The following is a 55,133-nucleotide window of genomic DNA, read 5'->3' as shown; positions in this document are numbered from 1 at the left end:
CGACCGCGAGCTCCAGGTGTGGGTCGACGCCACCCGCCGAGGCGAGGTCACCGGGCCCAGTACCTGGGACGGCTACGCGGCGGCCGCCGTGTGCGAGGCGGGCGTGCGGGCCTTGAACGAAGGTGGCCGTGTGGAGGTGGAGTTGGTGGAGCGGCCGACCCTGTACTGATCCACTTCTTCGTAACTGGACTTGTCCGGACGGGGGTCGGCGTCGCTAGGGTCCGGCCATGCTCCCCATCCATGTGGTCGACGCCTTCACCGACCGTCCCTTCGCCGGAAATCCGGCGGGTGTGTGTCTGCTGCCCGCCGGGGAGTGGCCCGACGAGGTCTGGATGCGGCGGGTGGCCGCCGAACTGCGCCACTCGGAGACCGCGTTCGCCCTTCCCCTGCCCCCGGGGGCCGAGGCGGACTGGGCCATCCGCTGGTTCACGCCCACGGTCGAGGCCAAACTGTGCGGCCACGCCACGCTGGCCACGGCACACATCCTGCGCACCACCAGCGGGCTGCGCGGCGCGGTCCGCTTCCGCAGCCGGCTGCACGGCACGCTCGTCGCCCACCTGGCCGACACCGGCGGCATCACCCTGGACTTCCCCGCCGCGCCCGGCACCGAGGTCCCGGCATCGCCCGGTCTGTCCGCGGCGCTCGGTACAGAGCCCGAGGCCACCCGTCGGACTCGCCCGGTCGGGGATCTGCTGGTCGTCCTGTCCGACGAGGCCACCGTCCGGGCCCTGACCCCCGACCTGGCGGCACTCGCCGCGCTGACGGTCCGCGAGGGGCTGCGCGCCGTCACCGTCACCGCGCCGGCGGACGGGACCGGTGGGTCGTACGACTTCGTCTCGCGCTTCTTCGCCCCCGCGAACGGCATCCCCGAGGACCCGGTCACGGGCAGTGCCCACACCGGTCTGGCGCCCTACTGGTCGGATCGCCTGGGCCGCGACAGGCTGCTCGGCCTTCAGACTTCCGCACGGACGGGCCTGGTCCGCACGGAGGTGCGCGGAGACCGCGTCCATCTGACCGGGGACGCGGTCACGGTGTTCCGGGGAGAGCTCGTGTGAAGACCACCATCGGCTGACCAGGGCCGTTGTACTCCTCCTCGACACGCGCCTCGAACCCCAGGCCGCGATGGAAGGCGACCGACCCCTCGTTGGCGATCGACGTGATCGCCTTCAGCCGGACGGCGCCCAGCTCGCGGGCGGCCTCGACGAACGCGGCGTACAGATCGCGGCCGAGTCCGGTGCCGCGGGTGTCGTCTCGGGTGGCGATCAGATGGACGTACCCCGTGCCGTCGGGCGTGACGAAGCCGATGAGGTAGCCGCGGATGCCGTCGTCGGCGCGGGCGACCAGGCAGGTCGAGCCGAACTCCCGCACCAGGGCGAGGAGATGGAGCGAGCGCAGGTCGCGGTCGCCCCAGTAGCGGGGGTGGTCCGCCAAGACCTGCTGGATGTCGGTGACTTGGGCGGGGGTGATCTGCACGGCCATGGGGTCGATCATGGCAGGTGTGCAACCGGGGCGCTCTTGCGGCTGTCCTTTGTGTGAGGGCGACGGAGGTGTGCATGAGGGTCCTGCTGCCGGTGGCGCGCGGGCTGGCCAGGCTGGCGCCCGGGGTGGGCGAGCCGCTGCTCGCAGCCTTGCTGCTGCGCTGTCTCACCCCCGGCTGGGTACTGCTGCGGCCCAGTCCGCCCGAGCGCCTGCTCGCCTGGGCCGAAGAGGCTGTCGCCGTGCTGCACCGCGCCCACCCGAGCCGCCCGGTCCGCCGGGCCCGAGCCCTGGCCCTGTACGCGCACGCGCTGGACGCGATGGAACGGCACGAGGAGGCGTGCGCGGTGGCGGTCGTCGCGGACGCCGTACCAGGGGCCCGGCCGTCGCAGGCGGAGACCGCGTACCTGCTGCATGTCCGGGCGCAGGCACTCCTGGGGAGCGGCAGAGCCGAGGAGGCGCTGGAGGCGGCCCGACGCTGCGTCGAGACGTATCGTCACGGCCCGGCTCCGGCCGGCCGGGACCGCTCCCTGGGCTCCCTGCCGGGCGCCCTGCGCACCTATGCGCTGGTGCTCGGTGTGCTGGGGCACACGGAACAGTCCGTGCTCGTGTACGAGGAGTGCGCCGGGCTGCTGCGGTCCATGTCGTTGCGGGAGTCCAGCAGGGTTCTGCTCGTCACGTCGCGCGTGTTCGTGGAGCTCGTCGGCGGGTTGAAGGCCCTCGGGCGCCACGAGGAGGCGCTGGCGCTCGGACCCGAGGCGAGGGAGTCGTTGCGCGGTGGGGTCTTCCTCGCGTACCCCGGGATCATTCTGCCGTTGCGCGCACAACTGCTCATGGACCTGGCCGACTGCCACGGAGCCAGGGGCGACCGGGAGACGGCACGCACGACGGCCGAGGAGGCGGTGGCCGAGATGCGGACCCCCGCGGGTGCGGCATGGCTGCCCGTCGCGCTGAGGTGTCTGGCCGACACGCTTGCCGAAGCCGACGCGCCCGACGACGAGTTGAGCACCCTCCAGGAGTTGGCCGACCTGTACTCCGAGGAGTCGCGGGACACCGATCCGCTGCTCGCGCAGACCCTGGACGACCTGGCCCGCTGTCACCGCCGGGCCGGCCGCCACCGCGAAGCCGTCGCGGCCACGGAACGCGGCATCGCCGCATACCGGCGCGCAGTGGCCCGCGACGCGGCGCACGAGCCCGAACTGGCCCGCGTGCTGGCCAATCTGAGCCTCCGTCAGGACGACGCGGGTGACGCGGAGTCGGCCGTGACGAGCGCCCACGAGGCGCTCACCCTCACCCGGAGGCTGACCGAGTCCGACTGGGAGACGTACCACCCGCTCACCGCCCGCCGCCTCCGCGTCCTCGGCCAGGCTCTCCGGAGCGCCGACGACCTCGCGGGAATCGTGTCCTGCTACGAGGAGGCGGAAGCCGTCCTGAGGGAACACCGGGACCGGCCGGGCGTCGAGGCCGAGCTCGCCACGATCCGGGACGTACTCGCCGACGCGCTGCGCGCCAGGGCCGCCGCGAGCGACCTCGACGAAAAGGTCACGGCCCTGCGCTCGCTCGCCGCTCTCACTCGTCGCGCGGATGCCACGTATGTCCACGCCATGTGCTTGAGGGCGTTCCAACAGGCCCGATCCGTCGCGGTCGTGCGCGCATGGGAGGCCGCGACGGGGGAGCCGTATCTGTCGTCCGTCTACCGGTTCACGACCGACCGAGGCCGCGGCTCGAACCCTGCCGCCCGGTAGCTCTCGTCGATCAGCGTCATCGTCGCCACCGCGTCATCCGCGTCGAGCGGCACCGGCGCCCCCTCACGCACCCGCGCCGCGAACGCCTCCAGCTGGTACGTGTACGACGACCGGGTGCCCAGCCGCTCGGTCCGCTCGCCCTCGGCGGTGCGGACCACGACCCGGTCGTCCAGGTGCGGCAGCACGAAGTTCGGGGCGCTCACCTCGCCCCGGCCGCCGATGATCCGGATGCTCATGTCCAGTCCGTCGTACGCCATGTGACAGCGCGCCGACCCGGTCGCCCCACCGGGGAACTCCAGCTCGGTGTCCAGCCATTCGTCGACGCCCGGCGCGCTCGCACGCTCCCCGCCCCGCGCGGAGACGAGCCGTGGGGCGCCGCCCGCGAAGGGGGCGAGCATGCGCAGCGCGTGCACGCTGTAGCAGCCCAGGTCCATCACGGCGCCGCCGGCCAGCGGCAGGGACCAGCGCGGGTCGGTGTCGGGCGGTGCGGCGATCGCGACCATGGCCTCCACCCGCTCCAGATCGCCGATCTCGCCGCTCGCGAGAATCTCGTGCAGGCGACGGGTGACCGGGTGGAAGAGGTAGTGGAACGCCTCCATGAAGACGGTCCCGGACTTCGCCGCCGCCTCCCGCACCTCGGCGGCCTCCTCGGCATTGCTCGCCGACGGCTTCTCGCTCAGCACATGCTTGCCTGCCGCGAGGGCGGCGAGGTTCCACGGCCCGTGCAGACCGTTGGCGAGAGGGTTGTACACGACGTCGATCTCGGGGTCGGCGAGCAGATCGGCGTACGAGTCGACGACCCGCTCCACGCCGTGCTCGCCCGCGAACGCCTCGGCGCGGGACCGGTCGCGCGCGGCCACCGCGACGAGGCGGTGGCCGGTGATCCGGGCCGGGTCGACGAGGGAGCGTTCGGTGATCCGTGCGGCTCCCAGCACTCCGATGCGCAGTGGTTCCCGGCCCGGCTCGCTCATGCCTGCCGTACCTCCTCGATGGTGACAGGACGGTGCTCGTGCAGGGACAGTGTGCACGCCTCGGCGATCCAGCCGGCCTCCAGGGCGTCCTCGACCGTGCACGGGGAGGTGCGGTTGCCCGCGACGACCTCGGTGAACGCGGTGAGTTCGGCGCGGTAGGCCTCGGTGAAGCGGTCCATGAAGAAGTCGTGCGGCGTGCCGGCCGGGAACGTCACGCCGGGCTCGACCGAGCGCAGCGGCAGCTTGTCCTCCAGGCCCACGGCGATGGAGTCCGTGAAGCCGTGGATCTCCATGCGGACGTCGTAACCCCGGGCGTTGTGACGGGAGTTGGAGATCACCGCGATGGTGCCGTCGTCGAGGGTGAGGAGCGCGCCGGTGGTGTCGGCGTCGCCCGCCTCCTTGATGTAGTCGGCACCCCGGTTGCCGCCGACGGCGTACACCTCGACGACCTCGCGGCCGGTCACCCAGCGGATGATGTCGAAGTCGTGCACCGAACAGTCGCGGAAGATGCCGCCCGACGCGGCGACGTACGCGGCCGGCGGGGGCGCCGGGTCCAGCGTGGTCGACCGCACGGTGTGCAGCTTGCCGAGCTCCCCGGCCCGCACGGCGGCACGCGCGGCGACGAACCCGGCGTCGAAGCGGCGGTTGTAGCCGATCTGGATCGGCACGTCCTTGCCCTGGATCGCCTTGAGGACCTCGACGCCGTCGCTCATGTGCTTGGCGACGGGCTTCTCGCAGAAGACGGGGATACCGGCCTCGACGCCGGCCAGGATCAGCGCGGGGTGGGCGTCGGTCGCGGCCGCGACGACGATGCCGTCCACGCCGGCGGCCAGCAGGGCCTCGGGCGAGTCCACGACCTCGCCGCCGAACTTCTCCGCGGCGGCCTTGGCGGCGTCCGCGAACGGGTCGGTGAGTACGAGCGACTCGACCACGTCGAGTCCGGAGAGGGTCTCGGCGTGGAAGGCGCCGATGCGGCCGAGGCCGAGGATTCCGATGCGCATGGGGGTTGCAGCTCCTTGAGGGTTCTTACAGAAATCGGGAGGCCCGAAGAGCCTCAGTCGAGTCCGCCGAGCACGTTCTGGTCCCAGTCGATCACCGATCCGGTGACCACGCCCGACCGGTCGGACAGCAGCAGGACCACGAAGTCGGCGATCTCGTCCGGCTGGCCGAGCTTGCCCATCGGCAGCTTCGCCGCCGCCTCCTCCAGCCAGCCGTCCTCGGCACCGTGGAAGGCCTTCTGTGTCGCGTCCTCGCCCTCCGTCGCGGTCCAGCCGATGTTCAGGCCGTTGATCCGGACCCGGTCCCAGCGATGCGCGTGCGCCGCGTTGCGGGTCAGCCCGATGAGCCCCGCCTTCGCGGCGACGTACGGGGCGAGGAAGGGCTGCCCGCCGTGCGCCGAGGACGTGATGATGTTGACGACCGTGCCGGGGGCCTTGCGGCCCACCATGTCGGCGACCGCGGCCTGCATCGCGAAGAACGGCGCCTTGAGGTTGATCGCGATGTGCTCGTCGAACAGCTCCGGTGTGGTGTCGAGGAGCGTGCCCCGGGAGGTCAGCCCCGCCGAGTTCACCAGACAGTCGATCCGGCCGTGCGCGGCGACCACCTCGGCCACGGACGCCTTGGCCTGATCGGCGTCCGCGAGGTCGGCGCGTACGAACATCGCCTTGCCGCCGGCGGCCGTCAGCTCGGCGACCAGCGCCTCGCCCGGCGCCGGGCGCCGCCCGGACACGGCGACCACCGCGCCCTCACGCACCGCGGCCCGCGCGATCGCGGCGCCCACGCCCTGGCTGCCGCCGTTGACGAGGACGACCTTGTCGTCGAGAAGTCCCATGAAGTTCCGGTCCTTTCAGCTCTCGCGCCGCTCGGCGCTCGCGCGCAGCTCGTCCCGCAGAGTGCGCGGCGTCCATCGCTCACGCAGCGCCCGCCGTAGCAGGTCCGCCTGCGAGGGCGGGGCCATGCCGTCGACCGGCGGGTCGCTGTCGAGGTTGGTGGGGAAGGGGTAGCCCTCGGCGCTGGCGGCGATCACGTTCTCCAGCCACTCCTCGCCGACGCCCTCCGACGCGCGCCGCAGCAGCACGGGGTAGACGGCGTTCGTCACCGTCTCCCGGTCCACGCTCTCCATGGCGCGTCCGAAGGCCGAGGACACCTGGAGCAGGTTGGCCATGCGGCGCACGTCCGTGGTGCGGTTGGTGCCGGCGGCGTGGAACAGCGCCGGGTTGAAGAAGGCGGCGTCGCCCAGGGCGAGCGGGAGCTGGACGTGGTGCTTCCTGAAGTACTTCTGGAACTCCGGCCGCCGCCAGGCCAGATAGCCCGGCTCGTACGCCTGCGAGAACGGCAGGTACAGCGTCGGCCCCGACTCCACCGGCATGTCGCAGTGCGCGACCGCGCCCTGCAGGGTGAGCACGGGGGAGAGGCGGTGGACATGCGCCGGGTAGGCCGCGGCGACCTCCTCGGAGAGGAAGCCGAGGTGGTAGTCGCGGTGCACGGTCTGGGCGAGGCCGCCCGGGTTGACCACGTTGATCTGGGAGGTCACCTGGTAGCCGGGGCCGAGCCAGGCCTCGCAGACCAGTGCGAGGACGGGGTTGGCGTAGTAGTCGGCGAAGGTCGACGGATCGTAGAGGGCCGCCTTCTCCAGCGCGTTCCACACCCGCTCGTTCGCGCCGGGCTTGGCGAAGTGGTCGCCGGCCGTGGTGCCCGCCGCGTCCTGCTCGCGGATCAGCGAGTCGAACACCTTGGTGGCGCGGTCGACGATCTCGTGATCGCGGAAGGCGCCCTTGAAGACCACCACTCCGGGCCCGTCGCAGAGGGCTCTGACGAGCTCCTCCTGGATGTCCCGGCGATCACCGGCGCCGAGGAGTCGCTCGGTGTCGTACATCAGGACGTTGCGCTCCACGCCGACGGCGTGCGGGTAGTCGGCGGGGTCGACGTTCCGCTCGACGAGCGCGCGGAAGGAGTCGAGGTCGCAGTCCTGCGCGGACAGCCAGACACGGTGTTGTACGGCGGTGAAGGACATCTGTGTCCTCTCGGTGACAGGGGCGACTCAGCGCTGCCATTCTTGTCAGTACAAACCCGTCGAACAACCAGCAGTAGGCCATCAAAAACCCCTCAAGGAGCCAGTCCATGGGCCACCCCTTCCCGATCCGGGAGATCGCACGTCAGGCGGGCCTGAGCGAGGCCACTGTCGACCGCGTCCTGAACGGCAGGGGAGGGGTCCGGGAGAGCACGGTCCGTGAGGTCCGGCAGGCCATCGCCGACCTGGACCGGCAGCGCACCCAGGTCAGGCTGGTCGGCCGCACCTTCATGATCGACATCGTGATGCAGGCGCCGGAGCGCTTCTCCACCGCCGTCCGAGGGGCTCTGGAGACGGAACTGCCCGCCCTGCACCCGGCGGTCGTGCGTTCCCGCTTCCACTTCCGGGAGACCGGCCCGGTCCAGGAACAGGTCCGAATCCTGGACCGGATAGCCCGCCGCGGCTCCCAGGGAGTGATCCTCAAGGCGCCTGACGTCCCCGAGGTCGCCGCCGCCGTCGGGCGCCTCGACCGGGCCGGCATCCCCGTGGTCACCCTGGTCACCGACCTGCCCGCCACCCCGCGCCTCGGCTACGTCGGCATCGACAACCGCGCCGCCGGCGCGACCGCCGCGTACCTCATGGGCCAGTGGCTCGGCGACCGCCCCGGCAATGTCCTCACCAGCCTGAGCAGCGGCTTCTTCCGCAACGAGGAGGAGCGCGAGATGGGCTTCCGCAGCGCCATGCGCGCCCGCCACCCCGAGCGCACCCTCGTCGAGATCGCCGAGGGCCAGGGCCTGGACGCCACCCAGTACGACCTCGTCCGGGCCGCCCTGGAACGCGACCCGGACATCCGCGCGGTCTACTCGATCGGCGGCGGCAACATCGCCACGCTGAAGGCCTTCGATGACCTCGGCCGAAAGTGCGCGGTGTTCATCGCCCACGACCTCGACCACGACAACGACCGGCTGCTGCGCGAGCACCGGCTCTCCGCCGTCCTCCACCACGACCTGCGCCAGGACCTGCGCGAGGCCTGCCACCTGGTCATGCGCGAGCACGGCGCGCTGCCGCCCGCGGGACCGACGGTGCCGTCCGCGATACAGGTCGTGACGCCCTACAACATGCCGACAGCGCTCACAGGTTGACCCACGCGCCGGTCTGCGCCGACCGGGCCATCGCATCGAGTACGGCGGCGCTGTGCACGGCGTCCGCCAGCGTGGCCCCGTGCGAGGTGCCCTCCGCGATCGAGCGCAGGAAGCGATGGCACTCGACCACCTTGAGATCGTCGTAGCCCATCGCGTTCGCGGAGCCCGGCTGGAACGCCCCGAACTCGCCGTCGCCCGGGCCGACGTAGACCGTGCTGACGGGCTGGTCCTGGTAGCCGGTGCCGCGGCTCACGCCGAACTCGTTCATCCGGCGGAAGTCCCAGAACACCGCGCCCTTGGTGCCGTGCACCTCGAAGCCGTAGTTGTTCTGCTCACCGACCGAGACCCGGCAGGCCTCAAGGACCCCGCGGGCGCCGGAGGCGAAGCGCAGCAGACAGTTGACGTAGTCCTCGTTCTCCACCTGGCCCAACTCCCCGCCGGAAGCCCGGGAATGACCCGCGGTGGCCCCGGTCGGACGGGCCCGTTCCGGCACGAAGATCGCCGTGTCGGCCGTCAACGACGCGATGTCCCCGAGCAGATACCGCGCCAGGTCCACCCCGTGCGAGGCCAGGTCGCCCAGCACCCCGCTGCCGCCCCGCTCCTTCTCGTACCGCCACGTCAGGGCGCCCTCTGGGTGCGCCGCGTAGTCGCTGAAGAGACGGATGCGGACATGGGTGACCGTGCCGATGTCACCGGAGGCGATCAGCGCGCGGGCCGCCTCGACGGCGGGCGCGTTGCGGTAGTTGAAGCCGACCGCGCTGTGGACCCCCGCCTTCGCGGCCGCGTCCGCCACCGCCCGGGCGTCCTCGGCGCTCAGCCCCACCGGTTTCTCGATCCAGATGTGCTTGCCGGCCTCGGCCATCGCGACCCCGATCTCCCGGTGCAGGAAGTTCGGCGCGGTGATGCTGACGGCTCGCACCCGCGGATCGGCGGCCACCTCCCGCCAGTTCCGGGTCGTCGAGGCGAACCCGAACTGCGCGGCGGCCTCCTCGGCCCGCCCCGGCACCTCCTCGGCGACCATCACGAGCTCCGGACGCAGGCCCAGCCGCGGGTAGTGGTGCAGGACGCGGGCGTACGCCTGGGTGTGCACCCGGCCCATCCAGCCGAACCCGACGACGGCGACCCCGAGCGAATCCACCATGACAGCCCCTCTTTGGACCGGTCCACAATCTGTCCAGGCCACCCTGAGTCGCATTCTCCAAGGTGTCAACCCTTTGACAGGACAATGGACCTCATGGAACGGTCCATACCATGAGACCTCCGACGATCCGCGACGTCGCCGACCGCGCCGGCGTCTCCAAGTCCCTGGTCTCCCTCGTGCTGCGCGGCTCCGAACAGGTGCGCCCCGAGAAGCGCGAGGCGGTGACGCGAGCCATGGAGGAGCTCGGCTACCGCCCCAACGCCGCCGCCCGCAGCCTCAGCGAGCAGCGCACCCGCACCGTCGGCGTACTCCTCAACGACCTGCGCAACCCCTGGTTCGTCGACCTGCTCGACGGCCTCAACTCACTGCTGCACGACAACGGCCTGCACATGCTGATGGCCGACACCCGCCTCAACCGCCGCATCGGCCAGGACGTGACCGGCCCCTTCCTCGACCTGCGCGCCGACGGCCTGGTCGTCATCGGCACCCTGCCCGACCCGGCCGCGCTCGGAGCGATCGCCGAGCGCATCCCGGTCGTCGTCGCGGGTGCCCGTGAGCCGGTCCTGCCGGGCGTGGACATGGTCGCCAACGACGACGAACAGGGCGCCCGTCTGGTCACCGAGCACCTCATCGGGCTGGGCCACCGACGCATCGCGCACATCGCGGGCTACGGCGCCGTCGGCGAGCTGCGCCGGCGCAGCTTCGAGGCGACGATGCGGGCGCACGGCCTGGCGGGGGTGGTGGAGGTCAGTGACATGACGGAGGAGGGCGGCTACCGCACCACCGTCCGGCTGCTGAGCCGCCCCGACCGGCCCACCGCCGTCTTCGCCGTCAACGACATCGCCTCGGTCGGTGTCCTGTCGGCGGCCGAGGAACTGGGCCTGCGCGTCCCGCGCGACCTGTCCGTCGTCGGCTACGACAACACCCGTATCGCGAGCCTGCGCCACGTCTGGCTCACCACCGTCGACAGCGCCAACCACGAGGTCGGCCGCCGCGCGGCCCGCTGCCTGCTGGACCGCTTCGAGGGCGGCGGGGGAGCGGGGCGGGTGCAGCTGGCGGCGCCCACGCTGGAGGTCCGGGGCACGACGGGGGCGCCACCGCCTACAGATTGATCGAGTACGCCTTCCGCAGCGTCTCGTGCACCGTCCACGTCGTACGGTCACCCTCCCGCAGCACGGCCATGTCGCCCGGCCCCACCTTCAGCGTCGGACCGCCCTCGACCTCGACGGTCGCCGAGCCGCTGATCACCACGAACAGCTCGTCCGCCTCGACGTCGGTGACCACCCCGGGCGTGATCTGCCAGATCCCCCGGATCTGCCTGCCGTCCTGCGACTCCCAGACCACCTTCCCGGTCACCTCGGGCGTGCCGGAGACGATCTGCTCCAGGGCGAGGGGCTCGGGTTCGAGCTCGGCGTCAGGGATGTGGACAACGAAACTGTGGGTCATGGGAGGACCCTAGCCGCGCGGAACCGGTCGCGGCCGTGGACACGATGTGGGGTATCCGCCCAGGTAGGAGGACACTGCGTCAGGGTCGAGCGGACTGGCGGGGTGCCCGCACCCGGGTGATCGTGGAGGGCATGGCGGACACCCGGGCTGCTGCCGCGTCCGAGCGGCACGCGCACGACACACGCGAGAGTCTCCTGTTCGGCGGCGTCTACGGCGCGGTCCTGGCCTGCTCGATGGTCGCCGCGCTCACCCAGTACGGCCACACCGACCGGGAGACCCGCCGTTACGACGCGGTCTGGCTCGTGGTCACGGCCCTGGCTTCCGCCCTCGCCCACGGGTACGCCCACTACATCGCGGAACGCGCCCCGCACCACCGCGGCGACGCCGTGCGCACCCTCATCAACGAGTGGCCCCTGGTCACAGCGGTCCTGCCCACGGTCTTCATCCTGGCGGGCGCGGGCTGGGGCTGGTGGCCCGCGAAGGGCGTGGAGTACCCGGCGTTCACCCTGAACATCGCCCTGCTGTTCACCCTGGGCGTCGTGACGGCCCGCTGGTCGCACCGCTCCTGGCCCTACGCCCTGCTGATCGGCCTCGTGGACGCGCTGCTCGGCGTGGGCGTCGTGGTGGCCAACGCGGTCATCAAGTGAGGCCGCGCAGGGTCGGCGCCCAGGGGGACGGGCAAAGTGGTGCGGGACCTCGTGTCCGAGGACCGGGACCAGAATGTGCGCCTGGTCGTCCGGTTCGGCCGACCGGCGCACCGGGGAAGGACCCGACATGACCGACGTCACCGACGAGGCGATCCACAGCCTGCACGCCACGGCCGACCCCCGCCTCCGCGAACTGCTCACGGCCCTCGTCCGCCATCTGCACGCCTTCGCGCACGAGACCCGGCTCACCCAGGACGAGTGGGAAGCCGCGATCCGCTTCCTCACGGCGACCGGACAGTCCTGCACGGACACCCGGCAGGAGTTCATCCTCCTGTCGGACGTGCTGGGACTGTCGATGCTGGTCGAGACGATCCACAGCGACGGTCACGGCACCGAGAGCACGGTCCTGGGCCCGTTCCACATGACCGAGTCGCCGGCGCGTGAACTCGGAGCGGACATCGATCTCATGGGCGGCGGCGAGCCGTGCGTGGTGAGCGGCCGGGTGCTCTCGACGGACGGAACTCCGCTGCCCGGCGCGGCGGTCGACGTCTGGCAGGCGAACGGCCAGGGCTACTACGACGTCCAGCAGCCCGAGATCCAGCCGCCGGGCAACGGCCGCGGCCTGTTCACCACGGACGCCGAGGGCGGCTTCCGCTTCCGCACCTGTGTGCCCAGCTCGTACCCCATCCCCACGGACGGCCCGGTCGGCGACCTCCTGCGCGCCACCGGCCGTCACCCCTACCGCCCCGCACACATCCACTTCATCGCCTCGGCCGACGGACACGCCCCCGTCACCACGCACATCTTCGTGGCCGGCGACCCCTATCTGGCTTCCGACGCGGTGTTCGCCGTCAAACAGAGCCTCGTCCGCGCCTTCACCCCGACCGACGACCCTTCCCTGGCCAAGGAGTTCGGCGTCCCGAACCCCTTCCGGCACGCGCGCGTGGACCTCGTACTGGAGCGCTCATGACGGAGTTCGTCCACGAGTCCCCGCCCACGAGGGTCGTCCTGCGCCCCGGCGCCGCCACGACGGCGATCCCTGACGAGGCCCGACGCCTCGGCCTGCGGCGGCTGTTGGTCGTCTCCGGCACACGCGGTGCGGACACGGCCCAGACGGTCGCCGGCGCCCTCGGCCCGGCCTGTGCGGGACTGCACACCGGGGCCCGGATGCACGTCCCCGTGGAGGTCGCCGACCGGGCCGTCGAGGCGGCACGGGACGCCGGAGCCGACGGGTGCGTCGCGGTCGGCGGCGGCTCGTCCATCGGCCTCGGCAAGGCGATCGCCCTGCGCACCGGCCTGCCGCTGATCGCCGTACCCACCACGTACTCCGGCTCCGAGGCGACCCCCGTCTGGGGTCTGACCGAACACGGCGCCAAACGCACCGGCCGCGACCCGTCCGTCCTGCCCCGCAGCATCGTCTACGACCCCGAACTGACCCTCTCCCTCCCCGTACCGCTCTCCGTGACCAGCGGCGTCAACGCCCTCGCGCACGGCGTCGAGGCGCTGTACGCCCCGGACGCCTCGCCCCTGATCGCGCTGATGGCCGAGGAGGGTGTACGGGCGATGGCCCGGGCCCTGCCCGACGTGGCCGGTGAGCCGGCCTCCCTGGACGCCCGCGGCCGTGCCCTGTACGGCGCCTGGCTCTGTGGCTCCTGCCTGGGCGCCACCACGATGGGTCTGCACCACAAGCTGTGCCACGTCCTCGGCGGCACCTTCGGCCTGCCGCACTCGGAGACCCACACGGTGGTCCTTCCGCACGTCCTCGCGTACAACGCGCCCGCGGTCCCGGACGCGGTGGCCGCCGTGGCCCGAGCCCTGGACGCGGACGAGGCCCCGACAGCCCTGTGGCAGCTGGCCGGCAGCCTCGGCGCTCCGCGGTCCCTCGCCGAACTCGGCCTGAAGGAGGCCGACTTGGCGGTGGCGGCCGAGCAGGCGGCGGGCCAGGCGTACGCCAACCCCAGGGAGGTCACGGCGGACGGGGCGCTGGCGGTGCTGCGGGCGGCGTACGAGGGCGGACCGCCCCGACCGTCGTAGACGAACACGGGTCCGCCCCCGGAGTACGGAACTCCGAGGGCGGACCGGGGGTGTCGACGTGTCTCAGGCCTTGGCGCCCGTGACCTCCGCCGTCTCGCTCGGGCTGTCCTGCGGCGTCTTTGCCGGGGCAGCGGCGCGCTTCGCCGGGATGAAGGTGGCGATGAGGAAGGCGAGGAGGGCTGCTCCGGCGCCGAGGGCCATGATGACCTTGAAGCCGTTCTCCGAGGGCAGTGCGTAGCCGCCGAAGTCGGTGGTCATCTGGGCGAGGATGACACCGGCGATGGCGCTGGCGAAGCTGGTGCCCAGGGAGCGCATCAGGGTGTTGAGGCTGTTGGCGGCACCGGTCTGGGTGGGGTCGACCGCGCCCATGATCAGGGCGGGCAGGGCGCCGTAGGTGAAGCCGATGCCGCCGCCGATGATGCAGGAGACCAGGACGAGGTGCCAGACCTCCGACATGAGCACGATGTTGAGGCCGTAGCCGGCGGCCACGATCAGGGCGCCGATCATCAGGGTGAGCTTGGGGCCCTTGGCCTTGGTGATGGCGGCGGAGACGCCGGACATCACCATCATGACGAGGCCCTGGGGGGCGAGGACCAGGCCGACGGTGAGCATGGACTTGCCCAGGCCGTAGCCGGTGGCTTCGGGGAGCTGGAGCAGCTGCGGCAGGACCAGGGACATCGCGAACATCGAGAAGCCGAGCGCGATCGAGGCGAGGTTGGTGAACAGCACCTGGGGCTTGGCGGTGGTGCGCAGGTCGACCAGGGGCTCGCTGCTGCGCAGCTCGTAGAGGCCCCAGGCGAGCAGGATCACTACCGAGCCAATGCCGAGACCAAGGGTGCCGGCGGACGTCCAGCCCCAGTCGCCGCCCTTGGAGACCGCCAGCAGCAGGGTCACCAGTCCGGCGGACAGGCCCAGTGAACCGACCAGGTCGAAGCGGCCGCCGGCCCGCACGTCGGACTCGGGCACCATCAGCAGCACGAGCAGGAAGGAGACGGCGCCCAGGACGGCGGAGGTCCAGAAGAGGATGTGCCAGTCGAAGTTGTCGGCGATGAAGGCGGCGGAGGGCAGGCCGAGGGCGCCGCCGACACCGAGCGAGGCGCTCATCATGGCGGTGGACCCGGCGAGCCGCTCGGCCGGCAGTACGTCGCGCATGATGCTGATGCCGAGCGGGATGACGCCGGCGGCCAGGCCCTGCAGGGCGCGTCCGGCGATCATCGGGATCACGGAGTCGGCCAGTGCGCAGACGACCGAGCCGGAGATCAGCAGGACGATGCTGACCAGGAGCATGCGGCGCTTGCCGTACATGTCGCCGAGGCGGCCGACCACGGGGGTGGCGACGGCGGCCGCGAGCAGGGTGGCGGTGACCGCCCAGGCGGTGTTCGACGCCGAGGCGTCAAGAAGCTTCGGCAGTTCGGGGACGATCGGGATGACGAGCGTCTGCATCAGCGCGACGACGATCCCGGCGAAAGCCAGCACCGCCACGACGGCGTTGGACCGCGACGGGGCGGCCCCCGCTGCGGCGGGTCGGGCAAGGGCGTCGGACATGGCAGGGCCTCCGTGAACAGGAAGGATTGCTTGAGTTACTCAACCATAAGCGTATTGCTTGACTTAAGCAAGTTGGCGCTCGGGGGTCATACGGGCAGCTCGGCGACGACCTCGAAACCGCCCTGCGGACGACGCCCCGCACGGACGCGGCCGCCGACCGAAAGGGCACGCTCGCCCATCCCGAGCAGGCCGTATCCGCCCTGGGCCGCAGCGGCGGGGACGCTGCCCTCATTGGTGACCGTGATGCCGAGGAGCCCGGGGGAGTAGGTGAGCCGCACCTCGGCCGAGTGGGTGTCGGCGTGCTTGGTGACGTTGGTGAGCGCCTCCTGCACGATGCGGTACGCGGTGAGGTCCGCACCGGCGGGGAGCGGCTGCGGCTCGCCCTCGCTGACGATGTTCACCGTGAGGCCGGCGTGCCGGAACGAGGCGGCGAGATCGGGCAGCCGGGCGAGCCCGACCGGTGGGCTCGCGTCGGCGGTGTGCCGCAACAGGCCCACCGTCGCCTTGAGTTCGCGCATCGCGGCCGCGGTCGTACCGCTCAGGTCGAGGGCCAGCCGCCCGGCCTCCTCGGGCCGCGCGGGCAGATGCCTGGCGACCGCGCCGGCCTGGAGGTTCGCGAGAACGAGGTGATGGGCGACCACGTCGTGCAGGTCCCGGGCGATGCGGACCCGCTCCTCGGCGACCCGGCGCCGGGCCTCCTCCTCCCGGGTCCGCTCCGCGTCCTCGGCCCGGGCCCGCACCGCGTCGAGATAGGCGGTGCGCAGACGGGCCACCGTCCCGAGAGAGGTGGGCAGCAGCAGCCACGCGGTGGGGCCGAGCAGTTTGAGCACCAGAGGTTCGTCGGTGGGACCGGCGATCAGTGAGGTGATCACGAGGGCGGTGATGGCCGCGCAGGCGGCGGTGTTGGCGGTCCTGCGGTCGGTGCGTAGGGCCAGCGAGTACAGCGCGAGCATCAGCGGCCCCAGCAGCAGAACCGTGAGGAGATACCCCAGCGCGGCCGAGGCCGCGGCGCAGACCAGGGTCACCGCGACCGTCGTACGGGGGTGGCCGCGGTGCCGGAGCAGTGCGAGACACGCGACGCCGGCCAGGAGTACTCCGGGCCACCAGGAGACCCGGAGCTCGTGGCCGGGGAGGGTGACGAGGCTGCCGGGGATCGCGCAGGCGAACAGTGCGGCGGCCATGGCTGTGTCGAGAGGGCGGAGGCGGGAGCCGACGGAGGGCTGGAGATGGTCGATCATGGTGTGGGGTTCCGGTCCGGGCCCGGGGTTCCCGCGGTCGGCGGAAACGCCATGAGCCGATGGCCGTCTACGCGGTTCGGCCGAAGCGCCCCGAAGGGAGGCGGGGCCGCATCACCTATGCGGCTCCGCAGCGTGGGCGCGACCAGCCACGACGGCGCCGCGATTGGCGACGGCCTGTTTCGGCGTCACCGACGGAGCGTTCAGGCCTCGTCGTCGAACGTGACGACGACCTTCTCCGCGGCCCCCGGCGTCAGTGCCAGCTCGAAGGCCCGCTCGACCTCGCCGAACGGCACCCGGTGGCTGATCAGCCGGGCGAACCGCTCGTGGTGCTCGACGAGTTCGGGCGTGACCTCGAAGATCTCGGTCGGATAGCCCTGCGAGGCGATCAGCGTCAGCTCGCTGCGCAGCATCCCGCCGAGGTCGATGGCGTCGGACTTCTTCTGTACGGCGACCATGACCAGCTTGGCGTGCCACTTGGCGTTGTCGACGACGGCCTGGAAGACGGCGGGGGCGCCGGCGGCGTCGAAGTAGATGTCGGTGCCGGGACGGGGCTGGCCGAGGGCGTTGGCGGCCTGGCCGTGCAGTTCCGTCAGCCGTTCGGTGACGTTCTCCGTGGCCGAGTTGATGACGGCGTCGGCGCCGACCGCCAGGGCCGTCTCCAGGCGCTCGGGAAGGATGTCGACGACCACGACGTGCGCCACGCCCCGCAGCTTCAGCCAGATGGCGGCGCCCAGTCCGATGGGCCCGGCACCGAAGACGACGACCTTGTCGGCGGGGATCGCCCCGGAGCGGTTGACGGCGTGCCGGGCGACCGCCATCGGCTCGTTCAGCGAGGCGACCTCGAAGGGGACCGTGTCGGGGAAGACCGTGACGTTCTTGCCGGTCTCGACGCCCTCGACCAGCAGGTACTCGCTCATGGCGCCGTGCGCGCCGCCGCAGCCGATGATCCCGGAGGACACGCCCTGCGGGTTCACCACGACCCGGTCGCCGACCTTGACGTCGGTGACCTCGGCGCCGACCTCGACGATCTCGCCGGCGGGCTCGTGGCCCAGCGGGATCGCCCGCATCGAGCCGTCCGCGCCGGCCGGCATGCCGCCGAGATGGAGGAAGAAGGTGTCGGTGCCGCAGATACCGCAGGCGCGGATCCTGACGAGCGCGTCCGTGGGGCCGGGGGCGGGGCGCTCGACGCCGCGCACGTCGACCTTGTCCTTGGCGGTGAGGACCGACTTCATCGTGGCCATGGAGAGTCTCGCTTTCTGGAGGTACTGCCAAGAGGTGTTGCCGGACTCGGGCGAGTCCTGACAGGTCGGGCGCAAGGGTGACCCGACCGGAGTCGTGGATGTCACCGGGGCCGGCGGCGGGCCGGGGGAGTGGCCCCGCCGCCGGGCCCGGTGACCGCGCCGTACCCCGTCCCCACGGGTCGGGCGCAAGGGGCCGCATCCGCTCAACGCGGCCCCCGGTCCGGGTGTGCGTGGCCGGAAGCGGTCGAGCGCCTCCGGCCCACGCGGACCGGTTTACTTGAGTTAGGCAAGCACGGTTGTATTACTTAAGTCAAGCAACCAACTTCGCATTGCTTAAGTTAGGCAAGTACCTCTAGGGTGGTGTCATGACCGCAGAAGCGCCGGCCTCGGCGACCCTGGCCGAGATAGAGCGAGTGCTCAGCCGGGTCACCTACCTGGCCGGGCGGAGTCGACGGCACGAGCGCCTCATGGCGATGGCCGGGGTGCCGCTCGACCGCGCGGCCGTGGCGATTCTGCGGCACATCGCGGAGAGCGAGCCCCTGCGCCCCGGGGTGCTGGCGGTCCGGCTCTCCGTGGAGGCCTCCCATGTCACCCGCCAGCTACGGCAGTTGGAGCGGCGCGGGTACGTGATCCGCGTCGCGGACCCGGAGGACCGCCGGGCCCAGCGCGTCCAGCTCACCGACGAGGGCCTGGCCGCGATCGGCCGTGTCCGCGAGGTCGGCCGCCGCTACCTCGAACAGGCCCTGGGCAACTGGTCCGACGACGACCTGCGACAGCTGGCCGCCCTCTTCCACCGGCTCGTCCACGACTTCGCCGACCATGCCGAGGCCCCTGTCGGCCCACCCTTCTCCGCCTGACCGTACCGCCGTCCGGACCCCACGATTGGTCTTGCCATGTACGCGCATCTCCTGGAGAAACCGTCACCGCCCCGCGGCGCCGGACAGCACGTTCTGGTCGTCGTGGGCGATCCCGGCGACGCCGAACTGCTCACCACCACCCTGGAGTTGGCCGGATACCGGGTCGACACCGCGGACAGCGGTGCCGAGGGCATGGCACGGCTCACCCGGCAGCGGTTCGACCTGGTGGTCCTGGATGCCGCCCTGCCCGACCTGCCGGACCTCGCCCAGGGCCGCCGGATGGCCCCCGCGGACCGGCCCCCACTGCTCTTCCTCGCCTCCTGCGACTCCCTGCACCGGCTCCTGCCCGAACTCGGCCTGGGCGAGGAGGACTACGTCATCAAACCCGTACGCGTCCCCGAGGTACTGGCCCGGGCACAGGTACTGCTGCGCCGCCGATGTCCCGGGCCCCGTCCCGGGATGCCCGGATACGGCGATCTGGTCCTGGACGACACGACGTGCCGCGCCCGCCGCGGACCCCGGCGGCTCGACCTCACGCCCGCCGAGTACCGGCTGCTGCGCCATCTGCTCGCCAACGCGGGGCGCGTGCTGTCGAAGGAGCAGATCAGTCGGCATGTGTGGGGGGAGTTCCGGGGACACCAGGCGATCGAGAAGCTCGTCTCCCGGCTGCGGCACAAGGTGGACGAGGAGGGGCCCGCGCTGATCCATACGCGCCGGGGGTTCGGGTACTGGCTCGGAGGCTGAGCGCTCCGCTGGAAGCGCAGGGACGAACCTGCGGGCCGGTGGGCCGGAGCGGCATTTGCGTGAAGACACCCGCCACCGCGAGCAGCGCACAACACACGTCCACGCGCCGCCGGGTGGCCGCCAGGGCGAGGGCCGGCGGGCCCGCGACGTACCGGCGGACCGCGACGAGGGCTGGGCTGCGACCATGGGCGACAAGCGTGCCTGCAATAGGGCAGACAAAATTGTTGACAATCTTGTTTGACTGGATTTAGGTTCGACAGGCACTCACTCAGGGAGGGCACGATGCCGAAAGAAGCCCGTCCGAGCACCGGGGAGCAGGCCAAACAGCATGCGCTCGCGCAGCTGCGGCAGGCGATCCTGCACGGCGAGATGGCACCGGCGCAGCGGCTGGTGGAGAACGAGCTCGCCGAGCAGTTCGGTGTGACGCGGGCCAGCATCCGCGCGGCACTCATCGATCTGGAGTCCCAGGGGCTCGTGGAGCGGATCCGCAACCGTGGTTCACGGGTGCGGGTGGTGACCGTGGACGAAGCGGTCGCCATCACCGAGTGCCGCATGGTCCTCGAAGGGCTGTGCGCGTCGAAGGCGGCGGTCGCGGCGAGCGACGAGCAGCTGGTCGAACTCACCGACCTCGGTACGGCCATGTCCAAGGCCGTCGCCGACGGCGAGCCGGTCACCTACTCCGAGCTCAACCACGAACTGCACGTCCGTATCCGGGAGTTCTCCGACCAGCGGACCGCGCAGGAACTGCTGGAGCGGCTCAATGCCCAACTGGTGCGTCACCGCTTCCAGTTGGCGCTGCGTCCGGGGCGTCCGCAGCAATCCCTGAGTGAGCATCTGACCATGATCGAGGCGATCAGGGCCAGGGACCCGCAGGCGGCCGAGACGGCCGTCCGCGCCCACCTCACCAGCGTGATCGAGGCGCTGCGCGACTGATCACGGCGGTGCGGGGCGGGCGCCCACCTGTCACCGAGGAGATTTCAGCATGCCCCAGGCCAACGCGCCCGCCAGCCCACGATCGACACTCGTCATCACCGCGCACGCCGGCGACTTCGTGTGGCGCGCGGGTGGTGCCATCGCCCTGGCCGCTTCCCGCGGCGAGAAGGTCACCATCGCCTGTCTGACCTTCGGTGAGCGCGGTGAGTCCGCCAAGGCGTGGCGCGAGGGCAGGAAGCTGGACGAGATCAAGGCGATACGCCGGGAGGAGGCGGAGCGGGCCGCGGCCACCCTCGGCGCCGAGGTCCGGTTCTTCGACGCCGGCGACTACCCGCTCCTTGCCACCCCCGAGCTGACCGACCGGCTCGTCGAGGTCTACCGCGGCACCCAGCCCGACGTCGTGCTCACCCACCCCGTCGAGGACCCCTACAACGGCGACCACCCGGCCGCCAGCCGCATGGCCCTGGAGGCCCGCGTCCTCGCGCAGGCCATCGGCTACCCCGGCCCCGGCGAGATCATCGGCGCCCCTCCGGTCTTCTTCTTCGAGCCGCACCAGCCCGAGATGAGCGGCTTCAGGCCCGAGGTCCTCCTCGACATCACCGAGGTCTGGGACACCAAGCGCAAGGCCATGGAGTGCCTCGCGGCCCAGCAGCACCTGTGGGACTACTACACCGACCTCGCCGTCCGCCGCGGCGTTCAGCTCAAGCGCAACGCCGGTCCGAACCTGGGCCTGGCCCACAAGACCATGGCCGAGGCGTACATGCGTCCTTACCCGCAGATCGCGAAGGAGCTGGCGTGATGGGCGTGATCGTCACCGACCCGCCGAAGGCGGACCTGAAGGACGTCGACGCGCTGGCACAGTACGGCGTGGCCACCGTCAGCGAGGCGATGGGCCGAACCGGCTTGCTGGGCCCGGGGATTCGCCCCGTTCAGCAGGGGGTTCGGGTCGCCGGTACGGCTGTCACCGTCCTCAGCTGGCCCGGCGACAACCTCATGATCCACGCTGCTGTCGAGCAGTGCGGCGAGGGCGACATCCTGGTCGTCACGACCACCTCGCCGTGCACGGACGGCCTGTTCGGCGAGCTGTTCGCGACCGCCCTGAAGCAGCGCGGGGTGCGCGGCGTCGTCACCGGCACCGGCATCCGCGACACCCAGGAGCTGCGTGACATGGGCTTCGCCGCCTGGTCCCGCGCGGTCTCCTCGCAGGGCACGGTCAAGGCCACCGGCGGCTCGGTCAACGTCCCGATCGCCATCGACGGTCAGGTGATCCGCCCCGGCGACGTGATCCTCGCCGACGACGACGGTGTCGTGGTCGTCCCGCGTGAGCGCGCGGCGGAGACGGCTGTGAAGTCCGAGGCCCGCGAGGCCAAGGAGGCCGCCACCCGCGCCGCCTTCATCGAGGGCCAACTGGGCCTGGACCGCTACGGGTTGCGGGACACGCTCAAGCGGCTCGGCGTCGAGTACCGGTCGTACGACGAGTACACGGGGGAGTCGTCGTGAGCTCCGTGCCCGAGGAGGTGCCCTGTCTGCTGATGCGGGGCGGCACCTCCAAGGGCGCCTACTTCCTCGCCGCCGACCTCCCTGCCGAACCCGTCCTGCGCGACGACCTGTTGTTGCGCATCATGGGCAGTCCGGACGAGCGGCAGATCGACGGTCTGGGCGGTGCCCATCCGCTCACCAGCAAGGTGGCCGTCGTCTCGCCGTCCGCCGATCCGCAGGCCGACGTCGACTATCTCTTCCTCCAAGTTGTCGTAGACCGCCCCGAGGTGAGTGGCCGTCAGAACTGCGGGAACATCCTCGCCGGAGTCGGCCCCTTCGCCGTCGAGCGCGGACTGGTCCCGGCGGGGGAGGAGCTCACCCGCGTCCGGATCCGCATGGTCAACACCGGCGACCACGCCACGGCGACCTTTCCCACTCCGGGCGGCCGGGTCGACTACACCGGCTACGCACAGATCTCCGGAGTGCCGGGGACAGCCGCTCCGGTGGTCATCGAGTTCCCGGCCGGGGCGGGCGAGCTGCTGCCCACGGGAAGCGTCCGCGACGAGATCGACGGCGTCCAGGTGACCTGCGTGGACAACGGAATGCCCACCGTGCTGATCGCCGCCGGCTCGCTGAAGGTCACCGGGTACGAGTCGCCCAAGGACCTGGAGGAGGACCCGACGCTCGCCGACCGGCTGCGCCGGATCCGCCTGGCGGCGGGCCGGCTGATGGGCCTCGGGGACGTCTCGGGCACCACCGTCCCCAAGCTCACGCTCCTTGCCCCGCCCCGCGAAGGCGGCGCGGTCACCACCCGCACTTTCATACCGGTGCGCTGCCACACCTCGATCGGTGTGCTCGGCGCGGCCAGTGTGGCCGCCGGGCTGCGGATCGACGGCGGCGTGGGGGCGGATCTCGCGGAGCTCCCTCCCGAAGGCGACCGGATTCGCATAGAACATCCCACCGGATTCCTCGACATCGAAAGCAGCCTCGGGACCACCCCCGAAGGCCTCCCCACCGCCCGCCGCACGGCCGTGGTCCGCACGGCCCGCAAGCTCTTCGACGGCACCGTCTTCCCCAGGGCTGCCGCACGACCCCAAGGAGGTCACCGATGACTCCGCCGCTCGGCGACATCGCGCACATCGGCCACGCCCAGCTGTTCACCCCGGACCTGGACGCCAGCGTCGGCTTCTTCACCGACTACCTGGGCCTCACGGTCAACGGACAGGACGGCGACACCGTCCGTCTGCGGACCTTCGACGACTACGAGCACCACAGCCTGGTCCTCACCGCCCGCGAACAGCCCGGCCTCGGCCGGCTCGCCCTGCGCACCTCCAGCGAGGAGGCCCTCCATCGCCGTGTCGAAGCGATCGAGGCGGCGGGAGGCACCGGAAAGTGGGTCGAGGACGAACCGGGTATCGGCCGCCTCTACGTCACCACCGACCCGGACGGCCATGAACACGCCCTGTACTGGGAGAGCGAGCACTACCGGGCCCCCGAGGAGCTCAGGCCCGCGCTGAAGAACCAGCCGCAGGCCAAACCCAACCGGGGCGTGGGCGTGCGGCGGTTGGACCACATCAACTTCCTGGCCGCCGACGTGCTCGCCAACGCCGAGTTCCAGCAGAACCTCCTCGGCGCCCGGCCCACCGAGCAGATCCGGCTGGACAGCGGGAGGATCGCGGCGCGCTGGCTGACGTACACGAACAAGTCGTACGACGTCGTCTACACCTCGGACTGGACCGGCAGCGCCGGACGGCTGCACCACATCGCCTTCGCGACCGACACCCGCGAGGACGTCCTGCGCGCCGCCGATCTCGCCATCGACAGCGGTGTGTTCATCGAGACAGGCCCGCACAAGCACGCCATCCAGCAGACGTTCTTCCTCTACGTCTACGAGCCGGGCGGCAACCGCATCGAGCTGTGCAACCCGCTCACGCGGCTCGTCCTCGCGCCCGACTGGCCGCTGATCACCTGGACCGAACAGGAGCGCAGGAAGGGGCAGGCCTGGGGTTTGCGGACCATTGAGTCGTTCCACACCCACGGGACGCCGCCGGTGGTCTGAGCTGGGCAAAGGGCCGCCCGCCAATGATTGTCGATGGGATTGTTGACAAAAACGTTGACTCTTGGCGGGTGGCTCCTTAGCGTCTGGCGCACCAAGCACGAGAGGTAACCAACGATGTCTTCCTCCCCTTCCCCTTCCCCCTCCCTGTCCGCTCGCGGCAGCAGACTGGCCTTCCTGGTCGTCGGTCTGTGCTGGCTGGCCGTGCTCTTCGACGGCCTCGACATGTTCATCTACGGCTCGGTGCTGCCGCACCTGCTGGAGACGAAGACCTTCGGTCTCACCGCCGATCAGGCCGGCGACCTCGGCTCCTACGCCACCTTCGGGATGCTGATCGGCGCGCTCACCGCCGGCACCGTCGCCGACCGCGTCGGCCGCAAGAAGCTCATGGTTGCCTCCGTGACCCTCTTCTCGCTGGCCTCCGGCGTCTGCGCCATGGCGGGCAGCGTCGAGGTCTTCGGCCTCGGCCGCACCCTGGCGGGCATCGGCCTCGGCGGCCTGCTGCCCACCGCCATCAGCATGGTCTGCGACTACGCCCCGCGCGGCCGCGGCGCCCTCGTCATCGGCCTGCTGATGACCGCCCACCACGCGGGCGGCATCCTCTCCGCCTACGTCGCCAAGTGGCTCATCGACCCCGTCGGCTGGCGCGCCGCGTTCTGGGTCTGCGTGCTCCCGCTGCTCTTCGCGCCGGTGCTCGCCAGGTTCCTGCCCGAGTCGCTGAGCTTCCTCGTCGCCAAGGGCCGCACCGAGGAGGCCCGCGCGCTGGCCGAGCGGTACGACGTCGAACTGCCCGCCGCCAAGGGCGGAAAGCAAGCCGCGGCCGAGCGCTGGAACTCCCTGCTCAACCTGTTCCGGGGCGGCGAGTGGATCCAGACCCTGCTGTACTGGCTCGCTTCCTTCGGCGGACTGCTCCTGGTCTACGGCGTCGCCACCTGGCTGCCCACGCTGATGCGCGCCGAGGGCTACGAGCTCGCCAACGCGCTGACCTTCGTCGTCGTCTTCAACCTCGGCGGCATCGTGGGCATGCTCGTCGCGGGCCGGGCCGCCGACCGCTTCGGTGCGCCGCGTATCTCGGCACTCTGGTTCGCGCTGACCGCCGCGGGCGTCTTCCTGCTCAGCGTCCACATGCCGATGGGCGTGACCATGGTGGTCGTCTTCTTCACCGGAGTCTTCCTCAACAGCGCCCAGACGATGATCTACGCGACGGTCTCGATCGCCTCCACCCCGGACAGCCGTGCCACCGCCGTCGGCTGGACCTCCGGCATGGGCCGCTTCGGCGCCGTCTTCGGCCCGTGGCTCGGTGGCCAGCTGCTCGCCGCGGGCAACGGGGAGTTCGGCTTCACCGCCTTCGCGATCGCCGGACTGTCGTCCATGGTCTTCATCGGGATCGCCGCACTGCGCAGCTCCAAGCCGGCCGCGCGCAGCGGTGCGGACCAGGAGCTGGTCGGCGCTCACTGACCGGGTCGGGGGGAAGGACGGAAGCCGGTCACCGCATGCGCTGCGGAGACCGGCCTCCGGCATGTCAGAGGTCCACGACGAGGTCCGGGGCGGCGATGTCGAGGGGGTCGGCGAAGGCTTCACCGGCCGCTTCCAGAGCCGCCCCCGGGTCGGTGCCCGGCCACAGGTGGGTGAGCAACAGCCTTGCCGCACCCGCCTGATGGGCGTACCGGCCTGCCAGCCGTGCGGTCAGCAGATAGGGCTCGTCGGCCTCCGGAACCTTCTCCACGTACGTCGCCTCCGACAGGAACAGATCGGCCCCGGCGGCCAAGTGCTCGATGTCGGGGCTGGGGCCGGTGTCGCCGGTGTAGGCGAGCACCGCGTCGGCTGTGGCGAGCCGGATGCCGGCGTTGGGCACGAAGTGCGGCAGGAGCCAGGTGTCGGCTGTGAACGGGCCGATGCCCATGCGGTCGCCGGGGGTGAACTCACGGAGCTCGTAGGCGCCCGCCAGCATGCTCGGCTTGTCCAGCGCCAGAACGGCGTCCGCCGCGCCGTGCGGTGCGAACACCGGAAGGGATGGCGGCGGGTCGTCGCTCAAGCCCCGTGCGCGCAGCAGGGGATTGAGGTCGGCGCAGTGGTCGGGATGACCGTGGCTGAGCAGGACGGCGTCGACCTCGTCGACGGTGCCGTGTCTCAACAGCCGGGGCAGCGAGGCGTATCCGGGATCGACGAGCAGCCGGAACCCTTCGTGTTCGACGAGATAGCCGCTGCACGCCTGGTCTGCGGTGGGCCAGGCGCCGCAGCCGCCGAGAACCGTGAGTCGCATGCAGCGGACCATAACCGGCGGGCTGGGGAGGGGCGTTGGGATTTTCGGAGGCTCAGTCCTTGCCCATCTGATCCAGCCGGTGACCGTTTCGGCGGTCAGCCGACGGCTTCCCGCACATGCCGGGCAATCAACGTGTACGTCTCCCGCGCCTTCACCTCGTCCTTGCCGTCGTAGCCGTGGTCGGCGCCGGTCACGTCATGGTGCCCGGCGAGCGCGCCCACGGACCGCAGCCGGTCGGCGTAGCTCTGTGCCTCCGCCTTCAGGAGGTCGTACTCGGCCGTGACGATCAGCGCCGGGGCGATGCCCTTCAGGTCGGCGGTGTCCGACGGGTGCGCGGGGGAGGCGAGCCGGTCGCGGCGCAGCCGTACGTCCGGGATGTACGAGGTGTCGAAGACGTCGGCCATCCAGGGCCGCAGCATCGGCCGGGCGACGGCCGCCTTCTTGTGCCGGGCGCCGGTCGCCAGGTCGAGCGGCGGGTAGTGCAGGACCTGGAGGGCGATCCCGGGGCCGGCCTCCTCCAGCGCCTGGCGGGCCACGGCTGCCGCGAGCCCGCCGCCCGCGCTCTGCCCGCCCACCGTGAGCCGGCCGCCGTCCCAGCCCTGCTCGGTGCCGTGCTCGGCGACCCAGCGGACGACCTCGTAGGCCTGCCGGGCCGGCGCCGGGAACGGGTGCTGGGGGGCGACCACGTAGTCCACGTTGATCACGACCACGCCCGCCTCCGCGGCCAGGAACCGGCACAGCGGGTCGTCCAGCTCGGTCAGCGTCATGACGTATCCGCCACCGTGGAAGTTGACGTGCACCGCAGGCGTCGCACCGTCGGTGACGGTCGGCAGATAGACCGTGGCGCGGGCCGGGGCCATCGACGTCGGGATCGTCAATTCCCTTACCCTGCGCGGGAATTCGGGGAAGCGGGCGTACGACGAGCCGGCCAGACGCCGGCCGGCCAGCCGGGTCGTTCGCTGCATCGCGATGGCCGCGAGGGCGGCGATCGGGGGTCGAGCCAAGAGGGACATGCGGCCGAACTTACTTGAGTCAGGCAAGGAGAAGCTAGGCCTTCGTGCGCACGCCGTCCAGGGCGATCGACATGACCCGCCTGCGCTGGGCGTCGTCGTCGAAGGACGTAGCGGTGATGCCCGCGACCATGCGCAGCAGCTCGACGAAGTCCATGTCCGTGCGTGCCTCGCCGGCCTGCTGGGCACGGGCGAACAGGGGGCGGCCGGCCGCGTACATCGACTCGCGGCAGGCGGTGAAGATCTCCGACTCGTCGTTGAGGGCCTCGCGGACGGCCCGCTTCGTGACCATGTAGCCCGCGAACCGGTCGAGCCATGCGGTCAGGGCGTCCCAGGGCTCCCGGTCGGCCACTTCCTCGGCGACCCGCACCAGGGTGTTCACCTCGTCCGCGTACACGGTCTCGAAGAGATGGCGCCTGGTGGGGAAGTTCCGGTACAGCGTGCCGATGCCGACGCCCGCCCGCCGGGCGATGTCCTCCAGGGAGGCCTCCGCCCCGTGCTCCGCGAAGGCCTCGCGGGCGGCGGCCAGCAGGGCGTCGTAGTTGCGGGCGGCGTCCTTCCGGGTGGGACGGCGGGCCGCGACGATCTCGCTGACGGGGGACGACTGGGCGGTCACGGAAGCCTCCCGGGGCTGAAACGGAGGTCAACCTCCGTTCCGGGTTGAAGCGGAGGTGAGCCTCCGCTAGAGTGGAGGCGTGCCTCCACTTTATCAGTCGAGGTGCGTCCCTGCCCTTTCCGCGACCGCTTCCCACGAGGCTCCGGCCGCACTCTGTGTTCGGAGAGGCTCTCCATGCCCCGCAAGTCCACCCGCCTCACCTTCGCGGTCCTCGCGACCGGTGCCGGCGTGTTCGCCATGCTGCAGTCGCTGATCGCGCCGGCCCTGCCGACCGTCCAGCACGCACTGCACACCTCGCAGTCCACCGCGACCTGGGTGATGACGGCGTATCTGCTGTCCGCCTCGGTCTTCACCCCGATCCTCGGCCGCATCGGCGACCTGATCGGCAAGAAGCGCACCCTCGTCGCCGTCCTGCTCGTCGTCCTGGCCGGCTGTCTGCTCGCCGCCCTCGCGCCGAACATCGGCATGCTGATCGTCGCCCGGGTCGTCCAGGGCGTCGGCGGCGCCCTGTTCCCGCTCTCCTTCGGCATCATCCGCGACGAGTTCGCCCCGTCCGAGGTCCCCGGCAGCATCAGCAACCTGTCCGCCGTGATCGCCGCGGGCGGCGGAGTCGGCATCGTCGCGGCCGGACCCATCGTCTCCGCGCTCGACTACCGCTGGCTGTTCTGGATCCCCGTCGCGGTCGTCGCGGCAACCACTCTGATCGCCCTGCGCTACGTCCCCGAGTCACCCAGCCGGGCCGAGGGCAGGGTCAGTTGGCTCGGCGCCGTCCTGCTGTCGGCGTGGCTGGTGGCCCTGCTGCTGCCGCTGAGCCAGGCGGGCACATGGGGCTGGGGGTCGGCCCGGGTGCTCGGCCTGTTCGCCGTGGCCGTCGTCCTGTTCGTGCTGTGGCTGCTGGCCGAGGCCCGCTCGCGCTCCCCGCTGATCGACCTGCGGGTCATGCGACTGCCCGCGGTGTGGACGACCAACACCGTCGCGTTCCTCTTCGGCGCGGGCATGTACGCGCTCTGGTCCTTCCTGCCGGCCTTCGTGCAGACGCCGAGCTCGGCCGGGTACGGCTTCGGCGCGAGCGTCACGACCTCCGGACTGCTGATGCTGCCGATGCTGCTGGCGATGTTCTGCTCCGGCATCCTCAGCGGCCGGCTGGCACCCGTGGTCGGCGCGAAGGCGCTGCTCACCACCGGCGCCGCGCTCGGCGCGGTGGCCCTCGGATTCCTCGCCCTCTGGCACGCCGCGCAGTGGCAGATCGCCGTCGTCGCGGGAGTGTTCGGCCTCGGCATCGGACTGGCCTTCGCCTCGATGGCCAACCTGATCGTCGGCAGCGTGCCGCCCGAGCAGACCGGCGCCGCCACCGGTATGAACGCCAACATCCGCACCATCGGCGGCTCCATCGGCGCCGCTGTCACGAGCGTCCTGGTCACCGGCCGGCTCCAGCCCTCCGGGCTGCCGTACGGTTCCGGCTACACCCACGGCTTCACCCTGCTCGCGGCCCTGTGCCTCGCCGCCGCCCTGGCCGCCCTGCTGGTGCCGGTCCGCCGGGCGGGCCGTGCGACCGGGACGGCGCGGGCCACGGGCGAACCGTCGGAGGCCGGCCGGCCGACGGCCGTACGCGGCTGACGTCCGCCGTCGTCACGTCCATGCGGTAGGGTTTACCTGCGTGTTCCCGCGGTTCGTCCGGGGGAGTCGCACCGGGACGTGGCGCAGCTTGGTAGCGCACTTGACTGGGGGTCAAGGGGTCGCAGGTTCAAATCCTGTCGTCCCGACGGTGTGAAGGGCCTTCGCGGGCAGCAGCCCGCGAGGGCCCTTCGTCTTTCCCTCAGCGCAGGCCCAGCCGCTGCCGGTACCGCGGCAGCGGTCCGGCGTTCGCCAGTACGGCGGCGCAGCGGGCGTCGGCCGCGCAGGTCTGCCCGGGGTCGCGCGGGGACAGCAGGGTGTTGCCGGTGAACTCGAGGTCGTGCGGGTCTCCGCACCCCTCGTCGGGGTGTGCCTCGTCGGCCGGCGGCCACGCCCCGGGGAAGTCCCGCCGCTCCAGCCATGAGGGCACCGCGTCGTCCCAGAAGTTGCCGCGGTAGCGCACGTTGCGGACGGGGCGGTCGCCCCACTCCTCGCTGCATCCGCCGATGGCGGCGACATAGTCGTAGACCGCGTTGCCGTCCACGGTGGTCCAGTTGGTGCTGTCGTCGGTGTAGATCCCGACGTTCCACTCGCCGTACTTGCTGCTGGTCACCGCGTTGCCGCTGAGGACGGCGCCGTCGGCGAACGAGGTGCCCTGTTCGCCCCGCAGGTAGATGCCGCCGCCGTCGGCCAGGAGCCGGTTCGTCGCGAAGACGCGGTTGCCGAGGATGCGGTTGCCGCGCATGATGCCGCGCAGGTCGTCGGCGGGACCGGACAGGATGCCGGTGTAGGGGACGTGGTCGACCTGGTTGTGCGCGATGGTGGTGTGCTGGGTCGCGGTGTCCCAGATGGCGGAGGCGGCGTGGTACTCCGCGCCGATGTGGTGGATCCGGTTGTTGGTGATCCGGTTGCCGCGGTCGGTGCCCTTCTGGTCCGGCGGGACCACTCCCATCAGGATGCCGCCGTCGGAGACGTCGTCGATGAGGTTTCCGTCGATGGTGTTGTACGAGCTGTTCCGCGACAACTCCAGTGCCTGGGCGCCGAGACGGGTGAACCGGTTGCCCTCCAGCGTGATCCGCTCGGCGGCGCGGAAGGCGACCGTACCGGGCACCGTCAGCAGCCGCGCGTCGTCGCCCTTTCCGGGCCGCAGATACATGCTCCACGCGGAGGCGAACCCGGCGGGCTCGCTGGGCGCCAGCCAGGTGGCGTCCGCGAACGTCAGACCCCGCAGGCCGATGTCGTGCAGGGGGCGGCCCGGTCGGCCGGTGCCGGTGACCAGGTTCTCCAGGACCGGGGCGATCACCTCGGCGCGGCGCATGTCCTGACCGGGGCGCGGGAAGTAGAGCAGCTCGTGGTGACCGGGGCGGGAGCGGTCGAGGTACCAGCCGCCGGGCTCGGGCTCGAAGCTGGGGGAGTTCTCGACAGCCGTCGGTGAGGTGAGCAACTCCGGTCCGCCGTACAGGGCTTGGGCCAGGTCCCAGCAGGGCTGGTCCATCGTGATGGCGGTGCCGGAGACACCGGCGACTCCGCAGCGGCCTTCCACATAGCCGCCGCGGTAGACGAACTCGATGTCGGCGGGGTTCTTCCAACTCCGCGGCACGGCGCTGGTGGTGACGTAGCCGCTCTTCGTCACCCTCAGCGTGCCGTCGAAGCCGGCGCCCTCGCGGGAGAGCCGGGTGGCGCGGCGCCCGTCGACGTAGAGCTGCCGGGTCTCCAGACCGCCCACGTCCGCGCGCCAGAACCCCCGCCGCCCCGGGTCCGGTCGCCAGCCGGAGATCCGCCGGCCGCCGCTGAGGGTGACCCGCTCCTGCCGCGGGGTCCCGTAGCCGTACGCCTGGTAGATCACCCCGGAGTCACCCGCGGCCTCCGACAGCCGCAGCGGCTCCTTGAGGGTGTACGTCCCCCCGCGCAGGTTCACCACCAGGCCGGACGTCCTCCGAGGTGCCCGGGCGCGTGCGGCCTGTTGTGCGCGTGCCGGGGTGGCGAAGGGGTGGTCCAGGGTGCCGGGCCAGGAGTCCTCGCCCCACGGGGCGACGTACAACTGCGGGCCCGCTGCGGGCTGTTCGGCCGACGCCGAGGTCGGCAGGACCGTCATCGCCACTGTCATCGCCAGCGCCACCGCGGTCGGCGCGCCCGCTCTCGTCCGATGGTGCAGGATCACCATGTTTCCCCCAGGGTGAGTTGTGTCTTCACCCTGGGGGAAGCGGGAGATGGCGGGCATCGGGCGATCGTCGCGGGAAGAACCATCCTCGGATGGCACGGACGGCTACCAAAGTAGGCGGACCACTGCCATGCCTGTCATGCGTACGGGTCGAACGCGATGCCCGAGGGCTTCGAGGCGGCGAGGTGGTACGGCAAGTCGCCGTCGTCGATCTTGAGGGTCGCCGAGCCGAAGTCCGCGCCGGTCAGCTTGTCGCGGTAGCCGGCCGGATAACCGTTCCAGCCGACGAGCCGGGGGAAGAACCATGTGCCGGTGGCGTTCTCCGCCGGTTCGTCGTTGCTGTTGGCGAAGCGGAAGCAGTGGGTCGAGATGCCGTCCTTGTGGTAGACGATCTTCGGGTGGGTGCCGTCGAAGCGGACCGCCGAGCGGGCGGCCACCTGGTAGCCGCTGTGCTGGGACACCGACACGTACCGGACCTGGTCGTCGTTGACCCACACCACGACATGCTCCCAGTCGTGCCGGTGTCCGATGGCCGCCGGGCCGAGCGTCGCCTGGTCCTTCTCGAAGTAACTGGCGTACATCACGGCACACCAGCCGTTGTTGCACTTCGCGCGTGAGTAGGTGTTGGCGTTGGCCAGTTGGGCGGGGTCGTGGCACTTGCCGTTGACATCGCCGCCGAGCTTGAGGCCGGGGTTGAGGGTGCCGTCGGCGCCGATCGCCGCGGTGGCGTAGCAGCTGTCGCGGTCGTAGTCGTACGCGGGGGAGAAGGTCTGCTCCAGGCCGTCGGCGTTCTGGGGGAGCAGGGTCAGCACGTCCGCGTGGGCGGTGGACGGGACGGCCACGAGGAACGTCAGCGCGCCGAACGCGCCGAGCAGCGCCTGGGCGAGGGGTCTGAACCGGAATGTCGACTCGGGCATCATCGCGCCGCCTTGTCAGCAGTAGAGGTTGGCGCCCGGCGCGACGCCGAGGATCGAGGTGAACCGGTTGTAGGCGTCGACGCGGCTCTGCACCTGGGCCGGGTTCTTGCCGTCGCACTCCAGGGAGCCGTTGATGCTGCGGATCGTCTGCCCGAAGCCGGCCTGGTCGACCATGGCGTTGTGCGGGGTCATCGTGCCGGGTCCGGACTGGGTGTTCCAGTACCACAGCCCTGTCTTCCAGGCCACGGCCGAGTCGTTCTGCACCAGCCAGGGGTTGCCCAGGAGATCGATACCGAGGGCGTCGCCCGCGGCCTTGTAGTTGAAGTTCCAGCTGAGCTGGATCGGCCCGCGGCCGTAGTAGGCGGCCTGGCCCGCCGGGCAGCCGTACGGGCGGCTCCAGTCGCAGTAGGTGGGGTAGTTGGCGGTGTTCTGCTCGACGATGTGGACCAGTCCGCCGGTCTCGTGGTTGACGTTGGCCAGGAACGCGGCCGCCTCCTGCTTCTTCACCGTGTCACTGCCGGTACCCGCGAACCCGGGGTAGGCGCTGAGGGCCGCGGTGAGGCCGCCGTAGGTGTAGAAGGAATTCCTGTTCGGGAACATCTGGTTGAACTGGGCCTCGGAGACGACGAACCCGGACGGCGTGGTGCCGCCCCCGCTCGCGGGCGCGTTCCACTTCTGGTTCGCCCCGCCGGAGCAGGTCCAGATCTGCAGCCGGGTGCCGTTGGCGCTGCTGTTGTCCCGGACGTCCAGGCACTTGTTCGCGGCCGGATTGACGATGTCGCGCGCCGCGGTGACCACCCACTGCTGGTTGGCGCCGCCCGAGCAGCCCCACAACTGGACCGCCGCGCCGTCGGCGGTGCCGCGGTCGACGACGTCCAGGCACTTGCCGAGCGCGCGCAGGGTTCCGTCACCGGAGTTGGACCAGGTCTGGGCACCTGTTCCGTTGCAGTCGTAGAGCTGTACGGCGGTGCCGTCGGCGCTGCTCGCACCCGCGACATCGACGCACTTGCCCGCGAGACCGGTGATCGAGCCGGTGGCGGCCTGGGCGGGCGTCGCGGTGAACAGGGCGGCGAGGACGGCCGAGAGTGCGGCGAGGACCGTGAGCCGGGTACGGGACCGTATGCGATCGGAGAAGGGCATGGCTGAGGACGCTCCTGGAGTGTGTCGGGGGGTGAGTGCGTCACACGTGGCGTTGCTGACCCGTGAAGCTAAAGGTATGGACCAGTCGCGTCAAGAGTTGAAGTAAGTATTGAAGTAGGCGAGTTGAGGCGTCCGGGACCGCCGCCGGCGCGGGCTGACCGGTCAGCCGAGTCCGCGGCAGTAGAGGGCGTCCGGCGTGCGGGACGAGCCACCCGGCGCGTGTACGCGATTCCGGCCGCGTACTCGTCGTCCGCGCACTGCCCCTTGTACCGGCCGTCCGCGAAGTCGCCGCCCCTGGGGGCCGTGCCCCTGTTGTCGCCCCGGTCGAACCAGACGGTACGACCCCTCGCACCGAGCCTTTCGGGTGCGGCGGCCGCGCACAGGGCGGCGGAGACGGCGGCACCGCGGACGCTGTACCCGATGAGGAACTGCCCGTCGGCGCACTGGAGTTTGGTGTACCCGGACGCCCAGTCCCGACCCGGCGCGACATACCGCTCGTCCGCGACCACCTCGTGTCCGCGGGCCGGATCCCACAAGGCTCCGGCGGACACGTCCGAGCACAGCCCCGATTGCCGGTGTGGCCGAGTCCGAGCAGCCGCTGCCCGTCGGGGCAGACGGCCTTGCGGGCGCCGGAGTCCCAGTCGGGTCGCGCCCGCATCCGCCGTGACGCGACGAAGTCGCCGTGGTCGGGACTGAGCATGGACCAGTCCGGTACACGGGTCACCGTCCGGATCCGGCCCGGGGCGGCCACCGGTGACTTCCGGCCGGTTGGCCTGTGCGCACCCGTCCCGCGATCGCGGCAGGCGAAGGCATGATTGCGTCGACCGTGCGTTCCCTATGTACGGAGGCACACATGGACATCGGAATCGGCCTGCCCAACACGGTGCCCGGCACCGGCCCTCAACTCCTTCTCGACTGGGCCCGGCGGGCGGAAGAGGCCGGATTCAGCACCCTCGGCACCATCGGACGGCTGGTGTACGGCGGTTACGAGGAACTGATCGCCCTCACCGCCGCGGCCGCGGTGACCAGCCGGATACGGCTCACCACCAGCGTGCTGCTGGCGCCGCTCTACACGAACTCCGCGCTGCTCGCGAAGCAGGCCGCCTCGCTGGAGCGGATATCGGGCGGCCGTTTCGTCCTCGGTGTGGGGCTGGGAGCCCGGGACGACGACTACGCGGCCGGCGGCGTGTCCACGCAGGGCAGAGGCCGGCGCCTGGACGAGCAGCTCGCCGAGATGAAGCGCGTCTGGGCCGGAGAGGAGTTCGGGTTCGCCGGAGCGATCGGGCCCCGCCCCGGGCGCGAGGGCGGCCCCGAACTCATCCTGGGCGGCTCCACGGAGGCGAGCTTCAGGCGCGTCGCCGAGTTCGCCGACGGCTGGATCATGGGCGGCGGTTCGCCGGACACGTTCGCCGAGGCCGCGGCCGGCGTCGACGCAGCCTGGCGGAAGGCGGGGCGCGCGGGCACGCCGCGCAAGCTGTCGCTGGCCTACTTCGGGCTGGGCCCCGAAGCCCGCACGCAGGCGGACGCCTACCTGCTGGACTACTACGGCTTCCTCGGCGACTTCGCCCGGCAGATCGCGGACAGCGCCGCGGTGAGCGCCGAGACGGTCACGTCCTACGTCGACGCGTTCGCGGCCGGCGGTTGCGACGAACTCATCTTCGTCCCCACCGGATCGGGGCTCGACCAGGTCGACCGACTCGCCGAGGCGATCACCTGAGTCGGAGCAAGACGGTCAGCCGCACGGAGACGTCGTCGCCGGCCGCGATGCTCTGCGGCTTGCGTACGGCGTTCTTGAGCGGCAGCAGATAGCAGCCGTCCCTGGGGAAGAGCGACGTCGTGAAGGCGGTCGCGCCGATGCGCGCCTCGACCGGGATCACCCCCCAGCCGTAGGAGGCCATCGCGGCCACCTCGCGGATGTCGGCGGACTCCTCGTCCGGAACGGGGAGGAAGTAGTAGGGCGCCGGACCACGCCATTCGATGACACGGCCGGTGAAGGAGAGCTCCATGAGGTCATTGTCCGGCCCGGAGCTCCCGGTGCAGCCGTCGCGTCCAGGGGTGGCCCCCGCCGAGAACGCGCGTGAAGAGGGGCAACAGCTCGACGAGCCGGGTGTCCCCGGCCGACGCGTTCCGGTGGTGCCGGGTCAGTCGGCCCACGTGGAAGGCGTTGAGGAGGGTGTGCGGGTGTTCGTGGCCGAGGGCAGCGGTGCGGTCCTCGAGAAGGGTGGTGAACAGGCTCAGCGAGTCCCGGGGTTCGCCCTCGGCCTCGGTCCAGCCCGCGATGTTGTGGCGTACGGCGAGGGTGTGCGGATGGGCCGGGCCGTTGACCCGGTGCTCGTCGTCGAGGAGGGCGCGGCATTCGGCCAGGGCTTGGGCGCGGGCACCGTGGGCTGCCGTCCAGTAGGCCGTGTTGTGGCGGGTCAGGAGGGTTTCCGAAGCCTCCGGGCCCAGGATCCGTTCGGTGTCGCGATGGAGCCCGGTGTACTGGAGGGCGGCGTCCCGGGCGTCGCCCGTCTCTCCGGTCCAGCGGGCGAGATCGTCGCGCAACAGCCGTAGGGCCCGGTGGTCGCGGTCGTCGAGTCGCTCCCGGTACACGTCCAGCAGGTCCTGGGTCTGCTGTCTGGCCCGCGGGGCCCGGCCGCACACGCCTGTCCAGTACGCGACACCGTGCCGTACGACGAGGGTGAACCAGGCGTCGTCCCCGAGCCGGGTACGGCAGTCCGCCTCCAGCCCGGTGAGCAGCCGCAACGCGGCGGCGGCGTTGCCCGTGGCGCCGATCGTGGACGCGTTCAGATGGCGCTCGCGCAGCAATGCCATGGAGCCCGCCCCCGCCTGCTTCGTCGGCCGCGCTCCCAGAGTAGCCAGCGGCGCGCGTCCCCAGAAGGTGGCCGACCGCACGTCCCGGACCGCGGGTGACCGCCTCGTGGACGCCCTCTTGACGTCGTCGCGCGGCCGATCGACACTCCGGATGGGAATCCTAGTGAACAGGTAGGGAAACATGAGGCGCCTTGAGTCGGCAGTGGGCCGAGTGAGCCGTACCTCTCGGCCGTCGCCTCTTCTGACCTCCCGCCGCCACATCGACCTGCAGCGCGTCTGCAGTGCGATCCGCCGGCTCGGCTGAGCCCGGCCCGTCCCCGCGCCCCGCCGCGCACCCCCTGTCCTGGCCCGACGTCGCTTCCGCCGCGCGTACGTCCGCGCGCCCATACCCGGGGAGATTCATGTCCGTCACACCGCTCGCTCCCGCCTCGACCGCGCAGTCCACCGCCGCGTTCCGGGGCCGGATCGGCCGGGACGCGCGCAGCGGGCACTACGCCGTGTCGCGCCGCTACCGGCTGCATCTGTCGCCCGCCTGTCCGGACGGACTGCGCATCGCCGTCGTCCACAGCCTGCTGGGGCTCGACGACGCCTGTCCCGTGACGTTCCTCGACGCGATCCCCGACTGTCCCGACGGCGGTCATACGGCGCTGCGCCCCCTCTACGAGGCCAGCGCGCACCGCTACAAGGGCGCCGCCGTCGGTCCCGTGCTCAGCGACGACTGGTCGGGCCGCATCGTCAGCACCCACGCCCCGGACATCACACGCGACCTCGCCCGCTTCGGCGGTGACCGCCCGGCGCTGTACCCGTGCGGCGCGGAGTCGGAGACCGAGGCCGTGGAGCGGCTGTGCGCCCAGGGCATCGAGCGGGCCGCGCAGGAGGCCGGCACGGCGGGCACCGACCCGGACGCACGCGCCGCGGCGCTCGACACGCTGCTGGAGACCCTGGCCTCGCTGGAGCGCTGGCTCACCGGACGGGAGTATCTGATCCGGGATCAGATCACCGCCGCGGACGTCGAGTTGTGGGTCACGCTGGTCCAGCTCGACACCGTGCACCGCCATCACCTGGACGCCTCCGCCGTGCAGCGGATCGCCGCCCATCCCGCACTGTGGGCGTATGCCCGGCGGCTGGCGGCCCACCCCGCCTTCGGCGCGCACCTCGACCTCGACGGCATCGCCCGTCGCCACCATGCCCACTGCCGTGGCCTGGAGGCCGCGGGATCGGCCGTGCAGATCCTGGACTGGGCGGCGCACACGGCGCGGACCCGCTAGGCATTCCACCTGGTGGACCGGCGTTGACAGACGCTCGGACAACTGGCTTCACTTACGGCACTCTTGACGCAGAATGGCCTTCGAGGCCCCTGAGAACGATGACGGTGACGGACATGTACGCAGCTCCCAGGACGGCCACCCGCCGTACCTCGAGCTGCGTACCGCCGTACGCGAACCTCCTTGTCGCCGATCGTTCCGTCGACCTCCTGCGTGTGAACAGCGCACTGTGTACCGCACCGGGCCGAGCCCGCTGTCGGGGCTGACGTCCCCCTCCGCAGCCCCCGCGTTCCAGACGAACACCGCCCGCGTGGTGTGCCGTTGTCCGCCCAGCCCCCGGTTCCCGTGCGTCCCCGTGTGCCACGACCCGCCGTAGAACGGCCGTCGTGGCCACGTCCCGTGCGCCCGTGTCCGGGGATCCGATCCCGCCGGAGCCCCTCATGAGTGAACTCCCAGGCGCCGCCGTCTCCGTCACGGAGCCACCGCCGATCGCCGACAGACCGTCAAAACAGCTGACCGCGCAGCGAGTTCTGCCGCTGCGGCACCCCGGACGCTGGATCGCCACCGCCGTCGTCCTGGTCCTCACGGCCCAGTTCGTGCACGGCCTGGTGTCCAACCCCTTCTACCAATGGCACCGGTTCGGCTACTGGTTCCTGCGGCCGACGATCCTCGACGGACTGCTGATCACCCTCGAAGTCACCGCCTACAGCGCGGTACTGGGCCTCCTCGGCGGTGTCGTCCTCGCGCTGGCCCGGCTCTCGAAGAGCCCCGTCCTGCGGGCGGTCAGCTGGATCTACATCTGGACGTTCCGCTCCATCCCGCTGATCGTCATCCTGCTCTTCCTCTACAACTTCAGCGCCCTGTACCAGACGCTCAGCGTGGGCGTCCCCTTCGGGCCGGCCTTCTTCGCCTTCGACGAGTCCCGGCTCGCCACCGACATCGCCGTCGCCGTCGTCGGTCTGAGCCTGAACCAGGCGGCGTACGCCGCCGAGGCGGTCCGCGGCGGCATCCTCTCCGTCGACCAGGGCCAGCACGAGGCGGCCGCCGCGCTCGGGCTGCCGAAGGGCTACCAGTTCCGCAAGGTCGTCCTCCCGCAGGCCCTGCGCTCCATCACGCCGAACTACGTCAACCAGCTCATCGACCTGGTCAAGGCCACCTCGCTGGTGTTCTACGTCTCGCTGCTCGACCTGTTCGGCGCCGCCCAGACCATGGGCGCCACCTACCCCGGCGACATCGTGCCGCTGCTGCTGGTCGTCACCGTCTGGTACCTCATCCTGACCACGGTCGTCTCCGTCATCCAGTTCTACGTCGAGCGGTACTTCGCCCGGGGCGCCACCCGCACCCTGCCGCCGACCCCGTTGCAGAAGCTGCGCACCGCCCTCACCGACCTGCGCGCCCGTATCCGCAGGGAGGCCGCCGTATGACCACCGCGACCGTCAAGGCCGTGCCCGCCGCCGTCGAGGTCCACGACGTGCACAAGTGGTACGGGACCCACCGGGTCCTGGACGGCGTCGACCTGAGCGTGCGCCCCGGCGAGGTCACCGTGATCCTCGGCCCGTCCGGCTCCGGGAAGTCCACCCTGCTGCGGGTCGTCAACCACCTGGAGAAGCCGGAGATCGGCCACGTCAGCATCAACGGTGAACTGATCGGCGTACGTCAGCACGGCGGCCGGCTCAAGGAGCTGAGCGAGCGTGCCATCCTCGCCCAGCGCAGCAGGATCGGGTTCGTCTTCCAGAACTTCAACCTCTTCCCGCACCTGACCGTCCTGGAGAACGTCGCCGCCGCCCCGGCGGCCACCGGACAGCTCGACCGGACCGCGGCTCGGCAACTCGCCCGCGAACTCCTGGACCGGGTCGGCCTCGCCGACAAGGCGGCCGCCTATCCGCGGCAGCTGTCCGGCGGACAGCAGCAGCGCGTGGCCATCGCCCGCGCCCTCGCGCTGCGGCCCGGCGTCATCCTCTTCGACGAGCCCACGTCCGCCCTCGACCCCGAACTCGTCGGCGAGGTCCTCGCCGTCATCAAGGACCTCGCGAAGAGCGGCACCACCCTGGTGATCGTCACCCACGAGATCGGCTTCGCCCGGGAGATCGCCGACCGGGTCGTCTTCATCGACGACGGCCGGATCGTCGAACAGGGCCCGCCCGCCGAGGTCCTGGACAGGCCGCGGCACGAGCGGACCCGGGACTTCCTCAGCAAGGTGCTCTGACCCGCGAGGTGTTCTGACACGCCGTGTCCTCGCACGCGGTGTGCTGAGCACCGCCCACGACCGTCCCCCACGGCATCACCCTCACCACCCTCTCCCAGCCACGAAGGACAGTCATGCCTACCCAGTTCTCCCGACGCAGCCTGATACGGGGCATCACCGCGGCCACCGCCGCCGTCACCCTCGCCGCCGGGCTCGCCGCCTGCGGGGGCGAGAGTGACGCCGCGACCAAGACCTCCGACAGCGCCGGCACGGTGACCGTGGGCCGGCTCGCCAACGGCGCGGCCACCGAGACCGCCCTGAAGGTCGCCGAGGTGAAGTCCATCAGCTCCCTGCTGCCCGACGACATCAAGAAGAGCGGCAAGCTGGTCATCGGGTCCGGCACCCTGCCCTCCGGCAGCCCGCCGCTCGGTTTCGTCGGCAGCGACCAGAAGTCGCTCACCGGTTCCGAGGTCGACCTCGCCCGCCTGGTCTCCGCCGTCCTCGGGCTCGAGCCGCAGGTGCGGCGGTCGACCTGGGAGAACCTGTTCATCGGCCTCGACAGCGGCAAGGTCGACGTGGCCTTCTCCAACGTCACCGACACCGAGGAGCGCAAGCAGAAGTACGAGTTCGCCTCCTACCGCAAGGACGATCTCGCGTTCGAGGTGAAGAAGGACGATACCTGGAACTTCGACAACAACTACGAGAACCTCGCGGGCAAGACGGTCTCCGTCAGCAACGGCACCAACCAGGAGAAGCTCCTCCTGGAGTGGAAGGCGAAGCTGGAGAAGGAGGGCAAGAAGCTCACCGTCAAGTACTTCCAGGAGACCAACAGCCTCTACCTGGCGCTGAACAGCGGCAAGATCGACGCCTACTTCGGCCCCAGCCCGAGCCTCTCCTACCACGCGACGCAGACGGCCGACTCGCCGCAGGCGACCCGTGTCGCGGGCCAGTTCTCGGGTGCCGGTGAGAGCCTCCAGGGTCTGATCGCCGCGACCGCCAAGAAGGACAGCGGCCTCGCGAAGCCGCTGGCCGCAGCCATCAACCACCTGATCGAGAACGGTCAGTACGCGAAGTGGCTCAAGGCCTGGAACCTCGCGGGCGAGGCCGTCGCCAAGTCCGAGGTCAACCCGCCCGGGCTGCCGCTCACCAACTCCTGATCATCCGTCAGAACGCTCTGTGGGAAAGGCCGTCGTGGTCCACCAGATCGCCCTCGGAACCCGTCTCCTGGACAACCCCGTCTGGGCAGCCCTGGACGGACCGCACGCGGCCTTCGCCGAGCGTTCGGGCCGGGCGGCGCGCTACCCGGCGGACGTGTACGCGTTCGCCGCGCTCGCCGACCCGGCGGATCCGGCCGCCTGGAGCGACCTGCACACCCTCCTCGGCCCGGCAACCACCGCACGGGTCAAGGGAGTCGAGACCGACCCCGACGGATGGGACGTCGTCGGCGGCGGCGGCCAGGGCGTCCAGCTCGTCGACACCCACCTGCGGGCCGAACCCGCCCCGGAGGCCGTAAGGCTCGGCCCCGACGACGTACCCGACATCCTGGACCTCGTCGCCCGCACCGGACCAGGACCCTTCCTCGCCCGCACCGTCCACCTCGGCACCTACCTCGGCATCCAGCACCACGGCAGGCTCGTCGCCCTGGCCGGCGAGCGAAGCGAGATGGGGGTCCCCCCGGCCGAAGGCTGCGGGAGGCTCCACCTGCCCGGCTGGACCGAGATCAGCGCCGACTGCACCGCCCCGGCACACCGTGGCCGGGGCCTCGGCACCCGTCTCGTGCGCGCGGTCGCGGCGGGCATCAGGGAGCGCGGCCAGACCCCGTTCCTGCACGCCGCCGCGAACAACGCCACCGCGATCCGGCTGTACGAGTCGATCGGCTTCACCCTGCGCCGCCGCACGACCATCCTCCAGGTACGCACGCCGGGAACAGATGCCCGGGCGAGGGCGTTGTGAGTCGGGACGAGACACGCACCACCAGGGCGGGAGGCGGGGACGTGCGGCACATCGATCGACCCCTTCTGCACTCCCGTCCCTACATCGACCTCCAGCGTGTCGCCGGCGCCCTCTGTCGCCCCTGACCTCCTTCTCCGCCACCGTGCCCTGAGTGCCGCGTGCCCGGGCCGGTGATCTCGTACGGATCTCCAGGAAGGCACCCACTCGTGTCCCCTTCTTCCCCCCTGCACCTCGCCGTGGCCCTCGACGGCACCGGCTGGCACCCGGCCTCCTGGCGCGAGCCGGTCGCCCGCCCCCGGGACGTGTTCACCGCCGCCTACTGGGCCGACCTGGTCGCCGAGGCCGAGCGCGGCCTGCTCGACTTCGTGACCTTCGAGGACGGCCTCGGCCTGCAGTCCTCGGTCTTCGGCGAGCTGGACGGCCGCACCGACCAGGTCCGCGGCCGCCTCGACGCCGTACTGATCGCCTCCCGCGTCGCGCCCCTGACCCGGCACATAGGGCTGGTGCCGACCATGATCGCCACCCACACCGAGCCGTTCCACATCTCCAAGGCGATCGCCACCCTGGACTACGTCAGCACCGGCCGCGCCGGGCTGCGCGTGCAGATCTCGCCCCGCCCGGACGAGGCCGACCACTTCGGCCGCCGCACCGTCCCACCGCTGAGCCTGGCCGAGCTCCAGAGCCCCGCCGGACAGGAACTCGTCAGCGACCTCTTCGACGAGGCCGCCGATTATGTCGAGGCCGTCCGCCGGCTCTGGGACAGCTGGGAGGACGACGCGGAGATCCGGGACGTCGCCACCGGCCGCTTCATCGACCGCGACAAACTGCACTACATCGACTTCCAGGGCAAGCACTTCAGCGTCAAGGGACCCTCCATCACCCCGCGCCCGCCGCAGGGCCAGCCCCTGGTCAGCGCCCTCGCGCACCAGACCGTCCCGTACCGGCTGGTGGCCCGCCAGGCCGACGTCGGCTACGTCACCCCGCACGACACCGACCAGGCCCGGGCCATCGTCGCCGAGATCCGCGCCGAACAGGAGCGGGCCGGCCGCGCCGACCAACCCCTGCACATCTTCGGGGACTTGGTGGTCTTCCTCGACGACGACCCCGCAGCCGCCGCGGCACGCCGTGAGCGCCTCGACGCCGCCGCGGGAGAGCCGTACGAGAGCGACGCCCGCATCTTCACCGGCACCCCGGCCCAACTCGCCGATCTGCTCCAGGAGTTGCGATCCGCAGGGCTGACCGGTTTCCGACTGCGCCCCGCCGTCCTCGGCCACGACCTCCCGGCCATCACCCGGGGCCTGGTCCCCGAACTCCAGCGCCGCGACGCCTTCCGCGACGCCTACGAGGCCGACACCCTGCGCGGTCTGCTGGGCCTCGCCCGCCCCGCCAACCGCTACGCCGCCTGAGCCGGAAGGACCCCGCAGAGCCATGACCAAGCCGCTGAAGCAGATCCATCTGGCCGCCCACTTCCCGGGCGTCAACAACACCACCGTGTGGAGCGACCCCGAGGCCGGCAGCCATATCGAGTTCAGCTCCTTCGCCCACTTCGCGCAGACCGCCGAACGCGCCAAGTTCGACTTCCTGTTCCTCGCCGAGGGACTCAGGCTGCGTGAACAGGGCGGGAAGATCTACGACCTGGACGTCGTCGGCCGCCCCGACACCTTCACCGTCCTCGCCGCGCTCGCCGCCGTCACCGACCGACTCGGCCTGACCGGCACCATCAACTCCACCTTCAACGAGCCCTACGAGGTGGCGCGCCAGTTCGCCAGCCTCGACCACCTCTCCGGCGGCCGCGCCGCCTGGAACGTGGTCACCTCCTGGGACGCCTTCACCGGTGAGAACTTCCGCCGCGGCGGCTTCCTCCCGCAGGAGGAGCGCTACTCCCGAGCGAAGGAGTTCCTGGCCACCGCGAACGAGCTCTTCGACTCGTGGCAGGGCGACGAGATCCTCGCCGACCAGGCCTCGGGGCAGTTTCTGCGGGACGCCAAGGCGGGCTCCTTCGTCCACACCGGTCAACACTTCGACATCCACGGCCAGTTCGACGTCCCCCGCTCCCCGCAGGGCCGCCCGGTCATCTTCCAGGCGGGCGACTCGGAAGAGGGCCGCGAATTCGCCGCGTCGAGCGCCGACGCCATCTTCAGCCGGTACGCCACGCTGGACGCAGGCCAGGCCTTCTACACGGACGTCAAGAAGCGCCTCGCCAAGTACGGCCGCCGCCATGACCAGTTGCTGATCCTGCCCGCCGCGAGCTTCGTCCTCGGCGACACCGACGAGGAGGCCGAGGAACTCGCCAAGCAGGTGCGCCGCCAGCAGGTCAGCGGGGCCACCGCCCTCAGGCACCTGGAGTTCGTCTGGAACCGCGACCTGTCCTCGTACGACCCGGAGGGCCCGCTCCCCGACATCGACCCGGACGTCAGCGGCGACCACATCGCCAAGGGCCGCGCCCAGGTCCGTATGTACCGCGACCCGCTGGCCACCGCCCGCGAATGGCGCGAGCTCGCCGCCGCCAACAACTGGTCCATCCGTGACCTCGTCATCGAGTCGGGCAACCGGCAGAACTTCGTCGGCTCCCCGGCGACGGTCGCGAGGACCATCAACGACTACGTCCAGGCCGACGCGAGCGACGGCTTCATCCTGGTCCCGCACATCACCCCGACCGGCCTCGACGTCTTCGCCGACAAGGTCGTCCCGCTGCTCCAGGAACAGGGCGTCTTCCGCACCGAGTACGAGGGCACGACCCTGCGCGACCACCTCGGCCTCGCCCACCCGGACGAGACCTCGGGCGAGCAGCGGGTGGCCTCGTGAAGTTCCTCGCCATCACGCTGATCGTGCACCGGCCGGACCCGGTCACGGGCGTGCGGAAGTCGACGCACGACCGGTTTCCGTGAAGTGCTCGACAACGCCGTGCCGGCCGAGGAGTTGGGCTTCGACGGCTTCGGCGTGGGGGAGCGGCACGAGCGGCCGTTCATCTCCTCCTCGCCGACCGTCGTCCTCAGCCACATCGCCGCCCTGACCCGGCGCATCAGGCTCTTCACGGCGGTCACGACCCTGAGCCTGCTCGACCCGGTGCGCGCCTACGAGGACTACGCCACCCTCGACCATCTCTCCGAGGGCCGCCTCGACCTGATCACCGGCAAGGGCAACGGCGCCGCCCAGCGTGAGCTGTTCCAGGTCACGCCCGAGGACCAGTGGGACCGCAACGCCGAGAGCTACGAGGTCTTCCGGAAGATCTGGCGACAGGACAAGGTCACCGGCCGGCCACCGGCGGAGAAGCCGACCGGCTCCTCCGAGGTCGAGGGCCGGGTCCCGAACGGCCTGCTCATCCCGCCCCGTTTCTCCTTCGCCCGCCTCCTCGGCTCGCCCCGGATCGCTCTCCAGCGCAAGCTGCTCCTGCTGCCCGGCGCCGAGTCGCAGGAGTACGCCGAGCAGATCGACGACATCCTCGCCCTGCTGGCGGGCACCTACCGCTCCCCGGAGGGCATCGAGGCACACGTGGTGCCGGGCGAGGGTGCCGACGTCGAGCTGTGGATCCTGGGCAGCAGCGGTGGCACGAGCGCCGGGACGGCGGGGGCGCGGGGTCTGCGGTTCGCGGCGAACTACCACGTCAGCCCGGCCACCGTCCTGGAGGCCGTGGACGGGTACCGGTCCTTCTTCGAGCCTTCCGACATCCTCGACAAGCCATACGTCAGCGTCTCGGCCGATGTCGTGGTCGCCGAGGACGACGAGACCGCCCGTGAACTGGCCACCGGCTACGGCCCGTGGGTCCGCAGCATCCGCACCGCCGAGGGCGCCATCCAGTTCCCGACGCCGGACGAGGCCCGCGCCCACGCATGGACCGACGAGGACCGGGAGTTGGTCCAGGACCGCGTCGACACCCAGTTCGGGGGCTCCCCGGCGACGGTCGCCGACCGCCTCGAACAGCTCCAGGAGGCCACGGACGCCGACGAGTTGCTCATCACCACCATCACCCACGGCCACGCCGGCCGGGTGCGCTCCTACGAACTCCTCGCGGAGGAATGGCGGAAGCGAGGTCACTCCGCCCAGTCGAGCTGATGCCCGGGCGTGCCCACGGACCTCCCGTGGGCGATCGCCTCGGCCCGGCCCGCCTCGTCCCCGCGCCGGTACCGGAAAACCTTCCCGGCGAAGACGACGACCCGCTCGTCCCCGGCGGTGAAGTCGGCGTACCACCCGTGCACCGGCTCCAACGCCCCGGCGAGCGCGTCGGCGATCTCCTGGGCGGCACTCTCCTCGGCCTCCCACTCCACGAGCGTCCACACCGGGGGCTGCCCCTCCGCGGCGCTCGTCGAGACGTCGAGCCGCTTCACCGCACGGATGCGCAAGCCCCGCGGGGCGAACTCGGCGCCGGGACGCAGGCTTTCGCCGAGGACGTAACCGGTGATCATGTGCTGTCTCCCTGGTTCGAAGGCGGTCCTCGGACCGCCGGAGGTGCGGAAGTCGGTGGCGGACACGGCACGCCGGACGGCCGCCCGCTACTGAAGCATCAGGGCAGCGGCACCCCAGCAGGCGGCGAGGAACAGGGCGAGCATCCCGGTCGCCACGGCGTTGCGCGCCTTGGCCGTCGCGGCATACGTCTCACCGGCCGCCCGCAGCCTGCGCCCGGCCCCGAAGAACACCCCACAGGACACCGCACACAGCACCGCCGTGATCGGCAGCAGCCACAGGATCATCAGAAGGAAGTCCCGCAGCTCATCGCCCGTGCCGCCGTCCGAAGCAAGCATGAGCGGATCCTAGCCCGGCGAAGGCGTGTGCAGGGGGGCCGGTGCTCCGGACATGGCGTGGGCGGCGACAGTCTCCCTCCCCCGAAGGAGACTGTCGCCGCCGCTTCCCCCGGCGCCGGACAGTGGCCGGCATCGCCCGTGTGCGGCCTGTACGCGCTGTCACCAGCACATGACCGCGGTTTCCCCCGAACCCCACGCGGAGTACAGGCGCACACGGACGAAGTATCGACGGCCCTTGACGAGACGGGCCTTGACGGTGGCGTTGTGCGGCGCCCCTCCGTCGTCCTGGCCGGCGAGATAGCGGGGTTCCCCGTCCCGCTCCTCGAAGACCACCACGACGGTGTCGCTGTCGCCGAAGGTGCCCACGCTGTACTCGCGGGTCTCCGGCGGCTCGACGGTGAAGTCGGCCTGTTCGCCCGGGCCCAGACCGAGCGGAGCCGAACGGAACGGCACCAGTCCGGGCGGCCGCGACGGGCCGGCCGACGGGTACCAGCGCAGGACGTACTCCTTGTCGGAGGGCGAGAGCGTACCGGGCGGGTTGAGGCCCGCACGGAACTGCTCCGGCTCCAGGATCAGCCCCGCCGAGAACGGATACTCCATGATCGACTGCGGGTCCCAGGCGGACCCGTTCACCTCACGGACGTCCAGCTTGCGCAGGATGTTGAAGTACGTCCTGTCCCGGGTCCAGTGGTTCGGCGGGCCCGCCAGATCGGCGTACACGGCCTCGTCGTCCCAGTGGATCCCGGCGAACGGGTTCTGGTGCTCGTGGTGCATGCCGAGCGCGTGCCCGATCTCGTGCAGGGCCGTCCCGCGCTCCCCGGGCGCGGTCAGGTCCCAGCCGAAGTTCATGGTCCGCTCGTGCAGTCCGACGCGCAGCGCGTCCCTGCCCACGGTCGACCAGGAGCCGTCGCCGAGCTGGAACCCGATGCGCAGTTCCGCCTCGCCGCGGTCGCCGACCTCGGCGAAGGTGACGCCGACGCCGAGGTCCTGCCACTCCTGGAAGCACTCGCGCACCACGTCACGCTGTTCCTTGGCGCCGACCCACGACACCCGCCGGGTCGCCCCGCTGCCGGGTACGGCGATGACCGAGGCGTCGGACTCGCCGTCGAAGAAGTGGTAGTGCAGCACGGTGTTGTTGACCCACATCCGGCTTGCGCCGATGAGCGCACTGAGCCTCTCGGCGGCCAGCCCCGGTGCGAAGGCGGGGGCCGGCTGCTGCGCGAGGGAGCAGTAGCGGGAGGTCATGCGCCAAGAGTGCCGTCGGTGCCCGGCGGGCGCCTGAGTCGAGGGCTACTCAAGTCCCTGTGTATCAGGTGTGAGTACTCGGGCTCTTGTAGGCGTGACGATTTTCGAACGCGACGCGAAGACCCTGGAACTGCCCTGGCCGTTCACCGGCCGGGAGGACGAACTGGAGCTGATCCGCCGGTCCTCGGCCGCAGGTCACCACGGCATCGTGGTGACCGGTCCGGTGGGCTGCGGCAAGACCCGGCTCGTCACGGAGGCCGTACGCGGCACCGACTGCGCCAGGGTGGCCGGGACGCCGGAGACCCGGCACCTCCCCTTCGCCGCGTTCGCCCATCTGCTGCCCGAGACGGTCTCCCTGCACCGCGCCGTCCAACTGCTGTCCGCGGTACGGCTGTTGCTGGTGGACGACGCGCACCTGCTCGACGACGCCTCGGCCGCCCTGGTCCACCAGCTCGCGGTGCACGGCCGTACCCGGCTCCTGGTGGTGGCCACGGACGGCGTCCGCGCCCCGGGTGCGGTGTCCCGTCTCTGGACCGGCGAGCTGCTGCCCCGCCTCGCTCTGGAGCCACTGCCCCACGAGGAGACGGCCCAGCTGCTGGCGGCGGGCGTCGGGGGCGGGCTGGAGCCGCTCACCGTGAACCGGCTGCACCGGCTGTGCCGGGGGGATCTGCGGCTGCTGCGCGAGGTGGTCGGTGCCGTGCGGGAAGGCGGGCTGCTCGGCCGGGTGCCGGGCTCGGACGAGTGGGCGTGGCGGGGGCCGGTGCCCGTGACGGCGACCGTGCGGGAGCGGACGGCCGGCGTCCTGGACCGGCGGGAGCGCGAGACGCTCGAACTCCTCGCGTTCGCCGAGCCGTTGACGCTGGACATGGAGGCAGTCGACCTGCGTGTCCTCGAGGACCTGGAGGCCGAGGGCATGGTGCGGGTCGACGACCACGGCGGCGTACGCCTGGCCCACCCCCTGCACGGTCCCGTCCTGCGGGCGGCGGCCGGCCGGCTGCGGGCGCGGCGGCTCGCCCGTACGCCGGAGCAGTGCAAGGCGGCGCTGGAGGAGGAGGCGGCCGAGCTGTCACGGCGGATGGAGCGGGCGGATGTGACGACGTCGTGCGCGCCCGTGGGGGAGTGGCTCGTGGCCGAGGGGGAGCCGGTGCCGGCCTGGTACGCGGCGGTGCGGGCGCGGTTCGCACGGCTGCGCGGAGAGCTGCGGGAGGCGGCGGCCTGGGCGAGGGAGGGGCTGCGGGACACGGCGGGCGATGCGTCCTGCCGTGCCGAACTCGCCCTGGCCGTCCTGCAGTCCGGCGAACTCGCGGACACCGACCTGGACGCGGGCCCCCGCGCGGAGGCCTGGCGCGCGGCCGCCCGCGGCGACCTCGACACGGCCCTCGAAGCGGTCAGCCGCACCTACGACGCCGTACGCCTGGGCGCACCCGGCAGGTCGGCCGATGCGGGGCCGCTCGGGTGGGAGGAGGCCGCTGCGCCGGGGGAGGGCACCGATGTGCTCACGCGCGACGTCGGGCCCGACCGGGATCGGCACGCCGGCATGCCGGCGCCGGGAGACGGGCCGCGGTGGGGCCGCCGCGCCGTGTCCATGGACGAGCGGGTCCCGGCCCGGGTCGACGTGTTCGCCCTGCACGCCGACGCGCTCGCCCGCGCCGACGGACCCGCCCTGGACCGGGTGGCCGAGCGGCTGGAGGAACGGGGGTTCCTGCTCTTCGCCGCCGAGGCCTGTGCCCAGGCCGTGCACGTCCACAGTGACCCCCGGGCCGCCCGCACCTCACGCACCCGTGCGGTCGCCCTGGCACGCCGCTGCCAGGGGGCCCGCACCCCGGCTCTGTCCGGTCTCGTCCTCGGTGAACTCACCGCCCGCCAGCGGCAGATCGTCACCCTCGCGGCCGCCGGCCTCAGCAACCGGCAGATCGCCGAGAAGCTGACCCTGTCCATCCGCACCGTCGGCAACCACCTCTACAGCGCGTACGCCCGGCTCGGCGCGGGTGGCCGGGGCGCACTGCCGTGGCTCGTGGAACTGCCCGACGCACAGCCGGCCTGAGCCGGCCCACGGACCGGCGGTCTGACCCCCGTGATCGGGGGAGGGGTCAGGCCGCCACACCGTGCCCGCAGGTGTCGGGCCGCCGTCGCTCGGCCTGCGGGGCGGGCGTCAGGCGGCCATCGCGTGCCCGCGCGGCGTCGGCCCGCCATCGCTCGGCCCGCCGGGGCGCCGAGCCGCCGCCTCTTGGCCCGCGGAGCGTCTCATCTTGCAGGGCGCCGGCCCGCCGTCGCCCGGCCCGCGCGGGGCCGGGCGCCCACACCGCTCGGCCCGCGGAGCGTCACGCCGCACCGAACGCCGAGAACGCCCACCCCGTGGCCTGATGCGTGGCGTCCCCGGGCAGCGCGGCCCGCGCGTCGCGCAGCGCCTCCGCAAGGGACAGCCCCGCGTCGAGCCCCTTGTGCAGCGCGAGCATCAGCGGCACCACCGCCGCGTCGTTGACGGGCGCCGTGCACGCCACCACGCCCGCGGTGCCCAGCGGCAGCAGCGCGGTGACCAGGCCGAGCAGCTCGTCGGCTCCGACCGACGCGAAGCGGGCGGTGTCGCAGCAGGACAGGATGATCCGGTACGGGCTGCGGTCCAGCCGCTCGAAGTCGTGCACGATGAGCGGGCCGTCCGCCATCCGCAGCGACGAGAAGAGCGGGCTGTCGGCCCGGAACGTGCCGTGCGCGGCGATGTGCGCGAGAGCGGCCCCGTCGAGCTCCTCCAGCACCCGCGGCACGCGCGCGTCGTCGTCCTCCAGCACCGTCGACCCGCCGTACCGGTCCGCCAGTTCGGGCACCTCGGCGCCCTCGGTCGCCAGCCCCGGCCCCCGCACCAGCACCTGGCGTCCACCGGGCGGCGGCTCGGTCTCCCGGGCCCGCAGCCAGCCGCTCGCCGACGGGGACACGCTGAGCACCCGCTCCCGCAGCGACGGCAGCAGCGCCCACGGCACCCGGTGCAGCCGGCCCGGGGGGACGACGACGACCGGGCCGGACCCGAGCTGCGCCGCCGCCGGACCGAGCAACAGCTCCTCCAGACGGCGCCCCGCCTCCGCCACCAGCGGAAGCCGTGCCTCCGCCCCGGGGTGGGCCAGCCGCCGCAGCCCCGCCTGCACATGCTCGGCCTCGGTCACCGCGTCCGCCAGCAGCCCCGCCTCGAACCGCCGCACCCGCCCCTGCCCGCACAGCAGCACCTGGACGCGCCCGTCCAGCACGGCGAGTTCGACCAGACGTATCCCGTCCCCCAGCCGCTCCAGCAGCCTCGCCGGATCGAACCGGCTGCCGTAGCCGGGTGCGTCCCCGCGGATGTGCAGGGTCCGCGAGCGGATCTCCCGCTCCAGGCGGCGCTGTTCGCGATCCAGCGCCGGCACGGGACGGCCCTCCATGCGGGCCTCCTCCGCACGGGCCGCGATCACGCGGAACGCGGTCAGATCGCCCAGGAGCGTCGGATCGGCCGGCGGACGGGTGGGCGGCGTGGACAGCGCGGTGGCCCGCCAGCGCTCGCTCCACACCAGCAGCCGGCGCGGTCCGGAGTCGAGACTGGCCTGCTGGGCCATGGCGGCGAGTTCGGCACCCTGGGCGGTGGCCCGGGCCCGCAACTCGGCGGCGCCCAGCGTCATCCGGTGATCGTCGAGCACGTCCAGGCCGTGCCGGCAGGCCTCCAGCACGCCCCGCCCCGACCCGGCAGCCCGGGCCCGAAGCGCCTGTGCCGCCCAGCCCGTCATCCGGGCCAGCGGCGGACCGCTGTGTCTGCTGCGGGCGGCGACGGCCAGATGCCGTTCCGCGTCGGCCGTCCAGCCAAGCCCGAGCGCGATCCGGCCCGCGAGCAACGAGGCCTCCGGTGCGGCCGGTGCGCCGAACGAGGCCAGCCGCTCGGCCACTTGGGCCGCGTCGGCGACCAGCCGCCCCGAACCACGCCCGGCCATGACCCGCGCCTCGATCAGCACCAGCCGGGCATGCGTCTCCCACCAGGGGCGCCGCTGCGCGGCGAACAGCCGCACCGCGAGCGCGGCACGCGCGATCGCCGTATGGGGATCGCCGGCGAGGCGGGCGGCGCGCGCGGCGGCCAGCAGCAGCTCCGCCTTGCGGGTGGACTGTCCGCCGATCCGGTCGAGCACCCCGATCGCCGCGTCCGCCTCGGCCAGCGCCTCCGGGACGAGCCCGGCGGCCATCAGAACCTCGCAGCGCCGGATGTAGAGCATGAAGGACGGCGTGCCGAGCTTGGCGTACCGCTCCTCGGCCTCGTCCAGCAGCCGCAGCGCGACCGGGACGTTCCCGGACCGGAACGCGGCCAGACCCCGGCTCTCCACCACGTCGGCCTTGTCGTGATCCTGCCCGGTGGTGTCCCACAGCGCCTCGGCCGCGGTGAAGTCGGCGTCCGCCCGCTCCACCGCGCCCAGCGCCAGATGCACGGTCGCGCGCAGGGTGAGCGCCCGCGCGGTCCAGATCACATCGTCCGCCTGCCGCAGCACGGGGATCGCCCGGCGGACGTCCTCCAGCGCCTCCCGGTGCCGGCCGAGGACCCACGAGGCGAAGGCGCGGCGGAACAGGACGCGCGCGCGGGTGTGTCCGCTGCCGATCGCGACACCCCGCTCCAGCGCGTCCAGGCCCTCCCGGGTCCGGCCCGCGTGCACCAGCGCCACACCGAGCGCGGCCAGCACATCCGCCTCGCGGTCGGCCGACTCCGCGCGCGCCGCGAGATCGCGGGCGCGCCGCAGATGCTCCAGCGCGATCCTCAGGTCGCCCCAGTCCCGTTGCCAGATGCCGATGACCTGGTGGGCGATGGAGGCGTGCAGCGGTAGGGGATCGGAGCCGAGTACCTCTTCCGCCCTCGCCAGCGCCTGGTTGGGGGCGGCGAACACCATGGGCAGCAGTTCGAGAACCGAGTCGCTTCTCGCCGTCACTCAACGGATGGTAGTGCTCCGGGTAGCGCGCCACACAGGTTTGGCGCTGTATCAATCAACGGCCCCGCGACTCTGACTGACGACCACCGCCCAGTGGGAGGACACGCCATGGCACCACAGCGATTCACCGAGCAGTTCGACCAGATCCAACGTTCGATGCCCGACGTCGCCCTGGCACTGGGGCCCGACGATTCGGCCGAGTTCATCTACGAGAAGGGTGTGGTACTCGCCAGGGACGGTGAGGAGGCGGCACTCGTCGAGGACACCGTGCGTACCCACTTCACCGCCGCGACCGGTCTGAGCGGCGACCAGGTGCGCCGGGCCGGGCCGCAGACCAACCGCTCCGGCATCACCCGAATCGAGGTCGGTGACCCCGGCCACGGCGACCGGCGCGCCGACCGGGCGGTCGCCAACGCCCTGCGCGCCATGCGCGAGCCGGAGGGACGCGCCGGACGCCGTCTCGTCAGCCGCAACCACGTGGTGTCGATCGCGGTGAACTCCTGTCCGGGCGACGAGCCCGTGCCCGCCCCGCTCAACCAGGGCACCAACCCGGCCCCCGCCGAGGCGGGTTACGACGCGGACACCGCCGTGGGCGTCCTCGTCATCGACAACGGTCTCACCCACGACCACCGGCTCGTCCCGCTGCTGGGCCACGTCCAGGGCGACCTGCACGGCTCCGAGACCGACGCGCAGGGCAACCTGCTCCAGTACGTCGGCCACGGCACCTTCATCGCCGGGATACTCGCGGCCATCGCGCCCAACACGGACATCACCGTGCGCAGCACCCTCAACGACGCAGGCGCCATCCTCGAATCCGACTTCGGCGAGGCCCTGTTCGCCGCGGTCGACGAGGGCGGCTGGCCCGAAATCATCAGCCTCTCCGCGGGCACCTCCAACGGCCGCACCGACGGCCTGCTCGGCGTGGACGCCTTCATGAGGGAACTCCGGCAGCAGCGCACCCTGCTGGTCGCCGCGGCCGGCAACAATGCCAGCGCCACGCCCTTCTGGCCTGCCGCCTACGCCTCGCTGCCCGACTACGCGGGCTCGGTCCTGTCGATCGGCGCGCTGCGCACCGACGGTGACCACGGCGCCTGCTTCAGCAACCACGGCTCCTGGGTCAACGCCTACGCCCCCGGTGAGCGCCTCACCAGCACCCTCACCGGCTTCGACGCCCCGATCCCGTACGTGTACCAGCACTCCACGTACGAGGCCTGCCGCTTCCACTTCGGCTACCTGTGCACCTGCCAGCACCCCCGTCACGCGGGCGTGTTGAGCGAGGACGGCACCCCCGCCAAGCCGGACCAGGTGATGTTCGACGGCTTCGCGCACTGGAGCGGCACCTCCTTCGCCACCCCTGCCGCCGCCGGCATGGTGGCCGCGTACATGACCGCCAACAAGGAGGGCGACCCGCGGGCCGCCCGGCAGCAACTGATCGCGGCCAACACCGAGTTCGCGGAGGTGCGAGGGGCGCACGTCACCGCGCTCATTCCGCCGACCTGGCGCCCGAGCACGGCTGTACAACTGTGAGGGCCGAACTCGCCCCCGTCACGGCGTACGATGACATGCCGTACACGAGGGGTGGGGCCGTGGACCGAGCAGATGTCGGCGCGCTGGTCCAGTCCGCCGTCGACGGTGACGCGGCGGCCTGGAAGGCGCTCGTGGAAGGGCTGAGCCCACTGGTGTGGTCCGTCGTGCGCGCGCACCGGCTGTCCGACGCCGACGCGCACGAGGTGTACCAGACGGTGTGGTTCCGCTTCGCCCAGCATCTCGGCCGGATCCGTGAACCGCAGAAGGCCGGCTCGTGGCTGGCGAGCACCGCACGGCATGAGTGCCTGAAGGTGCTCAAGAGCTTAAGGCGACTGACACCCACGGACGATCCGCAGCTGCTCGACCGGGTCAGCGAGGACCGCACCCCCGAGCAGTCGCTGCTCGACTCCGAGGAGGCGGCCGTGCAGAGCGAGCGGATCCGTCACCTGTGGCAGGAGTTCGAGGAACTCGGCGACCGCTGCCGGCAGTTGCTGCGCATCCTGATGGCCTCACCGCCGCCCAGCTACCAGGAGGTCTCCTCCGCTCTGGGCATCGCCGTGGGCAGCATCGGACCCCTGCGCCAGCGCTGTCTGCGCCGGCTGCGGGCACGCATGGAAGCAAGGGGGGCGGTGTGAGCACCGTGCACGACGACTTCGACGAAGAGGCCTACGACGGCGAGGAGTTCGACGTCGATCTGCTGGAGGAGGAGCTCCGACGGGCCGCCTCGATCCTCGATCCGGTACCTGCCCAGCTGCGGGAGATGGCCGTGGCGGCCTACGCGTTGCACGACCTGGACGCCCGCATCGCCGAGCTGACCTTCGACTCGGTGGTGGACGCCATCCCGGTGCGGGGAGCCGTCGACGCACCGCGGATGCTGACCTTCCGCGCGGGCGAGGTCACCGTCGACGTCGAGGTGACCGGACAGGAGCTGCTGGGGCAGGTGCTGCCGCCCCAGCAGGCCCTGATCGAGGTGCTCACCGGTCCGCAGGCGGCCGCGCCCCTGGTCACCGACGACATGGGCCGCTTCACCGGCGACGCGCCGCCCGTCGGTCCC

The 55,133-nt window shown here is 71.7% G+C and carries 54 protein-coding genes, 1 tRNA gene and 1 pseudogene (2 of these 56 cut by a window edge); 33 read left to right on the top strand and 23 right to left on the bottom strand.

What is annotated here, in order from left to right:
• Both TN53_RS06480 and TN53_RS06475 read left to right on the top strand, forming a co-directional pair.
• Positions 1-169 carry the 3' end of a Gfo/Idh/MocA family protein gene (locus TN53_RS06480; RefSeq protein WP_046257397.1) on the top strand. It extends 848 nt beyond the left edge of the window, so 169 of the gene's 1,017 nt are visible here — the last part of the coding sequence; its start codon lies beyond the left edge, outside the window; the stop codon is at positions 167-169.
• Between the two features lie 58 nt (positions 170-227).
• Positions 228-1,055, top strand: coding sequence for a PhzF family phenazine biosynthesis protein (locus tag TN53_RS06475; protein WP_046257396.1), 828 nt, complete (start codon positions 228-230; stop codon positions 1,053-1,055).
• Here TN53_RS06475 and TN53_RS06470 read toward each other — a convergent pair.
• Positions 1,027-1,479: a GNAT family N-acetyltransferase gene (locus TN53_RS06470; RefSeq protein ID WP_234441521.1), complete on the bottom strand. Its 453-nt coding sequence runs from the start codon at positions 1,477-1,479 to the stop codon at positions 1,027-1,029. The two genes, TN53_RS06475 and TN53_RS06470, sit on opposite strands and share 29 nt — an antisense overlap.
• A 74-nt stretch (positions 1,480-1,553) precedes the next feature.
• Between TN53_RS06470 and TN53_RS06465 the strand changes: the two genes are divergently transcribed.
• Positions 1,554-3,221, top strand: a complete 1,668-nt coding sequence (locus TN53_RS06465) for a tetratricopeptide repeat protein (RefSeq protein WP_046257394.1) — start codon at positions 1,554-1,556, stop codon at positions 3,219-3,221.
• Here TN53_RS06465 and TN53_RS06460 read toward each other — a convergent pair.
• From TN53_RS06460 to TN53_RS06445, 4 genes are read right to left on the bottom strand one after another with little or no spacing between them, the layout of a single operon-like run.
• Entirely contained in the window at positions 3,170-4,192 is a 1,023-nt protein-coding gene (locus tag TN53_RS06460) for a Gfo/Idh/MocA family protein (RefSeq protein WP_046257393.1), read from the bottom strand. The genes TN53_RS06465 and TN53_RS06460 overlap by 52 nt on opposite strands.
• Positions 4,189-5,193 (bottom strand): Gfo/Idh/MocA family oxidoreductase, encoded by a 1,005-nt coding sequence (locus TN53_RS06455; RefSeq protein ID WP_046257392.1) that lies wholly within the window; start codon positions 5,191-5,193, stop codon positions 4,189-4,191. The genes TN53_RS06460 and TN53_RS06455 overlap by 4 nt, the downstream gene beginning before the upstream one ends.
• A gap of 53 nt (positions 5,194-5,246) precedes the next feature.
• The gene (locus TN53_RS06450; protein WP_046257391.1) at positions 5,247-6,023 is read right to left on the bottom strand and encodes an SDR family oxidoreductase; all 777 of its coding nucleotides are present in this window, start codon (positions 6,021-6,023) and stop codon (positions 5,247-5,249) included.
• 15 nt (positions 6,024-6,038) lie between these two features.
• Entirely contained in the window at positions 6,039-7,205 is a 1,167-nt protein-coding gene (locus TN53_RS06445) for a phytanoyl-CoA dioxygenase family protein (RefSeq protein ID WP_046257390.1), read from the bottom strand.
• Between the two features lie 107 nt (positions 7,206-7,312).
• Here TN53_RS06445 and TN53_RS06440 point away from each other — a divergent pair, with 107 nt between their 5' ends.
• The gene (locus tag TN53_RS06440; protein WP_046257389.1) at positions 7,313-8,344 is read left to right on the top strand and encodes a LacI family DNA-binding transcriptional regulator; all 1,032 of its coding nucleotides are present in this window, start codon (positions 7,313-7,315) and stop codon (positions 8,342-8,344) included.
• Here TN53_RS06440 and TN53_RS06435 read toward each other — a convergent pair.
• The gene (locus tag TN53_RS06435) at positions 8,334-9,485 is read right to left on the bottom strand and encodes a Gfo/Idh/MocA family protein (RefSeq protein ID WP_046257388.1); all 1,152 of its coding nucleotides are present in this window, start codon (positions 9,483-9,485) and stop codon (positions 8,334-8,336) included. The genes TN53_RS06440 and TN53_RS06435 overlap by 11 nt on opposite strands.
• 110 nt (positions 9,486-9,595) lie before the next feature.
• Here TN53_RS06435 and TN53_RS06430 point away from each other — a divergent pair, with 110 nt between their 5' ends.
• Entirely contained in the window at positions 9,596-10,597 is a 1,002-nt protein-coding gene (locus tag TN53_RS06430) for a LacI family DNA-binding transcriptional regulator (protein ID WP_046257387.1), read from the top strand.
• Here the strand turns inward: TN53_RS06430 and TN53_RS06425 are convergent.
• The gene (locus TN53_RS06425; RefSeq protein WP_046257386.1) at positions 10,587-10,931 is read right to left on the bottom strand and encodes a cupin domain-containing protein; all 345 of its coding nucleotides are present in this window, start codon (positions 10,929-10,931) and stop codon (positions 10,587-10,589) included. The genes TN53_RS06430 and TN53_RS06425 overlap by 11 nt on opposite strands.
• Before the next feature lie 131 nt (positions 10,932-11,062).
• Between TN53_RS06425 and TN53_RS06420 the strand changes: the two genes are divergently transcribed.
• The 3 genes from TN53_RS06420 to TN53_RS06410 all read left to right on the top strand — a co-directional run bounded on the left by TN53_RS06420 (position 11,063) and on the right by TN53_RS06410 (position 13,612).
• Positions 11,063-11,578: a hypothetical protein gene (locus TN53_RS06420; RefSeq protein ID WP_046257462.1), complete on the top strand. Its 516-nt coding sequence runs from the start codon at positions 11,063-11,065 to the stop codon at positions 11,576-11,578.
• A 127-nt stretch (positions 11,579-11,705) separates the two neighbouring features.
• The gene (locus TN53_RS06415) at positions 11,706-12,548 is read left to right on the top strand and encodes a dioxygenase (RefSeq protein ID WP_046257461.1); all 843 of its coding nucleotides are present in this window, start codon (positions 11,706-11,708) and stop codon (positions 12,546-12,548) included.
• A complete protein-coding gene (locus tag TN53_RS06410) occupies positions 12,545-13,612 on the top strand; it encodes a maleylacetate reductase (RefSeq protein ID WP_046257385.1) in 1,068 nt (355 codons plus the stop codon). The genes TN53_RS06415 and TN53_RS06410 overlap by 4 nt, the downstream gene beginning before the upstream one ends.
• Before the next feature lie 63 nt (positions 13,613-13,675).
• Here the strand turns inward: TN53_RS06410 and TN53_RS06405 are convergent, their stop codons facing one another.
• From TN53_RS06405 to TN53_RS06395, 3 genes are all read right to left on the bottom strand, one after another.
• On the bottom strand, positions 13,676-15,157 hold the full coding sequence (locus TN53_RS06405; protein ID WP_046257384.1) for an MFS transporter: 1,482 nt from the start codon (positions 15,155-15,157) through the stop codon (positions 13,676-13,678).
• 86 nt (positions 15,158-15,243) lie between these two features.
• Complete coding sequence (locus tag TN53_RS06400; RefSeq protein WP_046257383.1) at positions 15,244-16,395, bottom strand: sensor histidine kinase; 1,152 nt, start codon at positions 16,393-16,395, stop codon at positions 15,244-15,246.
• A gap of 200 nt (positions 16,396-16,595) precedes the next feature.
• Complete coding sequence (locus TN53_RS06395; protein ID WP_046257382.1) at positions 16,596-17,636, bottom strand: zinc-dependent alcohol dehydrogenase; 1,041 nt, start codon at positions 17,634-17,636, stop codon at positions 16,596-16,598.
• A 365-nt stretch (positions 17,637-18,001) separates the two neighbouring features.
• Between TN53_RS06395 and TN53_RS06390 the strand changes: the two genes are divergently transcribed.
• The 8 genes from TN53_RS06390 (at position 18,002) to TN53_RS06355 (ending at position 25,163) form a co-directional block, all read left to right on the top strand.
• Entirely contained in the window at positions 18,002-18,493 is a 492-nt protein-coding gene (locus TN53_RS06390; RefSeq protein WP_095046330.1) for a MarR family winged helix-turn-helix transcriptional regulator, read from the top strand.
• A gap of 36 nt (positions 18,494-18,529) precedes the next feature.
• The gene (locus TN53_RS06385; protein WP_046257381.1) at positions 18,530-19,237 is read left to right on the top strand and encodes a response regulator transcription factor; all 708 of its coding nucleotides are present in this window, start codon (positions 18,530-18,532) and stop codon (positions 19,235-19,237) included.
• A 282-nt stretch (positions 19,238-19,519) separates the two neighbouring features.
• Entirely contained in the window at positions 19,520-20,170 is a 651-nt protein-coding gene (locus TN53_RS06380; RefSeq protein ID WP_046257380.1) for a GntR family transcriptional regulator, read from the top strand.
• 49 nt (positions 20,171-20,219) lie between these two features.
• The gene (locus TN53_RS06375; RefSeq protein ID WP_046257379.1) at positions 20,220-20,969 is read left to right on the top strand and encodes a PIG-L deacetylase family protein; all 750 of its coding nucleotides are present in this window, start codon (positions 20,220-20,222) and stop codon (positions 20,967-20,969) included.
• A complete protein-coding gene (locus TN53_RS06370) occupies positions 20,966-21,670 on the top strand; it encodes a 4-carboxy-4-hydroxy-2-oxoadipate aldolase/oxaloacetate decarboxylase (RefSeq protein WP_046257378.1) in 705 nt (234 codons plus the stop codon). Before TN53_RS06375 ends, TN53_RS06370 begins: the two co-directional genes overlap by 4 nt.
• Positions 21,671-21,702: 32 nt before the next feature.
• Entirely contained in the window at positions 21,703-22,761 is a 1,059-nt protein-coding gene (locus TN53_RS06365) for a 4-oxalomesaconate tautomerase (protein ID WP_046257459.1), read from the top strand.
• Entirely contained in the window at positions 22,758-23,708 is a 951-nt protein-coding gene (locus tag TN53_RS06360; RefSeq protein ID WP_046257377.1) for a VOC family protein, read from the top strand. The genes TN53_RS06365 and TN53_RS06360 overlap by 4 nt, the downstream gene beginning before the upstream one ends.
• A 114-nt stretch (positions 23,709-23,822) precedes the next feature.
• Entirely contained in the window at positions 23,823-25,163 is a 1,341-nt protein-coding gene (locus TN53_RS06355; protein WP_046257376.1) for an MFS transporter, read from the top strand.
• A gap of 64 nt (positions 25,164-25,227) precedes the next feature.
• On the opposite strand, the gene TN53_RS06350 is transcribed toward TN53_RS06355, so the two are convergent.
• From TN53_RS06350 to TN53_RS06340, 3 genes are all read right to left on the bottom strand, one after another.
• Complete coding sequence (locus tag TN53_RS06350; protein ID WP_046257458.1) at positions 25,228-25,968, bottom strand: MBL fold metallo-hydrolase; 741 nt, start codon at positions 25,966-25,968, stop codon at positions 25,228-25,230.
• A 95-nt stretch (positions 25,969-26,063) separates the two neighbouring features.
• On the bottom strand, positions 26,064-26,981 hold the full coding sequence (locus tag TN53_RS06345; RefSeq protein WP_046257375.1) for an alpha/beta hydrolase fold domain-containing protein: 918 nt from the start codon (positions 26,979-26,981) through the stop codon (positions 26,064-26,066).
• Positions 26,982-27,015: 34 nt separating this feature from the next.
• The gene (locus TN53_RS06340; protein WP_046257374.1) at positions 27,016-27,594 is read right to left on the bottom strand and encodes a TetR/AcrR family transcriptional regulator; all 579 of its coding nucleotides are present in this window, start codon (positions 27,592-27,594) and stop codon (positions 27,016-27,018) included.
• 174 nt (positions 27,595-27,768) lie between these two features.
• Between TN53_RS06340 and TN53_RS06335 the strand changes: the two genes are divergently transcribed.
• The gene (locus TN53_RS06335) at positions 27,769-29,211 is read left to right on the top strand and encodes an MFS transporter (protein WP_046257373.1); all 1,443 of its coding nucleotides are present in this window, start codon (positions 27,769-27,771) and stop codon (positions 29,209-29,211) included.
• 72 nt (positions 29,212-29,283) lie between these two features.
• A tRNA-Pro gene (locus TN53_RS06330) sits at positions 29,284-29,357 on the top strand.
• Positions 29,358-29,410: 53 nt separating this feature from the next.
• Here TN53_RS06330 and TN53_RS06325 read toward each other — a convergent pair.
• From TN53_RS06325 to TN53_RS48185, 4 genes and pseudogenes are all read right to left on the bottom strand, one after another.
• Positions 29,411-31,372: a right-handed parallel beta-helix repeat-containing protein gene (locus TN53_RS06325; RefSeq protein ID WP_234441520.1), complete on the bottom strand. Its 1,962-nt coding sequence runs from the start codon at positions 31,370-31,372 to the stop codon at positions 29,411-29,413.
• Positions 31,373-31,506: 134 nt separating this feature from the next.
• Entirely contained in the window at positions 31,507-32,286 is a 780-nt protein-coding gene (locus tag TN53_RS06320; RefSeq protein WP_046257456.1) for an NPP1 family protein, read from the bottom strand.
• 15 nt (positions 32,287-32,301) lie between these two features.
• Complete coding sequence (locus tag TN53_RS06315; protein WP_046257372.1) at positions 32,302-33,426, bottom strand: chitinase; 1,125 nt, start codon at positions 33,424-33,426, stop codon at positions 32,302-32,304.
• A gap of 162 nt (positions 33,427-33,588) precedes the next feature.
• Positions 33,589-34,177 (bottom strand): annotated as a pseudogene (locus TN53_RS48185) (glycoside hydrolase); the annotation flags it as partial.
• A 102-nt stretch (positions 34,178-34,279) separates the two neighbouring features.
• Here TN53_RS48185 and TN53_RS06310 point away from each other — a divergent pair.
• Positions 34,280-35,143, top strand: a complete 864-nt coding sequence (locus tag TN53_RS06310) for an LLM class flavin-dependent oxidoreductase (RefSeq protein WP_046257371.1) — start codon at positions 34,280-34,282, stop codon at positions 35,141-35,143.
• Here the strand turns inward: TN53_RS06310 and TN53_RS06305 are convergent.
• Both TN53_RS06305 and TN53_RS06300 read right to left on the bottom strand, forming a co-directional pair.
• Complete coding sequence (locus tag TN53_RS06305; RefSeq protein ID WP_046257370.1) at positions 35,136-35,432, bottom strand: DUF1905 domain-containing protein; 297 nt, start codon at positions 35,430-35,432, stop codon at positions 35,136-35,138. The genes TN53_RS06310 and TN53_RS06305 overlap by 8 nt on opposite strands.
• A 4-nt stretch (positions 35,433-35,436) precedes the next feature.
• Positions 35,437-36,240 (bottom strand): hypothetical protein, encoded by an 804-nt coding sequence (locus tag TN53_RS06300; RefSeq protein ID WP_159038103.1) that lies wholly within the window; start codon positions 36,238-36,240, stop codon positions 35,437-35,439.
• Positions 36,241-36,421: 181 nt separating this feature from the next.
• On the opposite strand from TN53_RS06300, the gene TN53_RS49280 reads away from it, so the two are divergent.
• The 10 genes from TN53_RS49280 to TN53_RS06260 all read left to right on the top strand — a co-directional run bounded on the left by TN53_RS49280 (position 36,422) and on the right by TN53_RS06260 (position 45,696).
• Positions 36,422-36,544, top strand: a complete 123-nt coding sequence (locus TN53_RS49280) for a putative leader peptide (protein ID WP_323185116.1) — start codon at positions 36,422-36,424, stop codon at positions 36,542-36,544.
• A 97-nt stretch (positions 36,545-36,641) separates the two neighbouring features.
• Positions 36,642-37,508, top strand: a complete 867-nt coding sequence (locus TN53_RS06295) for a glutathione S-transferase C-terminal domain-containing protein (protein ID WP_046257369.1) — start codon at positions 36,642-36,644, stop codon at positions 37,506-37,508.
• Between the two features lie 437 nt (positions 37,509-37,945).
• The gene (locus TN53_RS06290) at positions 37,946-38,929 is read left to right on the top strand and encodes an amino acid ABC transporter permease (protein ID WP_046257368.1); all 984 of its coding nucleotides are present in this window, start codon (positions 37,946-37,948) and stop codon (positions 38,927-38,929) included.
• A complete protein-coding gene (locus tag TN53_RS06285; protein WP_046257367.1) occupies positions 38,926-39,711 on the top strand; it encodes an amino acid ABC transporter ATP-binding protein in 786 nt (261 codons plus the stop codon). The genes TN53_RS06290 and TN53_RS06285 overlap by 4 nt, the downstream gene beginning before the upstream one ends.
• A 113-nt stretch (positions 39,712-39,824) precedes the next feature.
• Positions 39,825-40,847, top strand: a complete 1,023-nt coding sequence (locus tag TN53_RS06280) for an ABC transporter substrate-binding protein (protein WP_046257366.1) — start codon at positions 39,825-39,827, stop codon at positions 40,845-40,847.
• A gap of 19 nt (positions 40,848-40,866) precedes the next feature.
• A complete protein-coding gene (locus TN53_RS06275) occupies positions 40,867-41,643 on the top strand; it encodes a GNAT family N-acetyltransferase (protein WP_046257365.1) in 777 nt (258 codons plus the stop codon).
• On the top strand, positions 41,640-41,768 hold the full coding sequence (locus TN53_RS49480) for a putative leader peptide (RefSeq protein WP_420719084.1): 129 nt from the start codon (positions 41,640-41,642) through the stop codon (positions 41,766-41,768). Before TN53_RS06275 ends, TN53_RS49480 begins: the two co-directional genes overlap by 4 nt.
• A gap of 81 nt (positions 41,769-41,849) precedes the next feature.
• Positions 41,850-43,049, top strand: a complete 1,200-nt coding sequence (locus TN53_RS06270; RefSeq protein WP_095046329.1) for an LLM class flavin-dependent oxidoreductase — start codon at positions 41,850-41,852, stop codon at positions 43,047-43,049.
• 22 nt (positions 43,050-43,071) lie between these two features.
• Positions 43,072-44,448 (top strand): NtaA/DmoA family FMN-dependent monooxygenase, encoded by a 1,377-nt coding sequence (locus tag TN53_RS06265; protein ID WP_046257364.1) that lies wholly within the window; start codon positions 43,072-43,074, stop codon positions 44,446-44,448.
• A gap of 84 nt (positions 44,449-44,532) precedes the next feature.
• Positions 44,533-45,696 carry an LLM class flavin-dependent oxidoreductase gene (locus tag TN53_RS06260; protein WP_234441519.1) on the top strand — a complete coding sequence of 388 codons (1,164 nt, stop codon included), beginning with the start codon at positions 44,533-44,535 and terminating at the stop codon, positions 45,694-45,696.
• Here TN53_RS06260 and TN53_RS06255 read toward each other — a convergent pair.
• The 3 genes from TN53_RS06255 to TN53_RS06245 all read right to left on the bottom strand — a co-directional run bounded on the left by TN53_RS06255 (position 45,675) and on the right by TN53_RS06245 (position 47,627).
• Positions 45,675-46,046: a hypothetical protein gene (locus TN53_RS06255; protein ID WP_046257363.1), complete on the bottom strand. Its 372-nt coding sequence runs from the start codon at positions 46,044-46,046 to the stop codon at positions 45,675-45,677. The two genes, TN53_RS06260 and TN53_RS06255, sit on opposite strands and share 22 nt — an antisense overlap.
• An 87-nt stretch (positions 46,047-46,133) precedes the next feature.
• Entirely contained in the window at positions 46,134-46,382 is a 249-nt protein-coding gene (locus tag TN53_RS06250) for a hypothetical protein (protein ID WP_046257362.1), read from the bottom strand.
• A 159-nt stretch (positions 46,383-46,541) separates the two neighbouring features.
• Positions 46,542-47,627, bottom strand: coding sequence for a M12 family metallopeptidase (locus tag TN53_RS06245; RefSeq protein WP_046257361.1), 1,086 nt, complete (start codon positions 47,625-47,627; stop codon positions 46,542-46,544).
• A 94-nt stretch (positions 47,628-47,721) separates the two neighbouring features.
• Between TN53_RS06245 and TN53_RS06240 the strand changes: the two genes are divergently transcribed.
• Positions 47,722-49,671 carry a LuxR C-terminal-related transcriptional regulator gene (locus TN53_RS06240; RefSeq protein ID WP_046257360.1) on the top strand — a complete coding sequence of 650 codons (1,950 nt, stop codon included), beginning with the start codon at positions 47,722-47,724 and terminating at the stop codon, positions 49,669-49,671.
• Between the two features lie 277 nt (positions 49,672-49,948).
• Here TN53_RS06240 and TN53_RS06235 read toward each other — a convergent pair whose 3' ends face one another.
• On the bottom strand, positions 49,949-52,513 hold the full coding sequence (locus tag TN53_RS06235; protein ID WP_046257453.1) for a CHAT domain-containing protein: 2,565 nt from the start codon (positions 52,511-52,513) through the stop codon (positions 49,949-49,951).
• 147 nt (positions 52,514-52,660) lie between these two features.
• On the opposite strand from TN53_RS06235, the gene TN53_RS06230 reads away from it, so the two are divergent.
• The 3 genes in view from TN53_RS06230 to TN53_RS06220 are tightly spaced (at most 59 nt apart) and all read left to right on the top strand, a layout consistent with a single transcriptional unit that may run on beyond the window.
• On the top strand, positions 52,661-54,079 hold the full coding sequence (locus TN53_RS06230; protein WP_046257359.1) for a S8/S53 family peptidase: 1,419 nt from the start codon (positions 52,661-52,663) through the stop codon (positions 54,077-54,079).
• Positions 54,080-54,138: 59 nt separating this feature from the next.
• A complete protein-coding gene (locus TN53_RS06225; RefSeq protein ID WP_046257452.1) occupies positions 54,139-54,714 on the top strand; it encodes an RNA polymerase sigma factor in 576 nt (191 codons plus the stop codon).
• Positions 54,711-55,133, top strand: the 5' portion of a protein-coding gene (locus TN53_RS06220; protein WP_095046328.1) for a hypothetical protein. It continues 60 nt past the right edge of the window; 423 of the gene's 483 nt are visible here — the first part of the coding sequence; its start codon is at positions 54,711-54,713; its stop codon lies beyond the right edge, outside the window. Before TN53_RS06225 ends, TN53_RS06220 begins: the two co-directional genes overlap by 4 nt.

It is taken from the genome of Streptomyces sp. WM6386, from assembly GCF_000972385.1.
Lineage (GTDB): Bacteria > Actinomycetota > Actinomycetes > Streptomycetales > Streptomycetaceae > Streptomyces.
This window is presented reverse-complemented; position numbering and strand designations above follow the sequence as displayed.

What these genes read in the sequence shown, in the direction of transcription:
- TN53_RS06420 (WP_046257462.1), top strand. Translation starts at nt 11,063, where the DNA reads ATGGCGGACACCCGGGCTGCTGCCGCGTCCGAGCGGCACGCGCACGAC.
- TN53_RS06315 (WP_046257372.1), bottom strand. Translation starts at nt 33,426, where the DNA reads ATGCCCTTCTCCGATCGCATACGGTCCCGTACCCGGCTCACGGTCCTC.
- TN53_RS06470 (WP_234441521.1), bottom strand. Translation starts at nt 1,479, where the DNA reads ATGGCCGTGCAGATCACCCCCGCCCAAGTCACCGACATCCAGCAGGTC.
- TN53_RS06230 (WP_046257359.1), top strand. Translation starts at nt 52,661, where the DNA reads ATGGCACCACAGCGATTCACCGAGCAGTTCGACCAGATCCAACGTTCG.
- TN53_RS06465 (WP_046257394.1), top strand. Translation starts at nt 1,554, where the DNA reads ATGAGGGTCCTGCTGCCGGTGGCGCGCGGGCTGGCCAGGCTGGCGCCC.
- TN53_RS06450 (WP_046257391.1), bottom strand. Translation starts at nt 6,023, where the DNA reads ATGGGACTTCTCGACGACAAGGTCGTCCTCGTCAACGGCGGCAGCCAG.
- TN53_RS06415 (WP_046257461.1), top strand. Translation starts at nt 11,706, where the DNA reads ATGACCGACGTCACCGACGAGGCGATCCACAGCCTGCACGCCACGGCC.
- TN53_RS06295 (WP_046257369.1), top strand. Translation starts at nt 36,642, where the DNA reads ATGTCCGTCACACCGCTCGCTCCCGCCTCGACCGCGCAGTCCACCGCC.
- TN53_RS49280 (WP_323185116.1), top strand. Translation starts at nt 36,422, where the DNA reads ATGAGGCGCCTTGAGTCGGCAGTGGGCCGAGTGAGCCGTACCTCTCGG.
- TN53_RS06310 (WP_046257371.1), top strand. Translation starts at nt 34,280, where the DNA reads ATGGACATCGGAATCGGCCTGCCCAACACGGTGCCCGGCACCGGCCCT.
- TN53_RS06440 (WP_046257389.1), top strand. Translation starts at nt 7,313, where the DNA reads ATGGGCCACCCCTTCCCGATCCGGGAGATCGCACGTCAGGCGGGCCTG.
- TN53_RS06305 (WP_046257370.1), bottom strand. Translation starts at nt 35,432, where the DNA reads ATGGAGCTCTCCTTCACCGGCCGTGTCATCGAATGGCGTGGTCCGGCG.
- TN53_RS06290 (WP_046257368.1), top strand. Translation starts at nt 37,946, where the DNA reads ATGAGTGAACTCCCAGGCGCCGCCGTCTCCGTCACGGAGCCACCGCCG.
- TN53_RS06360 (WP_046257377.1), top strand. Translation starts at nt 22,758, where the DNA reads ATGACTCCGCCGCTCGGCGACATCGCGCACATCGGCCACGCCCAGCTG.
- TN53_RS06455 (WP_046257392.1), bottom strand. Translation starts at nt 5,193, where the DNA reads ATGCGCATCGGAATCCTCGGCCTCGGCCGCATCGGCGCCTTCCACGCC.
- TN53_RS06345 (WP_046257375.1), bottom strand. Translation starts at nt 26,981, where the DNA reads ATGTCCCTCTTGGCTCGACCCCCGATCGCCGCCCTCGCGGCCATCGCG.
- TN53_RS06255 (WP_046257363.1), bottom strand. Translation starts at nt 46,046, where the DNA reads ATGATCACCGGTTACGTCCTCGGCGAAAGCCTGCGTCCCGGCGCCGAG.
- TN53_RS06445 (WP_046257390.1), bottom strand. Translation starts at nt 7,205, where the DNA reads ATGTCCTTCACCGCCGTACAACACCGTGTCTGGCTGTCCGCGCAGGAC.
- TN53_RS06380 (WP_046257380.1), top strand. Translation starts at nt 19,520, where the DNA reads ATGCCGAAAGAAGCCCGTCCGAGCACCGGGGAGCAGGCCAAACAGCAT.
- TN53_RS06405 (WP_046257384.1), bottom strand. Translation starts at nt 15,157, where the DNA reads ATGTCCGACGCCCTTGCCCGACCCGCCGCAGCGGGGGCCGCCCCGTCG.
- TN53_RS06460 (WP_046257393.1), bottom strand. Translation starts at nt 4,192, where the DNA reads ATGAGCGAGCCGGGCCGGGAACCACTGCGCATCGGAGTGCTGGGAGCC.
- TN53_RS06430 (WP_046257387.1), top strand. Translation starts at nt 9,596, where the DNA reads ATGAGACCTCCGACGATCCGCGACGTCGCCGACCGCGCCGGCGTCTCC.
- TN53_RS06325 (WP_234441520.1), bottom strand. Translation starts at nt 31,372, where the DNA reads ATGGTGATCCTGCACCATCGGACGAGAGCGGGCGCGCCGACCGCGGTG.
- TN53_RS06400 (WP_046257383.1), bottom strand. Translation starts at nt 16,395, where the DNA reads ATGATCGACCATCTCCAGCCCTCCGTCGGCTCCCGCCTCCGCCCTCTC.
- TN53_RS06355 (WP_046257376.1), top strand. Translation starts at nt 23,823, where the DNA reads ATGTCTTCCTCCCCTTCCCCTTCCCCCTCCCTGTCCGCTCGCGGCAGC.
- TN53_RS06320 (WP_046257456.1), bottom strand. Translation starts at nt 32,286, where the DNA reads ATGCCCGAGTCGACATTCCGGTTCAGACCCCTCGCCCAGGCGCTGCTC.
- TN53_RS06350 (WP_046257458.1), bottom strand. Translation starts at nt 25,968, where the DNA reads ATGCGACTCACGGTTCTCGGCGGCTGCGGCGCCTGGCCCACCGCAGAC.
- TN53_RS06285 (WP_046257367.1), top strand. Translation starts at nt 38,926, where the DNA reads ATGACCACCGCGACCGTCAAGGCCGTGCCCGCCGCCGTCGAGGTCCAC.
- TN53_RS06395 (WP_046257382.1), bottom strand. Translation starts at nt 17,636, where the DNA reads ATGGCCACGATGAAGTCGGTCCTCACCGCCAAGGACAAGGTCGACGTG.
- TN53_RS06475 (WP_046257396.1), top strand. Translation starts at nt 228, where the DNA reads ATGCTCCCCATCCATGTGGTCGACGCCTTCACCGACCGTCCCTTCGCC.
- TN53_RS06435 (WP_046257388.1), bottom strand. Translation starts at nt 9,485, where the DNA reads ATGGTGGATTCGCTCGGGGTCGCCGTCGTCGGGTTCGGCTGGATGGGC.
- TN53_RS06235 (WP_046257453.1), bottom strand. Translation starts at nt 52,513, where the DNA reads ATGGTGTTCGCCGCCCCCAACCAGGCGCTGGCGAGGGCGGAAGAGGTA.
- TN53_RS06245 (WP_046257361.1), bottom strand. Translation starts at nt 47,627, where the DNA reads ATGACCTCCCGCTACTGCTCCCTCGCGCAGCAGCCGGCCCCCGCCTTC.
- TN53_RS06300 (WP_159038103.1), bottom strand. Translation starts at nt 36,240, where the DNA reads ATGGCATTGCTGCGCGAGCGCCATCTGAACGCGTCCACGATCGGCGCC.
- TN53_RS06365 (WP_046257459.1), top strand. Translation starts at nt 21,703, where the DNA reads ATGCGGGGCGGCACCTCCAAGGGCGCCTACTTCCTCGCCGCCGACCTC.
- TN53_RS06375 (WP_046257379.1), top strand. Translation starts at nt 20,220, where the DNA reads ATGCCCCAGGCCAACGCGCCCGCCAGCCCACGATCGACACTCGTCATC.
- TN53_RS06280 (WP_046257366.1), top strand. Translation starts at nt 39,825, where the DNA reads ATGCCTACCCAGTTCTCCCGACGCAGCCTGATACGGGGCATCACCGCG.
- TN53_RS06425 (WP_046257386.1), bottom strand. Translation starts at nt 10,931, where the DNA reads ATGACCCACAGTTTCGTTGTCCACATCCCTGACGCCGAGCTCGAACCC.
- TN53_RS06265 (WP_046257364.1), top strand. Translation starts at nt 43,072, where the DNA reads ATGACCAAGCCGCTGAAGCAGATCCATCTGGCCGCCCACTTCCCGGGC.
- TN53_RS06410 (WP_046257385.1), top strand. Translation starts at nt 12,545, where the DNA reads ATGACGGAGTTCGTCCACGAGTCCCCGCCCACGAGGGTCGTCCTGCGC.
- TN53_RS06390 (WP_095046330.1), top strand. Translation starts at nt 18,002, where the DNA reads ATGACCGCAGAAGCGCCGGCCTCGGCGACCCTGGCCGAGATAGAGCGA.
- TN53_RS06250 (WP_046257362.1), bottom strand. Translation starts at nt 46,382, where the DNA reads ATGCTTGCTTCGGACGGCGGCACGGGCGATGAGCTGCGGGACTTCCTT.
- TN53_RS06335 (WP_046257373.1), top strand. Translation starts at nt 27,769, where the DNA reads ATGCCCCGCAAGTCCACCCGCCTCACCTTCGCGGTCCTCGCGACCGGT.
- TN53_RS06385 (WP_046257381.1), top strand. Translation starts at nt 18,530, where the DNA reads ATGTACGCGCATCTCCTGGAGAAACCGTCACCGCCCCGCGGCGCCGGA.